Annotated in this window: 49 protein-coding genes, 1 tRNA gene and 3 pseudogenes (2 of these 53 cut by a window edge); 20 read left to right on the top strand and 33 right to left on the bottom strand. The window is 66.7% G+C overall.

Translation table 11 applies throughout. The annotated features are described in order from the left end of the window. From CY652_RS12300 to CY652_RS12355, 12 genes are all read right to left on the bottom strand, one after another. On the bottom strand, window positions 1-216 hold the 5' end (the start) of the coding sequence (locus CY652_RS12300; protein ID WP_102130990.1) for an ABC transporter ATP-binding protein. Its footprint begins 522 nt before the window's first position; 216 of the gene's 738 nt are visible here — the first part of the coding sequence; the start codon lies at window positions 214-216; its stop codon lies beyond the left edge, outside the window. After that, on the bottom strand, window positions 209-1,036 hold the full coding sequence (locus CY652_RS12305) for an ABC transporter permease (RefSeq protein WP_102130991.1): 828 nt from the start codon (window positions 1,034-1,036) through the stop codon (window positions 209-211). The genes CY652_RS12300 and CY652_RS12305 overlap by 8 nt, the downstream gene beginning before the upstream one ends. A 157-nt stretch (window positions 1,037-1,193) precedes the next feature. Continuing rightward, on the bottom strand, window positions 1,194-2,552 hold the full coding sequence (locus CY652_RS12310) for an LLM class flavin-dependent oxidoreductase (protein ID WP_102130992.1): 1,359 nt from the start codon (window positions 2,550-2,552) through the stop codon (window positions 1,194-1,196). Window positions 2,553-2,601: 49 nt separating this feature from the next. Continuing rightward, window positions 2,602-4,350: a rhodanese-like domain-containing protein gene (locus tag CY652_RS12315; RefSeq protein WP_102130993.1), complete on the bottom strand. Its 1,749-nt coding sequence runs from the start codon at window positions 4,348-4,350 to the stop codon at window positions 2,602-2,604. A 29-nt stretch (window positions 4,351-4,379) separates the two neighbouring features. Continuing rightward, window positions 4,380-5,603 carry an acyl-CoA dehydrogenase gene (locus CY652_RS12320; protein ID WP_102130994.1) on the bottom strand — a complete coding sequence of 408 codons (1,224 nt, stop codon included), beginning with the start codon at window positions 5,601-5,603 and terminating at the stop codon, window positions 4,380-4,382. Window positions 5,604-5,650: 47 nt separating this feature from the next. Then, the gene (locus CY652_RS12325; RefSeq protein WP_102130995.1) at window positions 5,651-6,808 is read right to left on the bottom strand and encodes an LLM class flavin-dependent oxidoreductase; all 1,158 of its coding nucleotides are present in this window, start codon (window positions 6,806-6,808) and stop codon (window positions 5,651-5,653) included. Between the two features lie 33 nt (window positions 6,809-6,841). Beyond that, window positions 6,842-8,452, bottom strand: a complete 1,611-nt coding sequence (locus CY652_RS12330; protein ID WP_102130996.1) for an ABC transporter substrate-binding protein — start codon at window positions 8,450-8,452, stop codon at window positions 6,842-6,844. After that, window positions 8,449-9,513: an ABC transporter ATP-binding protein gene (locus CY652_RS12335; RefSeq protein WP_102130997.1), complete on the bottom strand. Its 1,065-nt coding sequence runs from the start codon at window positions 9,511-9,513 to the stop codon at window positions 8,449-8,451. Before CY652_RS12335 ends, CY652_RS12330 begins: the two co-directional genes overlap by 4 nt. Next, entirely contained in the window at window positions 9,503-10,522 is a 1,020-nt protein-coding gene (locus tag CY652_RS12340) for an ABC transporter ATP-binding protein (protein WP_102130998.1), read from the bottom strand. The genes CY652_RS12335 and CY652_RS12340 overlap by 11 nt, the downstream gene beginning before the upstream one ends. Then, the gene (locus CY652_RS12345; protein WP_102130999.1) at window positions 10,519-11,382 is read right to left on the bottom strand and encodes an ABC transporter permease; all 864 of its coding nucleotides are present in this window, start codon (window positions 11,380-11,382) and stop codon (window positions 10,519-10,521) included. The genes CY652_RS12340 and CY652_RS12345 overlap by 4 nt, the downstream gene beginning before the upstream one ends. Further along, window positions 11,379-12,404: an ABC transporter permease gene (locus CY652_RS12350; protein ID WP_102131000.1), complete on the bottom strand. Its 1,026-nt coding sequence runs from the start codon at window positions 12,402-12,404 to the stop codon at window positions 11,379-11,381. Before CY652_RS12350 ends, CY652_RS12345 begins: the two co-directional genes overlap by 4 nt. Beyond that, complete coding sequence (locus CY652_RS12355) at window positions 12,397-14,004, bottom strand: ABC transporter substrate-binding protein (RefSeq protein ID WP_102131001.1); 1,608 nt, start codon at window positions 14,002-14,004, stop codon at window positions 12,397-12,399. Before CY652_RS12355 ends, CY652_RS12350 begins: the two co-directional genes overlap by 8 nt. A gap of 402 nt (window positions 14,005-14,406) precedes the next feature. On the opposite strand from CY652_RS12355, the gene CY652_RS12360 reads away from it, so the two are divergent. After that, the gene (locus CY652_RS12360; protein ID WP_102131002.1) at window positions 14,407-15,222 is read left to right on the top strand and encodes an IclR family transcriptional regulator; all 816 of its coding nucleotides are present in this window, start codon (window positions 14,407-14,409) and stop codon (window positions 15,220-15,222) included. 276 nt (window positions 15,223-15,498) lie between these two features. Here CY652_RS12360 and CY652_RS12365 read toward each other — a convergent pair whose 3' ends face one another. Continuing rightward, entirely contained in the window at window positions 15,499-15,957 is a 459-nt protein-coding gene (locus CY652_RS12365) for a YaiI/YqxD family protein (protein ID WP_102131003.1), read from the bottom strand. 277 nt (window positions 15,958-16,234) lie between these two features. Here CY652_RS12365 and CY652_RS12370 point away from each other — a divergent pair, with 277 nt between their 5' ends. Further along, entirely contained in the window at window positions 16,235-18,064 is a 1,830-nt protein-coding gene (locus tag CY652_RS12370) for a CocE/NonD family hydrolase (protein ID WP_102131004.1), read from the top strand. 243 nt (window positions 18,065-18,307) lie between these two features. Here the strand turns inward: CY652_RS12370 and dbpA are convergent, their stop codons facing one another. Further along, a complete protein-coding gene (gene dbpA / locus CY652_RS12375) occupies window positions 18,308-19,711 on the bottom strand; it encodes an ATP-dependent RNA helicase DbpA (protein WP_102131005.1) in 1,404 nt (467 codons plus the stop codon). 403 nt (window positions 19,712-20,114) lie between these two features. Between dbpA and CY652_RS12380 the strand changes: the two genes are divergently transcribed. Beyond that, window positions 20,115-20,405: a hypothetical protein gene (locus tag CY652_RS12380; protein ID WP_102131006.1), complete on the top strand. Its 291-nt coding sequence runs from the start codon at window positions 20,115-20,117 to the stop codon at window positions 20,403-20,405. A gap of 345 nt (window positions 20,406-20,750) precedes the next feature. Next, entirely contained in the window at window positions 20,751-20,963 is a 213-nt protein-coding gene (rpsU, locus tag CY652_RS12385; RefSeq protein ID WP_102131007.1) for a 30S ribosomal protein S21, read from the top strand. Window positions 20,964-21,225: 262 nt separating this feature from the next. On the opposite strand, the gene infA is transcribed toward rpsU, so the two are convergent. From infA to CY652_RS12400, 3 genes are all read right to left on the bottom strand, one after another. Next, window positions 21,226-21,495 carry a translation initiation factor IF-1 gene (infA, locus tag CY652_RS12390; protein ID WP_102131065.1) on the bottom strand — a complete coding sequence of 90 codons (270 nt, stop codon included), beginning with the start codon at window positions 21,493-21,495 and terminating at the stop codon, window positions 21,226-21,228. Window positions 21,496-21,836: 341 nt separating this feature from the next. Then, entirely contained in the window at window positions 21,837-22,040 is a 204-nt protein-coding gene (locus CY652_RS12395; RefSeq protein ID WP_102131008.1) for a cold-shock protein, read from the bottom strand. 413 nt (window positions 22,041-22,453) lie between these two features. Beyond that, window positions 22,454-22,930 (bottom strand): hypothetical protein, encoded by a 477-nt coding sequence (locus CY652_RS12400; protein WP_258002291.1) that lies wholly within the window; start codon window positions 22,928-22,930, stop codon window positions 22,454-22,456. Window positions 22,931-23,330: 400 nt separating this feature from the next. Here CY652_RS12400 and CY652_RS12405 point away from each other — a divergent pair, with 400 nt between their 5' ends. The 4 genes and pseudogenes from CY652_RS12405 to CY652_RS12420 all read left to right on the top strand — a co-directional run bounded on the left by CY652_RS12405 (window position 23,331) and on the right by CY652_RS12420 (window position 27,236). After that, the gene (locus tag CY652_RS12405; protein ID WP_102131066.1) at window positions 23,331-24,113 is read left to right on the top strand and encodes an alpha/beta hydrolase; all 783 of its coding nucleotides are present in this window, start codon (window positions 23,331-23,333) and stop codon (window positions 24,111-24,113) included. Window positions 24,114-24,336: 223 nt separating this feature from the next. Next, a complete protein-coding gene (locus tag CY652_RS12410; protein WP_102131010.1) occupies window positions 24,337-24,951 on the top strand; it encodes a glutathione S-transferase family protein in 615 nt (204 codons plus the stop codon). A 61-nt stretch (window positions 24,952-25,012) separates the two neighbouring features. Next, window positions 25,013-26,164, top strand: a pseudogene (locus CY652_RS12415) (FAD-binding oxidoreductase); the annotation flags it as partial. Window positions 26,165-26,327: 163 nt separating this feature from the next. Then, window positions 26,328-27,236 carry a LysR family transcriptional regulator gene (locus tag CY652_RS12420; protein ID WP_102131011.1) on the top strand — a complete coding sequence of 303 codons (909 nt, stop codon included), beginning with the start codon at window positions 26,328-26,330 and terminating at the stop codon, window positions 27,234-27,236. 180 nt (window positions 27,237-27,416) lie between these two features. On the opposite strand, the gene CY652_RS12425 is transcribed toward CY652_RS12420, so the two are convergent. Both CY652_RS12425 and CY652_RS12430 read right to left on the bottom strand, forming a co-directional pair. Continuing rightward, on the bottom strand, window positions 27,417-29,714 hold the full coding sequence (locus CY652_RS12425; RefSeq protein WP_102131012.1) for an FdhF/YdeP family oxidoreductase: 2,298 nt from the start codon (window positions 29,712-29,714) through the stop codon (window positions 27,417-27,419). Between the two features lie 103 nt (window positions 29,715-29,817). Then, entirely contained in the window at window positions 29,818-30,696 is an 879-nt protein-coding gene (locus tag CY652_RS12430) for a formate/nitrite transporter family protein (RefSeq protein ID WP_258002292.1), read from the bottom strand. Window positions 30,697-31,063: 367 nt separating this feature from the next. On the opposite strand from CY652_RS12430, the pseudogene CY652_RS12435 reads away from it, so the two are divergent. Further along, window positions 31,064-31,223: pseudogene (locus CY652_RS12435) on the top strand (manganese catalase family protein); the annotation flags it as partial. Beyond that, entirely contained in the window at window positions 31,222-31,407 is a 186-nt protein-coding gene (locus CY652_RS24010) for a hypothetical protein (RefSeq protein WP_146010082.1), read from the top strand. The pseudogene CY652_RS12435 and the gene CY652_RS24010, both read left to right, overlap by 2 nt. Window positions 31,408-31,539: 132 nt before the next feature. Here the strand turns inward: CY652_RS24010 and CY652_RS12440 are convergent. Beyond that, window positions 31,540-31,615, bottom strand: a tRNA-Ala gene (locus CY652_RS12440). Window positions 31,616-31,751: 136 nt separating this feature from the next. Further along, window positions 31,752-33,170: a glutamate--tRNA ligase gene (gltX, locus tag CY652_RS12445; RefSeq protein ID WP_102131013.1), complete on the bottom strand. Its 1,419-nt coding sequence runs from the start codon at window positions 33,168-33,170 to the stop codon at window positions 31,752-31,754. Between the two features lie 356 nt (window positions 33,171-33,526). Between gltX and CY652_RS12450 the strand changes: the two genes are divergently transcribed. Further along, entirely contained in the window at window positions 33,527-34,507 is a 981-nt protein-coding gene (locus tag CY652_RS12450; protein ID WP_374703656.1) for a patatin-like phospholipase family protein, read from the top strand. Between the two features lie 171 nt (window positions 34,508-34,678). On the opposite strand, the gene CY652_RS12455 is transcribed toward CY652_RS12450, so the two are convergent. The 5 genes from CY652_RS12455 to CY652_RS12475 all read right to left on the bottom strand — a co-directional run bounded on the left by CY652_RS12455 (window position 34,679) and on the right by CY652_RS12475 (window position 41,460). After that, window positions 34,679-35,509, bottom strand: coding sequence for a C40 family peptidase (locus CY652_RS12455; RefSeq protein WP_308410385.1), 831 nt, complete (start codon window positions 35,507-35,509; stop codon window positions 34,679-34,681). Window positions 35,510-35,635: 126 nt separating this feature from the next. Then, window positions 35,636-37,267 (bottom strand): ABC transporter ATP-binding protein, encoded by a 1,632-nt coding sequence (locus tag CY652_RS12460; protein WP_102131015.1) that lies wholly within the window; start codon window positions 37,265-37,267, stop codon window positions 35,636-35,638. Beyond that, the gene (locus CY652_RS12465) at window positions 37,264-38,373 is read right to left on the bottom strand and encodes an ABC transporter permease (RefSeq protein WP_374703657.1); all 1,110 of its coding nucleotides are present in this window, start codon (window positions 38,371-38,373) and stop codon (window positions 37,264-37,266) included. Before CY652_RS12465 ends, CY652_RS12460 begins: the two co-directional genes overlap by 4 nt. Window positions 38,374-38,382: 9 nt before the next feature. Beyond that, on the bottom strand, window positions 38,383-39,426 hold the full coding sequence (locus tag CY652_RS12470) for a microcin C ABC transporter permease YejB (protein ID WP_102131016.1): 1,044 nt from the start codon (window positions 39,424-39,426) through the stop codon (window positions 38,383-38,385). 45 nt (window positions 39,427-39,471) lie between these two features. Continuing rightward, window positions 39,472-41,460, bottom strand: coding sequence for an extracellular solute-binding protein (locus CY652_RS12475; protein WP_102131017.1), 1,989 nt, complete (start codon window positions 41,458-41,460; stop codon window positions 39,472-39,474). Between the two features lie 111 nt (window positions 41,461-41,571). Here CY652_RS12475 and fabI point away from each other — a divergent pair, with 111 nt between their 5' ends. Next, on the top strand, window positions 41,572-42,363 hold the full coding sequence (gene fabI, locus CY652_RS12480; protein ID WP_102131018.1) for an enoyl-ACP reductase FabI: 792 nt from the start codon (window positions 41,572-41,574) through the stop codon (window positions 42,361-42,363). 104 nt (window positions 42,364-42,467) lie between these two features. On the opposite strand, the pseudogene CY652_RS12485 reads toward fabI, so the two are convergent. The 4 genes and pseudogenes from CY652_RS12485 to CY652_RS12500 all read right to left on the bottom strand — a co-directional run bounded on the left by CY652_RS12485 (window position 42,468) and on the right by CY652_RS12500 (window position 45,822). After that, window positions 42,468-42,757 (bottom strand): annotated as a pseudogene (locus tag CY652_RS12485) (hypothetical protein). A gap of 445 nt (window positions 42,758-43,202) precedes the next feature. Then, window positions 43,203-44,756 carry a methyl-accepting chemotaxis protein gene (locus CY652_RS12490; RefSeq protein ID WP_102131019.1) on the bottom strand — a complete coding sequence of 518 codons (1,554 nt, stop codon included), beginning with the start codon at window positions 44,754-44,756 and terminating at the stop codon, window positions 43,203-43,205. 330 nt (window positions 44,757-45,086) lie between these two features. Then, on the bottom strand, window positions 45,087-45,284 hold the full coding sequence (locus CY652_RS12495; protein ID WP_102131020.1) for a ribbon-helix-helix protein, CopG family: 198 nt from the start codon (window positions 45,282-45,284) through the stop codon (window positions 45,087-45,089). Window positions 45,285-45,381: 97 nt separating this feature from the next. Beyond that, window positions 45,382-45,822 (bottom strand): hypothetical protein, encoded by a 441-nt coding sequence (locus tag CY652_RS12500; protein WP_146010083.1) that lies wholly within the window; start codon window positions 45,820-45,822, stop codon window positions 45,382-45,384. A gap of 514 nt (window positions 45,823-46,336) precedes the next feature. Between CY652_RS12500 and hyfB the strand changes: the two genes are divergently transcribed. The 7 genes from hyfB to CY652_RS12535 all read left to right on the top strand — a co-directional run bounded on the left by hyfB (window position 46,337) and on the right by CY652_RS12535 (window position 54,172). Continuing rightward, the gene (hyfB, locus tag CY652_RS12505) at window positions 46,337-48,346 is read left to right on the top strand and encodes a hydrogenase 4 subunit B (RefSeq protein WP_102131022.1); all 2,010 of its coding nucleotides are present in this window, start codon (window positions 46,337-46,339) and stop codon (window positions 48,344-48,346) included. Then, on the top strand, window positions 48,343-49,293 hold the full coding sequence (locus CY652_RS12510; RefSeq protein ID WP_102131023.1) for a respiratory chain complex I subunit 1 family protein: 951 nt from the start codon (window positions 48,343-48,345) through the stop codon (window positions 49,291-49,293). The genes hyfB and CY652_RS12510 overlap by 4 nt, the downstream gene beginning before the upstream one ends. Further along, the gene (locus CY652_RS12515) at window positions 49,294-49,953 is read left to right on the top strand and encodes a formate hydrogenlyase (RefSeq protein ID WP_102131024.1); all 660 of its coding nucleotides are present in this window, start codon (window positions 49,294-49,296) and stop codon (window positions 49,951-49,953) included. Between the two features lie 2 nt (window positions 49,954-49,955). Then, on the top strand, window positions 49,956-51,416 hold the full coding sequence (locus tag CY652_RS12520; RefSeq protein WP_102131025.1) for a hydrogenase 4 subunit F: 1,461 nt from the start codon (window positions 49,956-49,958) through the stop codon (window positions 51,414-51,416). Between the two features lie 2 nt (window positions 51,417-51,418). After that, the gene (locus CY652_RS12525) at window positions 51,419-53,050 is read left to right on the top strand and encodes a hydrogenase large subunit (RefSeq protein ID WP_102131026.1); all 1,632 of its coding nucleotides are present in this window, start codon (window positions 51,419-51,421) and stop codon (window positions 53,048-53,050) included. Continuing rightward, window positions 53,050-53,574 (top strand): NADH-quinone oxidoreductase subunit B family protein, encoded by a 525-nt coding sequence (locus CY652_RS12530; RefSeq protein WP_102131027.1) that lies wholly within the window; start codon window positions 53,050-53,052, stop codon window positions 53,572-53,574. Before CY652_RS12525 ends, CY652_RS12530 begins: the two co-directional genes overlap by 1 nt. 217 nt (window positions 53,575-53,791) lie before the next feature. Continuing rightward, window positions 53,792-54,172: an RcnB family protein gene (locus tag CY652_RS12535; RefSeq protein WP_102131028.1), complete on the top strand. Its 381-nt coding sequence runs from the start codon at window positions 53,792-53,794 to the stop codon at window positions 54,170-54,172. Window positions 54,173-54,317: 145 nt separating this feature from the next. Here the strand turns inward: CY652_RS12535 and CY652_RS12540 are convergent, their stop codons facing one another. The 3 genes from CY652_RS12540 to CY652_RS12550 are packed head-to-tail and all read right to left on the bottom strand — an operon-like array spanning window position 54,318 to window position 56,979. Further along, window positions 54,318-55,220 carry an NAD(P)-dependent oxidoreductase gene (locus tag CY652_RS12540; RefSeq protein ID WP_102131029.1) on the bottom strand — a complete coding sequence of 301 codons (903 nt, stop codon included), beginning with the start codon at window positions 55,218-55,220 and terminating at the stop codon, window positions 54,318-54,320. Then, the gene (locus tag CY652_RS12545; protein ID WP_102131030.1) at window positions 55,217-55,606 is read right to left on the bottom strand and encodes a carboxymuconolactone decarboxylase family protein; all 390 of its coding nucleotides are present in this window, start codon (window positions 55,604-55,606) and stop codon (window positions 55,217-55,219) included. Before CY652_RS12545 ends, CY652_RS12540 begins: the two co-directional genes overlap by 4 nt. Further along, entirely contained in the window at window positions 55,603-56,979 is a 1,377-nt protein-coding gene (locus tag CY652_RS12550) for an MFS transporter (RefSeq protein ID WP_102131031.1), read from the bottom strand. The genes CY652_RS12545 and CY652_RS12550 overlap by 4 nt, the downstream gene beginning before the upstream one ends. 157 nt (window positions 56,980-57,136) lie before the next feature. Here CY652_RS12550 and CY652_RS12555 point away from each other — a divergent pair, with 157 nt between their 5' ends. Further along, window positions 57,137-57,309 carry the 5' portion of a GntR family transcriptional regulator gene (locus tag CY652_RS12555; RefSeq protein ID WP_102131032.1) on the top strand. 571 nt of this gene lie beyond the right edge of the window, so the window shows 173 of its 744 coding nt (coding positions 1-173); the start codon lies at window positions 57,137-57,139; the stop codon falls past the right edge of the window.

The following is a 57,309-nucleotide window of genomic DNA, read 5'->3' on the forward strand; positions in this document are numbered from 1 at the left end:
CCGGCCGCCGGAAGCCGACTCGAGCCCGGCGAGCAGCCGCAGGAGCGTCGTCTTGCCCGTGCCGGACGGGCCGACCAGCGCGACGAATTCGCCCTTGCGTACCGTGAAGTCGACGTTCTCGAGGACCGTGTTCTCGCCGTAGCGCTTCCTGACCGACGAAAGGCGGGCAACGACGGGCGAAACCCCTTGACCCGGTAGGCGGACAGACTCAGACATGGGCGCCTCTCCATGCCAGCACCTTGTGCTCGATATAGCGCAGCAGCGCGTCCACGACGATGCCGAGCGCGGCATAGACGAGGATGCCCGCGATGATGATATCGGTACGCTGGAACTGGTTGGCGTTGTTCAGGATGAAGCCGATGCCGGCGCTTGCGTTGATCTGCTCGGCCGCCACGAGCGCCAGCAGCGCGATGGCGGCCGAATAGCGGACCCCGACGAGGATGCCCGGCAAGGCCATGGGCAGGACGATGAGGCGGATCTGATGCCCGCGCGTCAGCCGGAACGTGCGGCCGAGCTCCAGCAGTTTCGGGTCGATGCCGCGGATGGCGTGAAACGTGCTCAGGTACATCGGCGAAATGGCCGCGCCGACGATCAGGGCCACCTTGGACACCTCGCCGATCCCGAACCAGACCACGAAAATCGGCACGAGCGCGATGAACGGGATCGTGCGCAGCATCTGGAGCACCGTATCGAAGCCGCGTTCCGCGGACTTGCTCAGGCCCGCGGCGAGGCCCAGAAGCAGCCCCGCGCCGCCGCCGATCAAAAGACCCAAGGCCGCCCGCCCAAGCGATACCGCCAGGGCATCCTGCAGATCGCCGGACTGCCACAGCTCCCGGTAGGCCGCCAGCACGGACGCGGGCGACGGAAGCACAAACTCAGTAACGAGGCCCAGCGAGGAGACCAGTTGCCACAACACGAGCAGCGACGCCGGCACGAGGGTACGCAGCAGCGGCTCGCGCAGCGCGGAAAACCGCGAGGAAGCGGCGGCGGAAGCCGGCGCGGGCACCGCCGTCAAGGTCGATTCTTTTGTGGACATAGGCTGTCTGACGGAATAAAGGCGAAGGGCTCGCCCGAATACGGGTACAGGTACGGGAGCGCGTGCGGACCGGACGAACGGCCCTGACCCGCTCGCTTCATGGCGAAACACGGCCCAACCCGGTAACGGGTCATGGCGGCCCTCGCGCTCGCGCGGCTCACGACACCGTACCCGGCGCGGCCGCAACATCGCGCGGCGCCCCGCCGGCGTAGCGGCTGGCCGGGCGCGGCAGGCCGTAGTGCTCGCGCAGCGTCGCGCCGTCGTAGTCGCGACGGAAAATGCCCTTGCGCTGCAGGAGCGGCACGACGTGATCGACGAAGGCCGCGAGGCCCGACGGAAACACATCCGCGTTCAGGTTGAAGCCGTCGGCGGCGCGCCCGGCAAACCAGCGCTCGATATCGTCCGCGATGGTCTCGGGCGTGCCGACGATCATCCGGTGCGCGCCGGGATTGCGGTCGAGCAGGTCGCGAACCGTCAGGTTCTCGCTGCGGGCCAGCAACACCGTGGAGCGGATGAAGCCTCGCGAAACGTCGGCGCGATCGCCGCTGTCGATCAGGTCGTAGGGCAGCGGCGCATCGAGCGCTAGATCGCTGACCTGAACCCCCAGGGCCCGCGCGAATTTGGCCAGCTCCGCGCTGCGGTCGAGAAGCGCATCCATTTCGGCCTTGCGCCGACGGGCTTCGGCGAGCGTGCCGCCGATCACCGGATACAGGCCCGGCAGGATCAGCAGATGGTCGGGGTCGCGGCCATGCGATGCGGCGCGCGCCTTGATGTCGCGATAGAACGCCTGGGCGCCCTCGAACGTGGTCTGCGCGGTGAACACGGCATCCGCGTGGCGCGCCGCCAGGGCGACGCCCGCCTCCGAGCCGCCGGCCTGCACCAGCACGGGCCGGCCTTGCGGGCTGCGCGGCAGGTTCAGCGGCCCCCGCACCCGGAAATGCGGGCCGTCGTGCCCGATGGCATGCACGCGCGCCGGATCGGCGTAACGGCCGCTCGCGCGATCCGCGACGAGGGCGCCGTCCTCCCAGCTATCCCACAGCTTCAGCACGACCTCGACGAATTCCTCCGCGCGCGCATAGCGCGCCTCCTTGTCGATGGCCTCGCCGACGCTGAAGTTCGCCGCGGCGTCCGGATCGTAGGTCGTCACCGCATTCCAGGCGACCCGGCCCGCGCTCAGGTGATCCACCGACGCAAAGCGGCGCGCCAGGTTGAACGGATCGTTGAACGTCGTCGAGGCGGTCCCGATCAGGCCGACATGCTGCGTCACGCCGGCAAGCGCGGTGAGCAGGACGGTCGGTTCGAGCGACTGCGCCGGCCCGTGCGCGTGACCTTTGAGCGTCAGCGTGTCGGAGAGAAACACCGCGTCGAGCTTGCCGCGCTCGGCGGTCTGCGCGATGGCGGTGAAGAACCCGAGGTCGATGATCGACTTCGGATTGTCGAGCGTGCGCCAGCCGGCCGGGTGACGGCCCGTGCCGGTGACGTTGGTGTTCAGATGCAGCCTGCGGGAAGCGCTCATGGTCCTTGTCCGTATGCGGTCGGTGGGGGTGAATCAGCGGACTTGCCGGTCAGTCCGCACGGCGCAGCGCCGCGAGCCGCTCGCTGCTGCGCCCGTCGGTCGGCGTGTCGAAGTCGATCACGTCGATCGAGGCGATACCGTCGCGCTCCAGTTGCCCGACCAGTTGCAGCTCCCAGGCGAGATACGCCTGCATCTGCCGGGCGGCCTGCCCGGGCGCGTAGTGATACGGGCTGTACCATGCGTCGTCGTCGCCGGTCAGGTTGCCGTCGTCGCCCGCCGCCTGCGGCAGACCGAGCGCCAGCCAGCGCTGCGTGCCGCCGAGCAGCGCGGCCACGCCCGGGCGCCGCGCGTGCAAGCCCGCCTGCTCACCCGCGCCCAACCCGGCGTTTGATCCCGCGTTTAATCCCGCTTCTAACCCCGCTTGCAACCCCGCGTTCAGCTCGTCCGCCAGTAAGCCGGCCAGTACGCCGTCGCCGGACGTGAGCACGAGTTGACGCGAAGGATCGTCGATCTGTTCCAGCCAGTCCTCCAGCGCGCTGGCCGCGACGAAGCGGGCCCCGGCGACGTGCGCGCGGCGAAACGCGAGGCTGCTGTCTACGTCCACGACCTGCGCCCTGCCCGCCTCCAGCGCCTGCGCAAGCTGGTCCGCCTCGATCCACGGCGTCCGGCCCGGCGCGCGCAGGATCGCCTGCGGCTGCGGCCCGGCTTCGAACGCCGCCGACGGATCGTCGCCGCCCAGCACGAACACTTGCAAATAACCAAGCTGGACGAGCCACGATGCGGTCATGCGCGCCCGCACGCCGTCGTCGTCGGCCAGCACTACGCGCGCGTGCAGCGTGCCCACATATTCGTCGGTGGCCTGCACCAGTTGCCCGCCCGGCGCCGAACGCCAGCCGGCACGGTGGCCGGCCTCGTATTCCAGCGGGTCGCGCACGTCGAAACGGTAAAGCGTATGCGTCGCCGCCTCGCGCTCGAAACGGGCCAGCGTGGCCCGGTCGATTTCGATGACGCCCGCCCGCGCCGCCGCGCGCCGGGCCAGTTCCCGCGCGCTGGCGAGCGTGGCGCCGTCGGGGCGCGGCGCCGTGCGGATCTGGCCGCGCTCGAGTTCGAGCCCGGCCAGCAGCCACGACATCGACCCGCCCGTGAGCGCGGCAACCGGATTGGGAATGCCGGCGTTGACGAGGGACTGCGCGCCGAGAATGCTGCGCGTGCGCCCCGCGCAGTTCACCACGATCAGCGTGTCGGGCGACGGCGCCGCCGCCAGCGCGCGATAGACGAGCTCGGCGCCCGCGCATTCGGCCCCGCCCGGGATGTTCATCGTCCGGTATTCGGAAAACGGCCGGCTGTCGAGGACCACCACGTCCTCTCCGGCGTCCTGCAACCGTTTGAGCGTGAGCGCATCGATATTGGGGGTGTCGAGCCGATGCTCGATCACCTCGCCGAACGCCTTGCCCGGCACGTTGGTCCCGCTGAATACCTCGAAGCCGGCCGCCTCCCAGCCGCTCACTCCGCCCTCGAGAATCGAGACGTCCGTGTAGCCGAAGCGGGCCAGCCGCGCGGCCGCGCGCGGCGCGTATTCGCCGGCTTCGTCGACCAGCACGACCGGCGTATCGAGGCGGGGCACGAGCCGCCCGACGACCAGGCCGAGACGTCCGACGGGCGCGATGGACGAATAGAACAGCCGGCGGCGGGCCGAGACGCCCTCCTCGCGAACGTCGAGGACGGCAAGCTCGCGCCGGGCGGCCAGCGCCGCGCGCAGCGCCGAAGGGGTCAGCAGCGGAATGGTTGAATGGCTCATCGTCGGACGGGGGAACGTAACGGAAATAGTCAGAAGAACGCGGCGGACGGCAGCGGCACCCCGTTGATCGCGTGGTTGCCCAGCGCTCGCGCCTTGTAGAGGCCCGGGTTGTGCGAGGCGATCGTGCGGATGTTGCGCCAGTGGCGATCGAGCTGCGCGCGTTGCGTGGCCGCCGACGCCCCGCCCACATCGAAGAGCTGCGTCGCCGACTGAAGCGCCAGCCGGTCGATCACGACCTTGGCCTTGGCCGCGCGTTGGGCCGCCTCCTCGAACAGCGCGTTGTCGGGTTCGCCGGCAAGCGCGGTGTCGAACGCGTCGCCGAGCGTCGCGGCCGCGTTCAGCACGGCGGCCTCCGCCACGTAGGCGGCGCTTTGCAGCTCGCCCACGGCCTGCTGGAGCAGGGGATCGTCCGCGGGACGCGCCGCCACGGCGTGGTAGTAGTTACGGGTGCGGCCGGTGACGAGCGCGACGGCGTCCTTCGCGATGCGGCGCAGGATGCCGGCGATGAGGGTGGTGAGGTACAACTGCGCGAACGTCGCCGAGTGCCCGATCTTCACGTCGTCGGCGAGAATCAGCACGTCTTCGGGCGCGACCTCGACGTTCGTGAATACGGTGGTGCCGCTTGCCGTCTGCCGCTGCCCGATGCCGTCCCAGTCGTCCCGCACGTCGACGCCCGGCTGCCGGACCGACACGCGGGCGCCGACTAGCCGGCCGTCGGGCGTTTTCGCGTTCACGATGACGTGGTCGAAATAGAGATTGCCGGTGCTGTAGTACTTCGTGCCCGTGAGCCGCCAGGCACGCCCGGCCGGCTCGAGCCGGGTACGGCCGTCGCCGTCACCGACGTTCTGCGTCCCCAGCTCGCTCGCCCCGAGCCCGAAAAGCTCGCCGGCCTGCACGACTTCGATCCACCGCCGGTAAGGCGGCAGGTGTCGTGCGCGCAGGGCCTTTTCGACGAAAGCGAAATGGTTGCGCAGGATATGCGGGATGTTCGAGTCGGCTTCCGCCAGATCCAGCACCAGTTCGTACAACTGGGGCAGCGTCGCGCCGCCCCCGCCCTCGGCCCCCGGCACACGGAACACCCCGAGGCGTGCCGCGCGCACCCGCGCGATCGCATCGCGCGCGTCGGCCTCCCCGCGGTCGCGAGCCGGCGCGCCGGCCGCCATCGCCGCCACGAGTTCGCGCAGCGCGGCCGAGCCCGGCTGCACGGCGCCCGGGCGCAAGTTTTCGGCCAGCGTTGAATCGATCGTTCCCATCCGTAACACTCCCTGTCAATCCGATGAATTCGCTCCGGCGCGCCGCCTCACGCAGGCGCCTGCACCCGTACCCTGAGCCCGGCCTGTTCGAGCAGCGGCAGCACGGCCTCGCCGAAATACGCGAGATCGGGCTCGAAATCGAAAAACGTTAGCTGGACGCCGTCGATGCCGGCCGCCTTCAGGCGCAGCAGATCGTCGACGACATGCTCGGGAGAACCAATGATCTGAATGTTGCCGCCCACGACGCGCTGCTCGCGCTGATGCCCCTTCCAGGCCTGCGCGTCGCTGCGGCGCCCGGTGAATCCGTCGACCGCGCCGAAATCGGCATGCGCGACGATCGCGTCGTGGTACGCCCGCGCCTCGCCGTCGGTCGGCCGGCAGACGATGGTCGGATTGATGAGCGTACGCACCTGCCGTCCGTGAGCCTGCGCCGCCGCGCGAACCTGGGCGGTATGGGCCGGCAGCACGTCGAGGGCCGCGTCGATCTGCGCGCCGGCCGAGCTCGTCACGAAGATGAGGTCGGAGTGTTTCGCCGCGTATTCGATCCCGGCCGGCGAACTCGTTGCGTTGACCAGCACGGGCCGGCCATAACGCGGCGTGGGCGAGACGAATGCCTTGCGCGTCCGGTACCACTGGCCGTCGAACGTCAGTTCGTCGTCCCGCGACCAGAGCTGCTGCATCAGCTCGACGAATTCGCCCGCCATCTCGTAGCGCAGGTCATGCTCGAAGTGGCCTTCGCGACCGAACATGCCGGCTTCGTCGACCGAATGCCCCGTCACCATGTTCAGCCCCCACCGTCCGCCGGAAATATGGTCGAGCGTCGCGCCGAACTTCGCGAGGTGCAGCGGATGCCAGTTGCCGTACAGGATGTGCAGCGTCGAGATGAGCAGGATGCGGCGGGTAATCGACGCCAGCGACGCGATCGTGATGAACGAGTCGAGCGATTCGCGCCGGTAACGCATCGCCCCGCCGTGCCCGTCCTTGCCAAGCCATTGCGCGAGACCGAACACCAGCTCGAAACCGAGGTCTTCCGCCTTGCGGGTCAGCCGCGCGTTGTAGTCGAACGTCCAGTCGGTCGTGCGCGGCAGCGTCGACATCGACCAGCCCCCGCTCTGGATCGGCAGGAACAGGCCCAGCATCAGCGGCTGGGAGACGGCGCGCGACAGCGGGCTGTCGGGATGTTCGGCGGGCGAGAGAATCGACATGGAATATCGGAAAAAAGTGAGCGCGGCGAGCCGTCAGGCGTCGTGCACCGACGCCAGCGACGAATAGGCCCCCATCGGGGTATTGCTGAAGCCGCCGAGACTCGCCGCATGAATGGCGTAGAAATGCAGTTCGAGCAGGTTGACCGAAGGCACCTGCTCCTGCGCGATCTGCTGCAGTTGATCGATGAAGGGCTTGCGCGCCACCGGGTCGCTGACCGTCACCAGACCTTCGATGGCCCGATCCATTTCCGGCGTGGAATAGCCGGTCGCGTTGCTCGAGGTCGAGCCCGGCCGGATCGCCTTCGTCCAGTAGCGACGCGTCACCCCGAGCTGCGGATCGGCGAAGGCCGCGTACCAGTTGAGCGCCGTGTCGAAGTCGTAGTCCGCATAGACGCGGCGGTTGAAGGTCGGGACGTCGGTCGGCACCAGCGTGAGCGCGACGCCGATGTGGCGCAGTCCGGCCTGGATGAACTGCGCGCTCAGCACGTACTGGTTGCCGAACGGCAGCGGCAGATTGTTGATCCTGAGGCGCACGCCGTCCGCGCCGCGCCGGTAGCCGGCCGCATCGAGCAGGGCTTCGGCGCGGGCCGGATCGTAGTCGTACTGCGGCAGGCCGGGCTTGAAGAAGCGCGTCTGATAGCTGGGAATCGGCCCCTGGGCGGGCTTGGCCAGCCCGTACCAGACCACCTTCGCCAGCGCGTCGCGGTCGATCGCATGCGCGATGGCCTGGCGCACGCGCGGGTCCTGGAACGGCTTGCGGCGCAGGTTGAAATCGAGGAATGAAATCGGCGCAATGCCGTCGAACACGTGGCTCGACACGACGAACCGCGGGTCGCTGCGCAGCCGCACGAGATCGGGCAGCGCGACCGCGTCGGTCGGCGCGTAGCGCAGGTCGCCGGATTCGAGCGCCGCGAGCCGCGTGCCCTCGTCCGGCATGATGCGAAACACGATGCGCTCGAAATGCGGCAGGTTGGTCCGGTCCCAGTAGTCCGGATTGCGTTCGAGCACCACGTAGTTGCCGCGTACCCATTCCTTGAAGACGTACGGCCCGTTGCCGACCGGATGCGCGTTCAGCGGATTCGTCAGCGGCGGGCTGCCCGCATACAGGTGCTTCGGCAGGATCTGCGTCTCGTAGCCGCCGAGCGCCGACCAGACCGCGGGGACCGGCGATGTAAACCGGAAGACGGCCGTATGGTCGTCCGGCGTATCGACCGCCTCGAGCGTCGCGAAGGTCGCGCCGCCGCGCGGATGGAACGGCTTCGTGACCGCCATCAGCGAGTACTGCACGTCCGCCGACGTGAAAGGCTGGCCGTCGTGCCACCTGACGTCCTTGCGCAGATGGAACGTGATGGTCCGGCGATCGGCCGATTCCTCCCAGGACTGGGCGAGCTGCGGCACCGGCCGGAACGCGTCGTCGTAGGTGACGAGACCGTCGAAGACGTTGACCGACACGATGACCGCCGGATTCGAGATATTCAGCCCTGCCACCCAGCCGGCCGGTTCGGGCACGATGACGGCCTGCAGGACATTGCCCTGCGCCGCGTCTTTTGCGGCGGCCTCGCCTGCCGCGAACGACACGCCCGGCAGGACGGGCGCCGCCGCTGCGGCGGCGGCGAGCTGGAAGAACCGGCGACGGGTGATCAACTCAGGGACTCCTCGTGGGTGCGAATCGGGGGGTGGCCGCTACCGCCTGCGCCGCCGCTACCGCCTGCGTCCGGCGCGGCCCGGCGGATCGCCGGCGCGGCATCTGCCGCGAATGCCGGGGCCGACGCGTCGCCGCCGTACAGGTGGCAGGCCACGACGTGCGCGCTGCCCACGGGCACCAGCGCGGGCGGCGTCTCGCTGCACACCGGCCGCGCGTGCGGACAGCGCGACTGGAACCGGCATCCGCGAGGCGGGGCGTACGGATTGGGCAATTCGGCCGACGACGCGACGGGCAGCGGCGTGCCGCGCACCGGAATCGAGTCGATCAGCAGTTGCGTGTACGGATGCGCCGCGTGCTGCCAGAGCTGCCCGCGCGGCAGGATTTCGACGGTCTGGCCGAGGTACATCACGGCGATGCGGTCCGCCAGGTAGCCGACCGCGGCAAGGTCGTGACTGATGAAGAGGCCGGTCATCGCCCGTTCGCGCTGCAGGTCCGACAGCAGGTTCAGCACCTGCGCCTGCAGCGATACGTCCAGCGCGGAGACCGGCTCGTCGCAGATCAGCACGTCCGGGTCCACGCTCAGCGCGCGGGCGATGTTGACGCGCTGACGCTGACCGCCCGACAACTCGTGCGGCATGCGCTCCGCCAGCGCCGGCGCGAGGCCGACCTGATGCAGCAGCGCATCCACGCGTTCGCGCCGCTCGGCGGACGTGCCGATGCGGTGCACTTCGAGCGGGAGGGTCAGGGTCCGGCGCACGGTCTTGCGCGGATCGAGAGCGCTCAGCGGGTCCTGGAAAACCATCTGCATGCGCCTGCGCCACGGCAGCCACTGCCGGCGCGCGAGACTGCCGAGATCCACGCCGTCCAGCCGTACGGCCCCTTCGGCCGGCTTCGTCAGGCCGACGATGGCCTTGCCGAGCGAGCTCTTCCCGCAGCCGGACTCGCCCACGAGCCCGAGCGTTTCTCCGCGCGCCACGGCGAGCGACAGCGTATCGACGGCGTTCAGCACGCCGCGCCGCGTCGCATAGCGCACGCTCAGGCGATCGACTTCAAGCAGCATGGGGCCTCCTGTCGCTTGCCTCGACGCCCGTTTCGCCCGCGCCGAGGACACAGCCCACCCCGCCATCGCCGAGACGCTGCCAGGCCGGCACCGCCTCGCGGCAAGCGGCCTGCGCCTGTGCGCAACGCGGCGCGAACGCGCAGCCGCGCGGCGCGCTGCCCGGCGCCGGCACGGCACCGGGGATATCGGCCAGCCGGACCCGCTCGCCGCCGCGACGGGGTCGCGCCTCCAGCAGGCGTTGCGTATACGGATGCCGCGGATCGTCGAACAGCCCCGCCGCCGCTCGCTCCTCGATCTTGCGGCCGGCATACATGACCGCGACCCGATGCGCGAGCTGCCCGACAATCCCGAGGTCGTGCGTGATCAGCAGCAGCGCCATGCCGGTCTGCTGCTGCAGCGTCGCGAGCAACGTGAGAATCTGCGCCTGGATCGTCACGTCCAGCGCGGTGGTCGGCTCGTCGGCAATCAGCAGCCGGGGCTGCCCCGCCAGCGCCATCGCGATCAGCACGCGCTGGCGCATGCCGCCCGAGAGCCGGTGCGGGTAATCGTCGATGCGCCGCGCCGGCTCCGGAATGCCCACCTGGCGCAGCAATTCGAGCGTTGCGCCGCGCGCGGCCGCGCCGGACAGCCCCTGATGCAGCTTCAGCGCCTCGCCGATCTGGCGCCCGACGGTACGAACCGGATTCAAGGCGGCCAGCGGATCCTGGAAGATCATCGCGATATGGCCGCCGCGCAGCCGGCGCCACGACGCCTCCGGCAAATCGGGCAGATCGGTCCCGGCAAAACGCAGCCGCGTCGCGCTCACGTCGACCTCGCGCCGGTCGAGCAGCCCCATCAGCGCCAGCGCGGTCGTGGACTTCCCGCAGCCCGACTCGCCGACCAGCGCCAGCGTCTCGCCCGCCCGAATCCCGAACGACAACCGGTCGACCGCGCGGGCCGGCGCCCGGCCGCGCCCGGCGGGAAACGCGATACTGAGGTCCTCGACCTCGAGCAGCGGCGCGCCGCTCACAGCGCCCTCCGACGGCGCGGATTGGCGAGGTCGTTCAGCCCGTTGCCGATCAGGTTCAGGCTCAGGACCGTGACCAACACCGCGCAGCCCGGCAGCGCGGTCATGTACCACGCGGTCTGCAGCGCCTCGCGGCCGGAGCCGATCATGCTGCCCCACGTGATCACATTGGGATCGCCGAGTCCCAGAAAGGACAGCACGGCCTCGGTCAGGATCGCGTTGCCGGCCAGGATCGACATCATCACGATGGCCGAAGTCGCCACGTTCGGCAGGACGTGCGTGAGCACGATGCGCGGCCGGCTCATGCCGATCACGACCGCGGCCTGCACGAACTCCGCGCGGCTCACGCGCAGCGCCTCGGCCCTCACGAGCCGGGCAACCTGCGGCCAGTTCGTCAGCGCGACGCCCAGCACGATGGTCGTCACGCTCGGCTGGACCACGACCACCAGCACGATGACGAAGAGCAGCGCAGGCATGGTCTGGAACAGCTCCGTGACGCGCATCAGCACCTCGTCGACGAGACCGCCGTAAAACCCGGCCACGGCGCCGATCAGCAACCCCGCCAGCGTGGCGAGCAGCCCCGCCGCGAGGCCGATCTCGAGCGACACGCGCGCGCCGTAGGCGATGCCGCTGAACATGTCCCGCCCCATCATGTCGGTCCCCAGCGGAAAGGCCGGATCCGTGCCAGGCCAGGTGAACGGCGTGCCGACCATGTCGAGCGGGTCGTTATGAGTGATGTACGGCGCGCCGAGCGCGAGCCCGCACACGGCCGCCAGCAGCAACGCGCCGAGCGTCAGGCTCGGGGACTGCGTGGCGCGCTGCCAGAGGCGCGCGCCGGGTTTCGCGAGCACGACGTCGCTCATCGCTCCACCTCGATACGCGGATCGAACCAGCCGTACGCGAGATCCACCGCCAGGTTGACGACGAGCACGAGCACCGAGCTGAAGAACAGGATGCCGAGCAGCAGGTTCAGGTCGCGCGAGGCGACCGCATCGAGGGCCAACTGGCCGAGGCCGGGCCAGCTGAACACCGTCTCGATCGCCACGGAGCCGCTGAACAGCGCCCCGAACTGCAAGGCGGTCATCGTGACGATCGGCAGCAGCGCATTCGGCACCACGTGCGAGCGGATCGTCGCCACGCGCGATACGCCCTTCGCACGGGCCGTGCGGACAAAATCGAGGCCGGCCACCTCGAGCACCGAGGCGCGCATGAGCCGGGCGTAGATCGCCAGGTAATAGGCCGCGAGACAGAACACCGGCAGCACCATGTGCGCCGCAACGTCGCCCGCGTGCGCCCAGCCGGTCGCAACCACGCCCGGGGTGGTGATGCCCCCGGCCGGCAGCCAGCGCAGATGCGCGGAAAACAGCACCATCAGCATCAGTCCCAACCAGAACAGCGGCGTCGCGAAACCCAGCGTCGCGAGGACGGAGACCGCCATGTCGACCCAGCGCCGGCGCGACACGGCCGCCACGGTGCCGGCGAGGCAGCCGAACAGCAGCGCGATCACGAGCGCGCCCACCATCAGCAGCGCGGTCGCCGGCAGGCGTCCCACGATCAGGTGCAGCACCGATTCGTTGTAGCGGAAAGACCAGCCCAGATCGAAGTGGGCCATCCGGTTCAGGTAGGCGAGAAACTGCAGCGAGAGCGGCTGGTCCGTACCGAACTGGTGACGCAGCGCGGCCAGATACTCGGGGGTCGCGGCGCCCGCCTCCCCCGCCATGACGTCGGCCAGGTCGCCCGGCGCCAGTCTCAGCCAGAAGAAATTGAGCACCGCGATGCACAGGACGAGCGGCACGGCCTGCAGCAACCGCCGCACCGGATAAGGCAACGGCCGGCGCGGCTTCGCGAATGCCGACGCCACGGCGCGGGCAAAAGAGTCAGCCATGGCTCGCCGCGCCGAGACTGACGTCGTCGAGCGACGCGTAGACGCCGATCGGCGTCGTGTTGACGCCCTGCAGGCTCCGGGCATAGATCCGGAAGAACTTCAGTTCCGCCAGCGAGATCGACGGCAGGTCGCGTTGCGCGATGACCTGCATCCGATAAATGGCCTGCGTGCGCTTCTGGGGGTCCTGCTCGTTCTGGATCGTCTCGATGACGCGATCCATCTCCGGCGACGCGTACCCCGAACCGTTGCTCCATGCCGCCCCGCTGATGATGTTCTTCGACCAGAAGCGGCGGATCACGCCGATCTGCGGGTCCGCGAAGGCCGCGTAAAACACGTTCATGGTGTCGAAGTCATGCTCGGTGAACACCTTTCTCAGGTAGGTCGGCAGGTCGTAATTGACCAGCGTGACCTCGATGCCGACCCGCTTGAGCTGCTGCTGGATGAACTGTCCGGCACGCTGGTAATCGTCGCCGTAGGTATGGTTCAGGTGGTTGAACCGCATCCGCACGCCGCTGGCGTCGGGCTTGAAGCCGGCGGCATCGAGCAGGGCCTCGGCCTTTTGCGGGTCGTACGGATACTGCGGGGTGTCCGGCGTGTAAAAGCGCGTCTGATAGCTCGGCACCGGCCCCGTCGCCGGCGTCGCGAAGCCGTAGAACACGGTCTCTGTCAGCAGCTTCAGGTTGATGGCGTGCGCGATCGCCTGGCGCACGCGCACATCCTGAAACCGCTTCTGGCGCAGGTTGAAGTCCATGAAGAACATGGGCGCGTTCGAGCGCCAGCCCTTCGTATCGACGACCAGACTCGGGTTCTGCTCGAGCCGGCGCGCCTCGACGAGCGAGACCGGGGTCAGCGGAGCGTACTGGACGCTGCCGCTCTGCAACGTGATGCTGCGCGCGCTGGCATCCGGAATGATCCGGAAGATCAGTTCGTCGACGCGCGGCTTGCCCTTGTCCCAGTAGTCGGGATTCTTCGCGAGGCGAATGTAGTTGCCCCGGTTCCACTCCTTGAAGACGAAGCCGCCCGTGCCGACCGGCTTTGCGTTGTAGGGGTTGGTCAGCGGATCGGTCCCGGCATAAAGATGCTTCGGGAAAATGAACGCGGACGACGTGTCGAGGTACGCCCAGATCACGGGCGAAGGCTGGGCAAGCCGGAACACCGCGGTATGGGGATCGGGCGTGTCCACGGCGACGATCTGCGCGAACGTCGGCTTGGCGATCGGGTGAACCTTCTTGGAAACCTCCATGATCGAGTACTGCACGTCCGCCGACGTGAACGGCGTGCCGTCGTGCCATTTCACGTCGTTTCGCAGCCTGAACGTAATCGTCCGGCGATCCGCCGATTCCTCCCAGGACGTGGCGAGCTGCGGCACCGGACGGAATGCCTCGTCATAGGTGATGAGCCCGTCGAACAGGTTGCTCGACACCACGTTGGTCGGATTGGCCGGGGTGGACCCGGACGCGAGTCCGGCCGGCTCCGGCAGCGTGTTCGCGACCAGCGTGGCCGCCGTGCCCGCGCCCGGCGCCGCAAACCCGAAGTCGGCCAGAAGGCCACTGCCGGCAACGACGCCGGCCTTGACCAGGAATGCTCTGCGAGTAGTCATAGTGACGAATTCGTATATCCATATAGGTGTCCTATATAAGGACACGGAGCAAACCCGCGAACAGCGTGGAATCCGGCCTGGCCTCCGGCTCGCGCCTACCCGGCCCTCATTGGGCAGCCCCTCGCGAAGACTGGAACACCGCCATCGACGGGCCGCAGGTTCGTCGCGGCAAGGGGTGAGTGCGGCACAATCCGTCTCGGCCCCGCCCGTCGATCCTGTCTTCCACCCTGCAGCACGAAATATCGGTAAAATATTTGAAAATTTCGGAATAAAATTTCCGTTTTATTCTAAGAGCCTGCCGCAGGGCGCCCCAACCAAGCAATTCATATATGCAAATCTGCGTAATGCGACAGTTGCCGTCTTTCCCCGGCTCTGCCCTTTCTCACACGGACCCCGCCGACCATGGCCGTCGTCAACAGGCATGAAGGCGTCGCCGAGCGGCGCGAAGCAGAATCCGGTGCGCTGGCCAGAGGACTGACCATTCTTTCCCGGCTGCATGAGGCCGGCCGGCCGTTGAACCTGCAGGAGATCGCGGAAAGCGTCGGATTGCCCACCAGCACGTGCCACCGTCTGCTGCAATCGCTGGACCTTGCCGGTTATGTCTACCGGGAGGGATCCCTCTATCGCCCCACCCCGCGCGCCGTGTGCCCGCTTCCGCTGGAGCATCCGCTGAACCGGTTACGCCGCGACACGGCCCCGCTCATGCGCGAGCTCCAGGAACGCCACGGCCCGTCCGTGCTGCTCATCGCGTTCCTGGGAGACAGCCGGGTCATCGTGGATTGCGTCGCGGGCAACTACAGCGTCACGCCTTATTTCGATACCAATGTGACGGCCCCGCTGCATGCGTCGGTCTCGGGCAAGATACTGCTGAGCGACCGCACGCCGGAACAGCGCGATGCGCTGCTCGGGCTTCCGCCCTACCCGGCCCGCACAGCATCCACGGTCCAGGACCGCGCCGCGCTTTATGCCGAGCTGGAAGCGGTCCGGGAACGCGGATGGGCGACCAACCGGAACGAAAACGTGACCGGAATATGCGCCATCGGCACGCGCCTCGCCGCCCCCTCCAGTCGCGCGGTGGGCGCAATCGTTCTCACCGGGCCCCACCGCTTCTTCGCCGACGGTATCGATGCCATGCGAAGCGACCTGCAGCAGGCGTCGCAGATGCTGAATTCGACGTCCCATGCGATCCGGGCGATGATCCAGTTCCTGGGTATCTAGCGTTTTTCTCCGCCGGTTCGCGTAGAAATCGCGTAGAAAGTCCGCGTCGCCCGGCAAGAGAATCGAATCGGCGAGGGTTGGCCGCGCGAAAGGTTTGTCGTTTTCGCCTGATCGGAGAGCGCGAAGAGGCCGGGAAAACCGGGGCAATCGTCACCGTGTACGCTGCCCGCGCCGACGCGGGCGACGGACAAACCATGCGCCCGACCTGTCTCGACACGCGCGCGAACGTTCGCCGAATTTTTTCGCCGAATGTTCCCGGGCGGCTGACTGGGCGACTCAAACGGGCCGCGCCCCATGGCGCGCGAGAAACCGGTCCAGTTGTCCGGCGAACGCCTTGCTGTCGTGCGGGGTGTACGGGGCCGGACCGCCGGTCTCGACGCCCGAACTGCGAAGCTGATCCATCACCTCGCGCATCGTCAGACGCTCCTGGATGTTCTCGCGGCTAAACCAGCTTCCGCGCGGGTCGAGCACATAGGCGCCCTTGTCCAGAGCAGCAGCGGCAAGCGGGATATCGGCCGTGATCACGAGGTCGCCGCTCCCGACCAGCTCGACGATACGGTCGTCGGCGGCGTCGAAGCCCACCGGCACCTGCAGCGCCCTGATGAAGGGAGAAGGCGGCGTACGCAAATACTGGTTGGCGACCAGCGTGACGCACACTTCGACACGCCGCGCGGCCCGAAACAACATGTCCTTGACGACAACCGGGCAGGCATCGGCATCAACCAGCACTTGCATCGCGCTATTTCCAGTTAGAAGGCGGGAGCGGTCATATTACTGCCTGCCGCCCTTGCTCGACCCGGAACCGCCACGCAAGCCGGGGCTTTCTCCGGACGGAGCGCGAACGCGGCACCATCGATCGATCTCTCCATGCGTATCGCCGCACCCGGCCCGTTGTGCCGAAATCGTCACGATCGGCGTGCGCCGCAGACAAGATTCGCGCGATTTGGACTCCTATGATGGGACCATGAGAACCGAACGATTCGCGCTGCCCCTATGACATCAAGAGAAACTCATGAGTGATCGCGAAACCAACGGTCTGGCGTGGCGAATCCATCCAGGCGAGTACTTGAAGCAAGCCGGGCAACCGGCATACCGTTTGCCGGCCAAACCGCAGTCGGTTTACGTCCCGATGCGCGACGGCTGCAAACTGGCGGTGGATGTCTACGTCCCGCAATCGGCGGCCGAGGCAGCCAATGCGAAATTTCCGGCGATACTCGTTTTCACGCCCTATTACCGCCGCTGGGAACTCGGGAATGCCGGGAACGGCGAGAACTCGCCGAATGCCGCTGCGTACCGCGATATTTTCGTTCCTCACGGCTACGCCCTGGTCGTCGTCGACGTCCGGGGTACCGGCGCGAGCTTCGGCACGCGCGATAGCTTCCGGTCGCCGAAGGAGCGTGAGGACTCTCGCGAAATCGTAGACTGGGTCATCGCGCAAAAATGGTCGAACGGGTTGGTCGGCGCTACCGGCATTTCCTATCTGGGCGCGGCGTCCGACTTTCTCGCGAGCACGGGACACCCCGCAGTACGGGCTATCGCGCCGATCTCGGGCGTCTGGGACACGTACGCCGACCACTATTACCCGGGCGGTGTGTACCAGAACAAACTGGCTTTTCTATACGGAGACATGTCGATCGCGCTCGACACGGCCGATGTCGACCAACTGAGAAAATTCGCCTACTACAAGGACCCCAACCTGGTCGGCCCGGCGCCGACAGACGGCGACGCGGAGAAAACGGAACTGCGCAAGGCACTGGCGGAGCATCGAAGCAATTTCTACATGCCCGACTACATGGACAGACTGGAGTTTCGCGAAAACCCGTACGTCTACGATGAGCATTTCCACTCCGGCGCAATCAGTCCCTACTGGTATCGGGAAGGCATCAGGCCGGATGTCGCCGTGCTATCCGTCTGCGGCTGGATGGACGGCTGCGGCTACACCAACGGATCGATCGCCCGCTTCCTGACGCTCGGAAAAACCAATCAGCACTGCCATCTTCTCATCGGCCCGTGGGACCACGGCGCGCGCATCAATCACTCGCCATGGCGCAACGCCGAATTGCCGGAATTCAATATTTACGCGGAGATTCTGCGCTTCTTCGACAAGTATCTGAAGGGCCGCGAAAACGGCTATCAACACGAGCAGAGCGTGCACTACTTCGCGCTCAAGGACGAGAAGTGGCACGCGGCATCGGGTTGGCCCCCGCAACCCGCCGCCGACTGGCATCTCGCGCTCGATTCGCTGCACGTGGAAGGCGGCGGGAGCCTCGTGGTCGCACCGACCTTCGCGACCGGCAGCGGCAACCACACCCGTTACGAGCGAATCGCCGCGATCGACTGCCGGGACTATTACCCGGACTGGGACCGCCAGATCGACGCGATGCTCACGCTGAAGTCCGAGCCGGTTGCCGAAGATCGAATCATCGCCGGCCATGTCGAACTCGACATCTGGGTCGAGTCGGACAAAAAGGATTTCGCGCTCTTTGCCTATCTGTCGGAACAGGAGGCCGACGGCACCGTCCGATACATCACCGAAGGCATGCTCCGGGCCGGGCACCGAAAGTCCTGTCCGTCCGACGACCCGTACGTCGCAAGCTGGACGTACCGAAGCTTCGCCCTGAACGATTACGAGCCGGTGCCGCTACGCGTCCCGGTCAACCTGAAAATTCCGCTGCATCCGATCTCGTGGCAACTCTCAGCTGGCAGCCGACTGGTCCTGAGTCTGGCGCAGACCGACAGCGACCATTTCGCGCAAATTCCGCCGGGACAGCCGGCCGCCCTGACCGTCGTCGCCGACGGCGACCATCCGTCCGGACTGTCCGTCCCCGTCCTTCAACATTGAAATGAAGCGGTACGCCGCTCTCGCGATCGAGGCAGGTCTCATTGGCCGGCCCGCGATGGCCGGCAAGCGCAACGGCATGTTGGTCCGGTCGACGTCGACCGGGGTCGACTCGCCCGACCGCCGCTATCGGAGCCTGCGCGAAGTCGTGATCGACAATCAGGCCATGTGCGACACGTTGATGTATCGCCGACCGTCCCGTGGAAAGAGCGTTCCACCGCACGCCGACGCGTACGGATACCGATGCTATTCGTCCATCAGACGAACCTTCACCTTCTTGCCCTTGACCTTCCCCGCGCCGAGCTTGCGCAGCGCGTCGCGTGCAATGCTCCGCTCCACCGCCACGTAGGTCGAAAACTCGGTCACGTTGATCTTGCCGATCTGTGAACCGCTGAAGCCCGCTTCGCCCGTCAGCGCACCCAGCACATCGCCGGGACGAATTTTTTCTTTCCGGCCGCCCAGAATCTGCAGCGTCTCCATCGGCGGCGAGAGCGGCTCGTCGCCAACGGCATCGAGTTCGGCCAGCCGATGCCATTCGACCTCGCGGCCCTGTGCCTGCTCGATGGCGCCGACGCGTCCCATCTCGCTCATGCTGGCGAGACTCAGCGCCCAGCCTTCCTGGTCCGCGCGGCCCGTGCGACCGATGCGATGCACGTGCACGTCCGGGTCGGGCGTCACGTCGACGTTGATGACGGCTTCGAGCTGCGCGATGTCGAGGCCGCGCGCCGCCACGTCGGTCGCAACGAGCACCGAACAGCTCCGGTTCGCAAACCGGATCAGCACCTGATCGCGCTCGCGCTGATCCAGTTCGCCATGCAACGCCAGCGCGTGAAAACCCTGCGCGCGCAGCACGTCGAGCAGGTCCCGGCATTGCTGCTTCGTATTGCAGAACGCGAGCGTGCTCACCGGACGATAGTGATTCAGCAGCATGCCGACCGCGTGCAGCCGCTCGTCCTCGGTCACTTCGTAGAAGCGCTGGCGGATCTTGCTGTCGTCGTGACGTTCTTCGAGCTTGACTTCCTTCGGGTTGCGCAGGAACTGCCGGCTCAACCTGACGATGCCGTCCGGGTAGGTGGCGGAGAACAGCAATGTCTGGCGCTCCTTCGGGCAATGACGGACGACCGTCGCGATATCGTCGAAGAAGCCCATGTCGAGCATCCGGTCCGCTTCGTCGAGTACGAGCGTATTCAGCGCGCCGATGGCGAGACTGCCGCGCTCCAGATGGTCCATGATGCGCCCCGGCGTGCCCACGACGACATGCGCGCCGTGCTCGAGACTCGCCGTCTGCGGCGCCATCGGCGTCCCGCCGCATAGCGTCAGCACCTTGACGTTCTGCTCCGCGCGCGCGAGGCGGCGGATTTCCTGCGCCGCCTGATCGGCCAGTTCGCGCGTCGGACATAGCACCAGGGCCTGGACGACGAAGCGACGCGGATCGAGCCGCGCGAGCAACGCGAGCGAAAAGGCTGCAGTCTTGCCGCTACCGGTCTTCGCCTGCGCAATCAGGTCGTGCCCCGCCAGCGCAATGGGCAAGCTCGCAGCCTGGATAGGCGTCATGGCGGCATAGCCGAGCTGTGCGAGATTGGCAAGCACGGCGGGCGGAAGCGCAAGCTGACTGAAGGTGAAGGACGTAGCGGTGGATTTTTCTGACATCTCTTGACGTCCCTTTGGATGAACGAAGTATCGCTGTTGCAGCGTGATAACCGGAAAGCTGCGCCCGTGCCTATGCACGGACCCAGGCAAGCAAGCCAATCCTCCATCATATACGCTGCCCCGAATAACCCATTACCTTCGCGGTGGCCGCTCGCACGGTCCGGACATCTGCCGGGGCGGTTCTGGAATATGCCCGACATTGTCGGCAAAATCTCCCCGATACAAACCTTCACTGGACAACGACGCGGAAGCGCGTAGGATGGACACACCATCTGCAGCTTCCGCTCGCCATTCCAGGTCGGGCGCCGGGAAGCAGTCCCTCATAGCAGCAACGCGCCACCTATCTGGCGCGCTGTATTTCATCCGGATTCCGCCGCCGAGTGGCGGCCAGGAAAGATTATCCATGGCAGGCAATTTCATCCTATACCACGGGCTTGAAGTCCATCCGCTGGTTTATCCGCGTCGGGCCACGAGGCAAGGCTTCACGCACAACTACGACGAAGGTTTCGATGCGGCCGTCCGCATCCAGGAGCCGGATGATGGAACCGTCATACCGCGCAGCCGGGTTTTCCGGCTCGCGGTCGAGAAGCCGTTTCAGAACCTGGGGGATGCGCGCCGCGCATCGACGGCCTACGCGGAACACCTGATCGACACGTGCCCGTCGACCACCACGGTCTGGGAGCGTGAGGCGTAATGGAGGCTTCCGGTCAATACGGCCTGAAACCGGGCGGGGCCGGTTATCGGCTTCCGGCATGTGCCGCCATCGTCACAAGGATTCGACACGAGCACGGATAAAATAGGCCTGCTGAAATTCATTCAGGAGGACAGCAAGTTTTTTTCGTGTCGTTCCCGCCATCGGAAGCCGGTGACAAGAGCCGACAGTTTGTTACACTCACGCCGCTGCGAGGTAGATGCAAAAGCGTTGCCGATGCGCACTGCTATCCGCTCCATCGCTGCCCTGTAATTGGTCCGTGCCTCGGCCGAACCGGTAACGGCATCACCATTCGCCATGACTACCGGACCTCAACAAAGGAAAAATTTGACTACCGTAATTTTGAAACCCGACGAGCCCGTGGAAGTTGCATTGCGCCGCTTCCGCCGGGCGATCGAGCGTACTGGCCTGATTCAGGAGCTTCGTGCCCGGACAGCCTATGAAAAACCTACGGCAGAACGCAAACGCAAGAAGGCCGCCGCGGTGGCACGCCTGCGCAAGCAGATCCGGCGGTCATTGCCGCCTAAAAAGCGGTATTGAACGAGAGGGTTTGCCGCCAGCTTGCGGCAAACAGTTATGACGGGGATGCGCCGCCAGTCATCTCGACCATGGACGGCCAGTCCCCCTCTCGCCTGAATTGCCGACGTGGGATTTTTCGCTGAACGCGGCGCGAGCGGCCGCCCGACGGCCGCCGATCAACGACGGGGCCATCACCGACTGGATGCGTCGAGCCTGTGAATGATGCTTCCGCGAATAGCTGACGAACGAGCGTCCGTCAGCCGGCCCAGGCAGCCGGCCCGACTCAGCGGCGGCGGCTGAACCCGTTGGGGGACGGTGACGCCGAGGGTCGCTCGTCCTTATGCCGAAAGTTGATACGGCCTTTGGTCAGATCGTAGAGCGACAGCTCCAGTGTGACGCGATCGCCCGCGAGAATGCGGATGTGATGCTTGCGTATGCGCCCCGATGCGTAGGCATTGACGACAATGCCATTTTCCAGCGTGACACGGTATCTGCTATCCGGCAGCACCTCATCCACCACGCCTTCCAGTTCCAGCAGTTCCTCCTTTGCCAACCCGTTCCTCCCATCAAGGTAATTGACCGTAGCCGCGACGACGCACGTTATGCGCGCCACCGGCCTGCGGGATCATGCTTAACCCGGATCTGACCGTAACATGCCCCATGGTCACGAAGCGGCAAATCAAGAGGCCAGAACTCAGGCAAGTCGCCCAGGCCCCGCCTGATCGGGCACAGGCCGACCTGTGCCCGCACGTATACGCGGGACGCTCACCACAAAAGCGAAACGGGCGCCGTACCGAACAATCGGCGCCAGTAACAAGGGCGAGTATTGCCCCAAAACACCCTGTCATGCCAGCCCGGCACCTGAAACGGCGCCAGGGGCTTTCGGACGGGAGTTTACAGCGGCGTGATGTTGGATGCCTGCAGGCCCTTGGGGCCGCGCTTGACTTCGTAGCTCACCTTCTGGTTTTCGGCGAGCGTCTTGAAGCCATCGCCACGAATTTCCGAGAAATGCGCGAACAGGTCGTCGCCACCCTTGTCCGGCGTGATGAAGCCAAAACCCTTGCTATCGTTGAACCATTTGACAATACCGGTATCCATTAAATTTCCTTAAGGCGCTAGAGAGAATAGCGAAGCCCTCGCCTCTCGTATCACAGGCGAGACTAAAAAGAATCAAGGAGGGGAAAGGCCAGCGAACACCGTGGAAGGTGCCAAAGGATAAGCTGTCAAGCTTCTTGATGACTTCGTCGGACAACGATACACGTCTTGGCCCGCCTCGTCAAGTTTCGCCTCGTCCAACGGCAAAGGGGCCGTGGGGGCCATCCATCGTGCGCGCCCGGGTCGCCCGGATCGCCCGGGCCATGGCGGCAGCCTGCGCGAAATCGGAATGCAGACGGAACGGATCGCCCCGCGGCCACCTATACAGGCGCCGCCGAAGCGCCTGCCGCCGCGGAGACCGCAAACTGCACCCGGCCCGTACGTCGCCCACCGCACAGGCGAATTCACCGCGACGTTCAGCGTGGCTTCGCGTAGCCGCTTTCCATCCAGTCTTGCGCGCTTCCGACTGTCAGCTTGAATACCGGCGCAACGCGAACCCTGGCGAGCAATTCGCCGGAAGCATTTTCGGCCGCAAGGATCGCGTGCGGATCGTCTTCGTCGGGCACGATATCGAGCGTCACGCTGATCCGGTCGCCCGCCGAATCGACCCATACCTGTTTATGAAGCACCGCCCGCAACTGCTGCTCATGGCGACGCAGCACTTCGGATGCCGTCTTGACGAGCGTATTGAATGCGGAAACGTCGAGCGGCTTCGGGTTCCTTTTGTCCCGCCCCATCGTCCAGGGGCCCACCAGTGCGGGTTCCGCCTCGCCATGCTTCGTCATCTCGACGGCCCAGCCGTCATCGTCCTCGTTCTTGATCACCCGGCACGTCCATCCGCCGTCGCGCCAGAACCGGTCTTCGTGGATGGCCGAATCGGCGGTGTCGTCCATGTCGGGCATCGAATCGCTAGTTGTGTTCATTCGTCCGTGCGTTGATCGGGAAATCGGAAATTCACCGATGCAGAAATGACTGGACCGTCATTTTATGCGAGTCCGGTCCGCAACTGTGATGCCAGACGCCCCTCTTCCGCACGCATCCACGTGACGGACTCCTCCCAAACCAGGCCGGACTGTCGCCGGTCTCGACGCGCGGCCAGCACGCCCGTCAATACAGCGGCACACCTGTCGCCAAAAATTAACGCGCCCCGGTGGAATAAACCCCGCAATCCGCTGTTCACTCATTCGTACGCCGGCAAATGGACAACGACCTGAATACGGTGCGCCCATCCGCTCGCCGTGTCGAGGAAGAGCGTATGCCCGAAGCGTTAACGAATCCCCCTGGAGAACGATGATGAAATTGAATTCGCTGATGCTCGGCGGCATCTTTTGCTCAGCCCTGCTGAGCACGTCCCCCGTGTTTGCCCAAAGCAACGCGGCCGGCCCGTCCACCACCATCAGGAACGTTGTACTGGTGCACGGCCTGTACGTAGACGGCTCGAGCTGGGCCAGGGTGATTCCGCTGCTGCAGGCGAAGGGCCTGCACGTGACGTCGGTACAGAACCCGACCACGTCGCTCGACGCCGACGTCGACGCAGTCAAGCGTGCGCTGGCGCAGCAGGACGGCCCGACCCTGCTTGTCGCGCATTCGTACGGCGGCATGGTGATCAGCCAGGCCGGCGACGACCCCAAGGTCGCGGGCCTCGTGTACATCGCGGCGCGCGCGCCGGATGCCGGCGAAGACTACCCGGCCCTGACGAAGAAATTTCCGGCCGCGCCTGCGTCGGCTGGCTTGCAGTGGTCGTCCGACGGCTATGGCAAGCTGTCGGAACAGGCGTTCGAGAAAGACTTCGCCGGCGATCTGCCGGTCGCGGAAGCCCGCGTCTACTACGCAGAGCAGCAGCCGATGGGCAAGGCGATCACGATGGCCAGGACGACGGTCGCCGCCTGGCACGACAAGCCGACCTGGTACGCCGTATCCACCGAGGACCGCACGATCAACCCGGACCTCGAGCGATTCATGGCGAAGCGCATGAAAGCGCACACGATCGAGATCGATTCGAGCCATGTGTCGCTGCTCTCGCATCCGGCCGAAGTCGCGAATCTCATCCTCGAGGCGGCCGGCGCGCAGCCGTAAGATCCCGTGCGCGACGATTGAGGCGTCCCGCTTCGCTCTTCCACCTGGCGATCGCAGCGATCGCAGCGGTCGCACCGGACAGACCGCCGATTGTTTGGGCCACTGTTCTCGTTGCGAGAAGGATCAATTCACCTGGCGAGGGATTCTCCTGTACGCCCTGCGTCCATAGACTTTCCTCTCAAGCGCCCGGGACGTCCCGGTGCCCCGACCAGAGGAAATCGCCATGAAGCTTTACGCCCATTCGCTGTCCGGCCACTCGCATCGCGCCCGCCTGTTTCTCTCGCTGCTGGGCATCGAGCACGAACTGATCGAAGTCGACCTGGCCGCGGCTGCGCACAAATCTCCTGCATTCCTGAAGCTGAACCCGTTTGGCCAGGTACCCGTGCTGGTCGATGGCGACATTGCCGTCCCCGACTCGAACGCAATTCTGGTCTACCTCGCCCGCAGGTTCGGCAAGACGGACTGGCTGCCGCCAACGCCGGTTCTTGAAGCGGCCGTTCAACGCTGGTTGTCCGTCGCCGCCGGCGAGATCGCGTTCGGTCCGGCCGCGGCGCGGCTGATTACCGTATTCGGCGCGAAGTACAACGCCGAGGAGGTCATCGCCCGCGCGCACAGGGTCATCAAGCTGATCGACGAAACGCTGACGGGACGCGAATTCATCGTCCACGCGCGTCCGACGATCGCCGACGTCGCGCTGTACAGCTATATCGCGCGCGCTCCCGAGGGCAACGTCGATCTGTCGTTCTACCCGAACGTCAACGCATGGCTGCGCCGCGTGGAAGCGCTGCCCGGCTTCGTCGAGTTCGGCAAGACGCCCGCCGGCCTCGCCGCCGTCTGACCGCGTCTATTGCCGGGAGAGCCATCGGTGCTCTCCGTCCAGCCTGGGCAACAGGACCATCATGAGCACGACTTCCAGTGGGACACCTTCGCCCTGGCACCCGGGCGAATTGGCGCTGCAAGAAAAAGCCGGCGCGGCGGCGAAGATGCACGATATCGGGCAACGCGTCGTCCGCGACCACATGCCGGAGCAGCACCGGGCCTTCTACGGGAAGTTGCCGTTCGTGGCGGTCGGCGCGGTTGACGACGACGGCGACGTGTGGGCAACCTTCGCGTGCGGCAAGCCGGGCTTCATGCAGGCGCCGAACGAAAAGATCCTGCACCTCGACGTCAGCGCCGATGCGCACGATCCCGCGGCGCCGGGCCTTCATGAAGGCGCGGCCATCGGCCTGCTCGGAATCGAACTGCATACGCGCCGTCGCAACCGTCTGAACGGCAACATCCGCAACATCACGGCGCGCGGTTTCGACGTTCATGTGGCACAGGCTTTCGGCAACTGTCCGCGATACATCCAGCTCCGCGATGTCGGATTCGTTCGCGATCCTGCCATCGTCTCCGACGTAGAAGCGAAGGAACTCGACGGACTGACCGCCCGCGCGCAGGCGATGATCGAGACAGCCGATACGTTCTTCGTCGCGTCGTATGCGGGCGACGGAGGTCGCCGTCAGGTCGATGTATCGCATCGCGGCGGCAAGGCCGGATTCGTGCGCATTGGTGAAGACGGCAGACTCGCCGTGCCGGACTTCGCGGGCAATCTGTTCTTCGCCACGCTCGGCAATTTTCTCGTCAATCCACGCGCAGGACTCGTGTTCGTCGACTTCACGACGGGCGACGTCGTGCAATTGACGGGAGACGCGACTGTCGATCTGGAATCTGCGGAAATCGCCGCGTTTCAGGGCGCGGAGCGGCTGTGGCACGTCACCCCGCGGCGCATCGTCTATCGCGCGAACGCGCTGCCGCTACGCGGGAAATTCGGGGCCGACGGGTGGTCGCCGAATGCGCTGATGACAGGTAGCTGGGACGAAGCGGCGCGTCGCCTGAAGGCTTCCGCACCTGCCGATCCGTGACGACCGTTCAAGGTCGCGAAGGTCGTCGATGAAAACACGGCGATTCGCTCATTTCATCTCGAACCGGTCGAGGGCGCCGGCCTCATGCCGCACGCCGCGGGTCAGCATCTGCCCATTCGCGTTACGCCGCCCGGCAGCGACCAGCCCGCGAGCCCGGAATCGGGTGGCGGCAAACGTCTTCAGCTCGATCTTTGAGCGGGCCGGGAGCCGCTCGCGGATACTGTTATGGTTGACGGCCGACCGCCCGTCGAGCCGCGTTTCTCGGCCGGGCGCGGATGCCCCTGGACACTTCCCCATCCTCGATTCCGACATGGACAAGCATCAGGCAATGACCATCTTCGTCACCGTCGTCGAAACGGAAGGCTTCGCGTCCGCCGCGCGCAAGCTGAAGGTCTCGCCGTCGGTGATCACCCGGGTCGTGACGGAACTCGAGCAGCACCTCGGCGTGCGCCTGCTGACGCGAACCACGCGCGTCGTACGGGTCACCGAAGCGGGTGCGCGATTCTTCGAGGATAGCCGCCGGATTCTCACGGAGATCGAAGCGGCCGAACTTTCCGCGGCCAGTGTCAACGCGACGCCGCGTGGCCAGTTGACCGTCACGGCGCCGGTCCTGTTCGGCAAGAGGTATCTCGTGCCGATCGCTCACGATTATCTGACGCGCTACCCTGCCGTCAACCTCGATTGCTGGTTTCTCGACCGCATCGTGAATCTCGTCGACGAAGGAGTCGACGTCGGAATCCGCATCGGCAAACTGCCGGATTCCTCGCTGCAGGCCGTTGCCGTCGGCAAGGTGCGGCACCTGCTTTGCGCCTCTCCGGATTACCTCGAAGCGCACGGGACACCGCAACATCCCGACGATCTCGATTCCCACGTCACCATTCAGGGAACAGGTCTCACGCCGTCGCCGGAATGGCGCTTCCGCGTCGATGGGCGAACGCTTGCCGTCCCGATCCAGCCGCGCCTCATCACCACGACCAACGACTCCGCCATCGCCGCCGGATTGGCGGGACTGGGCATCGTACGGCTGCTCTCGTACCAGATCGTGCAGGAACTGGCGGAGGGCACGCTACGCGTCGTGCTGGCCGACTACGAGTTCGACCCGTTGCCGGTTCATGTGATCCATCGCGAAGGCCGGCATGTCAATCAGAAAGTACGGGCCTTTCTCGATCTGGCCGTCGAAACGCTCAGGGCAAAGGCGCCGCTATGGAATGTTTTGTGACGCCCATGTTCCATAACGCCGACGTCGGCCAACATCGTTACCCCGGTTTAAGCGGCGGAGCTGGCGATCGTTCCGTGGTCTCGGCAGACGGGCTATCTTTACGAAACCGGGGGATACCCATCCGCGGCGAGTTTCCGGACAGGTTGCGGAATTTTCCCTTTGGCCCGCTCCGGTATCGACCTATTCGTCCCGCAACACCCTTATAGGGATCGACTTTGTCGCCGGGACATGGCTGCCCTCGGCGCAGTGCCAGACCGGAACGAGGACGTTGAGCTCGGGATAGTAACCAGCGGCGCATCCGGCCGGGATGTCGAAACCGGTCGCGCGCAGTCCGGCCACCGTTCTGACAATCCCGTCGTGCGCGATGGTTTCCGCTCTCAGCAGAGCCCCCTCCTCGACGCCCAGTTTCGCCATGTCGCTACGGTTCATCAACAGGACGCTGCGCGTGCCCCATACTCCGCGAAAACGATCATCGAGGCCATACACGGTGGTGTTGAACTGGCTGTCGCCCCGCGTAGTCATCAATTGCACCACCCGGGAATCGCTCGTCTCCGGCATGTCGGGATTTTCCCGCAAACTGCTCACTGCGAAAAAATTGGCTTTGCCGTTGGCCGTGTTCCACTTCCGCTCCCGCGCGGCAATCGGACGATGAAAACCGCCCGGCTCCCACAGGCGCCGGTTGAAGTTCGCGAAGATTTCCGGATACGTTTGCGCGATCGCGTCCCGCACCAGGCCGTAGTTGCCCACCCAGGCGTCCCAGTCGACGGCGCTTTTTCCCTTTAGCGTCGCCTTCGCCAAGCCCGCAACGATGGCGGGCTCGGAAAGCAGGTGCTCGCTCGCGGGCTCGTGAAAACCGCGGGACCCGTGGTAGCACCCGGTGGAGTCCTCGATCGATACGGCCTGCTCGCCGGTCGCCTGCCTGTCGATCTCGATGCGGCCACGGCACGGCAGAACGTACGAGACCTCGCCGTGCATGAGGCAGCTCCGGTTAAATTTCGTCACGACATTGACGGTCAACCGCAACCTGCGCCATGCCGGCTCGACCTGCCCGGTGTCGGGAACTGCACGCACGAAGTTGCCTCCCAGCATCACGAATGCCTTGACCCTGCCCTGGATAACGGCCTCGCACGTCTGCACCGTATCCAGCCCCTTGTCGCGCGGCGGCTCGAATCCGTACTGTTTCTTCAGTTGGTCCAGCGGCACGAGCTCGGGCTTTTCGGTAATCCCGACCGTACGTTGCCCCTGGACGTTCGAGTGCCCCCGCACCGGGCAAATGCCCGCGCCAGGTCGACCCATATTGCCTTTGAGCAACAGCAGATTGGTCAGCATCTGGATGTTGTGAACGCCTTTCCGATGCTGGGTAAGCCCCATGCCGTAAAACGCCATAGCCGCGCGCGCGTGCATGTAAGTGCGCGCTGCCTGCCCGATCTCAGCGCGGCTAACCCCCGAGACAAGCTCGATCTCCTCCCAGGCAGCCTGCCTGACGGAGTCACGGAAGGCCTCGAATCCACGGGTATGCTCCGCGATGAAGTCGACGTCGATCACCCGGCCTGTACCCGCCTGCCTGGCCTTCTCGTCCTCATCGAGGACGTGCTTGCACATCCCCGCCAATACGGCTGAATCGCCGCCGATTTTCAACTGGACGAACTGCGAGTTCATCGCGGTCGCCGCCATCGGCGTGAGCATCTCCATCGGCGACTGAGGGTTGACGAACTTCACCAGACCCGGCTCCCGGACCGGATTGAACGCAATCAGCGGAACGCCGCGCTTGCGCGCGGCCTGCAGCGGGTGAAGCATCCGCGGCGCGTTGGTACCGACGTTGTGACCCAGGTACAGGATGCAATCGGTGTGCTCGAAGTCTTCCAGCGTGACGGTACCGACCGCGACGCCGATTGCGGGCGGTAACGCAACGGAAGTCGTCTCATGGCACATGTTGGAGCTGTCGGGAAGGTTGTTCGTCCCGTACATCCGCGTAAAGAGCTGATACATGTAAGACGTTTCGAGCGATGCGCGGCCCGAAGCGTAGAAGACTGCGTCGTTCGGAGGCAGTTGATTCAGTTCCCGTCCAATCTCGTCGAACGCACTTTCCCACGTCACCGGCACATACCGGTCCGTTGCAGCATCCCACCGCATCGGCTCAGTGAGACGACCCTGTCCTTCCAGGTGGAAATCGCTCCACGTCTCGAGTTCGCTACACGTATGCTCTGCGAAGAATTCCGGCGGCGCGCGGCGCGCCGTGACTTCCCACGCCGTGGCCTTTGCGCCGTTCTCGCAGAATTCGAACAGGTGAGGCTCGCCGGGTTTGGCCCACGAGCAACTGACGCACTGAAAGCCATCGGGCTTGTTCTGCTTCGTCAGCAGCTTCGTGCCGTGCAGAACGACGTGCTCCTGCATCAGGATACCGGCCACGGCCTTAGCCGATCCCCAGCCGCCGGCGGGCCCGTCATATCGGGCAATCCGTTCCTTGTTGTCTGCCATTGCAACACCTTTGGGTTGAAAGTCTATAGGCGAGAGACACCCGGCACATCCGGAAAGCGGCCGGCCGCGCATCAGCCGCGATTGACCGGCATCGACACGCACTTCAGGTTTGGCCGCGCCCGCTCATCTCGGGCGCGATCGACGCGTGGTTCAACAGTCCGACAAGCGCGACGCCGCCGATCGTGTTACCGAGCAGCGTCGGAGCCAGGAAGCGCCCCAGATAGTCCGCGAATCCCGCGCCGCCGCCCAGGACCAGGTACGCAGCTTCAGTCGAACCGGCGATGACATGAGAGAGCTCGCATATCGCAACGACATAGGTGACGACCGCGATGATGAGCACCGCGGCCGACCGCGCATTGGGCAAAAGCCAGACCATCAATGCGATGAGCCAGCCGGCCAGCACGGCCCTCAATGTCGTCGAAGCGAAACCTGCCGGCTGCAGGCTGGACTGCGCGAGCGCCGACAGCGCGGGAGCGAGTCGCGCGGTGAATGGTGTCGGCAGGAGAAGAATCCCCGCAAAGATCCAGGTACCGGCCAGATTTCCGCACAACACGATGATCCACAACCGCAGCGCGGCCAGGAGCGTGCGCGCGTCCCGGTGCGTCAAAACGGGAAGGATGACGGTCAGGGTGCTTTCGGTGAACAATTGTTGCCGCCCGAGCACGACGATGACAAAACCGACGCAATAGCCCGCTGCGCCCACGAGCGAGAACGCACCGCTGGCCGGCGGCGACATCCTGGTTTCCAGCACGGCCTGCGTGAGGAACGAGAATCCCATCGACAATCCTGCCGCGAGCGCCGACCACAGCAGCGCCAACGTGTCCCGTCTGAGCGCTGTCTCGCCCTCCTGCCGGATGATCTCGTGGACGACCAGCGCGCGCGGCGTACTGTGGGCGTCCGCCTGATCGCGCTCCTTGTTGGTCAGGTGCGGAGACGTATGCCCCGCGGGCTGCCGGTCCTGTCCCGTGGGTGGGCTCGCCACTGCGATTCTCCTCTGGCAGTACTGCAATTCACCGTATACGACGCGCGGCAGCATCGCGGACAGCGCGCGCGGGCACGCCGCCCCCATGCACAGCAATGGACGTGCCGATCGAGTTGGACACCGGGTTGCCTCTCCCTGTGCCTGACGGTTCCTGTGATGGGCCGCGGCACCTGGCCCGGCGCCAGGAACGCCGCGTGCTGCCAGCCTTGCCTGCACCGCTTCTTTCATGCACGGGTAGCGGCCGCGCACACGCCAGAGTCGCTGTGCTGCGACCCGAGCCCGTGATATCGGGTACGTTGTAGCCGGCAGGTGGCTGTTTCGCCGCGCGGCACGTATCGCACCCTAATCTATAAGGTTTCCTATATATCTGTTTAGGTCTATAACCGGTAGTGGCAATGATTCCCACATCACGTCGCTGCTATACGGGCGGCGCGCCGTGGACGGCGGCATATATCGACACGATCGGCGAGCCGGCCGCGGATCTGCGCTCCAACATTGTTGCCGCAGCACGCGCGAAGGTTATCTATGGATGTCCAGAATGAGGGCGGCGTTACGTTCGCGCAGGAGGGCACATCGGCCCGATTCGCCGGCACGCCCAGGCGGCAATCAGCCTGGGATTTCGGCGGGACGATGCAAAGCGGACCGGATCTGACGACCGGTGAGCAGGCCCATGGCGCACCTCAAAACGCGAATAGCGGCAAACCCATTTGAGGGTACGCCGCGAGATACACGCCCATGCAGGAACACACCGGAACCGGGCGGAAGAAAAGGGACGGCGGAAAAGACAAAGCCCCGATTGCTCAGGGCTTTCCGGACTTCTCTGGTGTTCTGCGGACCATCTGATGGTGGAGGTAAGCGGGATCGAACCGCTGACCTCTTGCATGCCATGCAAGCGCTCTCCCAGCTGAGCTATACCCCCTTGCAGAACAGAAACGAGATTATAGAGACCAATTCCGCGCTTGTAAATACCCTTAATACGCTGCGCTTCATTTCCCCCGTCTTTCGCCCACATGATTTCGCGCACGTGACGGCCCAAGCCGAAACGGCCGCCGGACTCAGGTGCCCGTCGACAATCCCCGCTCCATTCTCGCGATCACCACGTCGCGCCCGAACAGGGCGAGCACGGCGTCGATCGATGGCGTATGCGTCGTGCCCGCCACCAGCAGGCGAACCGGCATCGCGAGTTGCGGCATCTTGAGCTTGTGCGCCGCGAGCGTCGCCTTCAACGCGGCCGCGATGCCCTCCTTCGTCCACTCGGCGCTACGAAACGCGGCCAGCAGATCGCCCAGCGCCGGACGCACCGCGTCGGTCAGATGCTGGGCCAGCGCCTCGGGCTCGGGGTTCGGCTCGCGATAGAACAGCAATGCGTTCTCGACGATCTCGCCGATCGTCGATGCGCGATCCTTGAGCAGCGCGATCACGGCGTCGAGCGACGGCCCCTTCGCGAGCGCCGCCTCGTCGATACCCTGCCGCAGAAAGAACGGCTTCGACAATGCCGCGAGCCTCGCGCTGTCGGCTTCCTTCAGATAGTGGTTGTTCAGCCAGTTCAGCTTGTTGTGGTCGTACTGGGCCGGCGACTTGCCGAGATGCTCGAGATCGAACCACTCGACGAACTGCTCGCGCGTGAAAATTTCGGCGTCGCCGTGCGACCAGCCGAGGCGCGCCAGATAGTTCAGCACCGCCTCGGGCAGATAGCCGGCATCGCGATAGCCGACCACGCTCATCGCGCCGTGGCGCTTGCTCATCTTCTCGCCCTGCTCGTTGAGCACGGTCGGCAGGTGCGCATAGACGGGCGGCTCGCCGCCGAGCGCCTTCAGGATGTTGATTTGGCGCGGCGTGTTGTTCACGTGGTCGTCGCCGCGAATCACGTGCGTGATGCGCATGTCGAGATCGTCGACGACGACGCAGAAGTTGTAGGTCGGCGTGCCGTCCGGCCGCGCGATCACGAGGTCGTCGAGCTCCTCGTTCGAGATCTCGATGCGTCCCTTCACGGCGTCGTCCCATGCCACCACGCCGGTCAGCGGATTGCGAAAGCGCATGACGGGCTCGACGCCTGCCGGCGGCGTCGGCAGCACCTTGCCGGGCTCGGGGCGCCACGTGCCGTCGTAACGCGGCTTCTCGCCGGCCGCGCGCTGGCGCTCGCGCAGTGCATCGAGTTCCCCGGTCGACATGTAGCAGGGATAGGCGAGCCCCTGCTCCGTCATCTGCCGGAGCACTTCGCGATAACGGTCCATGCGCTGCATCTGGTAGAACGGGCCCTCGTCGAAGTCGAGGCCGAGCCAGGCCATTCCTTCGAGAATCGCGTCGACCGATTCCGACGTCGAACGTTCGAGATCGGTGTCCTCGATCCGCAGGATGAAGACGCCCTTGTTGCGGCGCGCGAACGCCCACGGATAAAGCGCGGAGCGAATGTTGCCGAGATGGATGAAGCCGGTGGGACTCGGGGCGAAGCGGGTGCGAACGGAGGTGGTCATGGACGGTTACTCGAAGGACGGCGCCGTGACGTTGCGCGTCGGCGGCGCTCGCACGGCGGACAGCGGACGCCCGGAGCGCATGCCGGCGACGATCCCGCCTGGCGGCGAATGTCATGCCATGGCGGCGCGCGGGTGCGAACGGACGATCCGCGAAAGCACGGACCATCCGCGAAAATTCGAGAGCGGATTATACCCGCGAGGCGCGGCTTCGGCCCGCTGCCGGCGCGCGCGGACGCATTGTGCAGCGCCCGGAACGATTGTTTTATGATGTGCGCGCGCTGCCGTTCGGGCGGCACCGGACGGCGGCCACCGGCAACCGCTCCGCTGGAATTGCGGCGTGCAATGCTCATCGGGACATCCGCGCGCCGCTGCAGGAGAACTTGTTGAAGCCGTCACACCCGCTACCCCCTTGCCTGAGCCGCCGCAACTTTTCGCTGGCGGCCGCCTCGAGCATCCTCGCCGCCTGCACGACCGCGGGCACCCGCACCGCCAGCGTCACGCCGTCCGCGCCGCCGGCAACCACGCCGCCGCTCGCCCGCGCGCCTCGCCCGATCCGCGTCGGCCTCGCGCTCGGCGGCGGCGCCGCGCGCGGCTTCGCCCACATCGGCGTCATCAAGGGGCTCGAAGCCCACGGCATCCCCGTCGATCTCGTGTCGGGCACGAGCGCGGGCTCGGTCGTCGCCTCGCTCTACGCCTCCGGCATGAACGGCTTCGCGCTCAACAAGCTCGCGCTGTCGATGGACGAAACGTCGATCAGCGACTGGGCCCTGCCGTTCCGGCTACGCGGCCTGCTGCAGGGCGTGGCGCTCGAGAATTATCTGAACGCGACGCTCGACAACCGGCCGATCGAGAAGATGAACAAGCCGCTCGGCATCGTCGCGACAGACCTGCGCACCGGCGAGCCGATCCTCTTCCAGCGCGGCAACACCGGCATCGCCGTGCGTGCCTCGTGCAGCGTTCCGTCGATTTTCGAGCCGGTGACGATCGGCGAGCACGAGTACGTCGACGGCGGCCTGGTAAGCCCCGTGCCGGCCGCATTCGCGCGCAAGATGGGCGCCGACTTCGTCATCGCCGTCGACATTTCCGCGCGCCCCGAAACGGCGGCCACACAAAACTCGTTCGACCTGCTGCTGCAAACCTTCACGATCATGGGCCAGACGATCAAGTCCTACGAGCTCGACAAATACGCCGACGTCGTCATCCGCCCGAACCTGAATGCGATGAGCAGCAGCGACTTCAGCCAGCGCAACGCGGCGATCCTCGCAGGTGAAGAAGCAGCCGCGCAGATCATGCCCGAACTGCAGCGCAAGCTGGCGGCCAGCCGGCTCGCCGCCTGATTCGCCGCAGGGGTCGCCTCGTAACGCGCGCCCCGGACGAATGCCGCGGCCCGGCCCATCCGCGAATCGCGAACCGCGACGGCCACAACGAAAAAGCCCGCTTCGCGAAGAAGCGGGCTTTTTTTCATGCCGGGCGGAAACGAACCGGCCAAAACGGGACGAACGACGCGATCAGTTGTTGCCGTTGCCGTTCGTGTTGGCGCCAATCGACAGGCTCACGCGCTGCTTGAGTTCCTGCTGCTGCGGGTAGCTCGTCTCGATCCGGCGCGCACCGGTGAAACGCTTTTCCCAGTAGCCATTGTCGAGATCGTCGACGCGGATCGTGCTGCCCGTCGACGGCGAATGCACGAACTTGTTGTCGCCGATGTAGATGCCGACGTGCGAGAACGTGCGGCGCATCGTGTTGAAGAACACGAGGTCGCCCGGCTTCAGGTCGCTCATGCGGACCTTCTCGCCGACGCGGCTCATTTCCTCGGCGCGGCGCGGCAAGTCGAGGCCCAGCGTGTCCTGGAACACGTAACGCACGAAGCCGCTGCAATCGAGCCCCGAATCCGGCGTGTTGCCGCCCCAGCGATAGCGCACGCCGATCATGTTCAGCGCGCCGACGACGACGTCGCCGGCCTTGCCGGCCATGCCGGACAGGAATGCCTTTGCACCGCCGTGGGTCAGGCCCGTCGGCGGAGGCGGCACATCGTTGCCTGCGGAGGTGGAAAGCGTGGCGGACTGGAGGGACGGCTGCTGGCTACTGTTGTTCGAGTTAATCGAAATATCGTTCGAAGAATTCGAAGGCGCGGAATTCGACACGGCCTGCAACTGCGAAGACTGCCGGGGCGAGGAAACGTTTGCGTCCTGAACTGGCGACGACGCGGTCGAAGATGGTGCGGACTGGCTCAAGTTGCTGGCTTCGTCGGCAAACGCACCGGAAGTTGCTCCCATCATGACGCCAACAAACACTCCGGCGACGGCGCGTGCGCAAACACGGGTTAGGTATCGATGCTGCATTGCCAGGTAAAAATTGCCCGCAAATCAGATGGTTAAGAAATGTTGCGTCGATACTAGCCAGTAAGTATTTGTGTGTCAAAACAAATAGAAAAATACAATCGGGAGACGCACCTAATTGGTGAAAAATCAGCCGCCGAGCGAAGCTTTCAGAAGCTTTCGCGTGTAAGGATGAGCTGGCGCAGCAAAAAGTTGCGCCACCTCCCCGGTTTCGACGATGACCCCGTTCTGCAGAACCGCGACCCGGTGCGCCATCGCCCCGATCACCTCGAGGTCGTGGCTGATGAAGACGTAGCCGAGGTTGTATTTGTGCTGCAGCCCGGTCAGCAGTTTCAGCACCTGCTGCTGGATCGACACGTCGAGCGCGCTCGTCGGCTCGTCGAGCACGATCACGCGCGGCTCCAGCACCAGCGCCCGCGCGATGGCGATGCGCTGGCGCTGGCCACCCGAAAATTCGTGCGGATAGCGGCCGAGCGCCGTGCGGTCGAGACCGACTTCGCGCAGCACCGCGACGACGCGGCTGCGCAGCGCGTCGTCGTCGAGCTGCGGCCGGTGCAGCGCGAGTCCCTCGCCGACGATGCGCTCGACGGTCTGCCGCGGCGAAAGCGAACTGAACGGATCCTGAAAAACCACCTGCAGATTCGCGCGCAGCGCCATTTTTTCGGGGCCGCGGTAATCGGCCAGCGGTCGCCCCTGAAATTCGATCTCGCCGTGCGTAGTGCGCTGCAATCCCAGCATCGCCAGCGCGAGCGTCGACTTGCCCGAGCCCGATTCGCCGACGATGCCGAGCGTCTCGCCCTGGCGCACGGCGACGCTCGCGCCGTCGAGCGCGCGGAACCGGCCGCGACGCCACCAGCCGGCAAAGCCCGGCAGCTTCGTCGCGAACTCGACCGACACGTCTTTCGCCTCGAGCAGCACCGGCGCGATCGGCAGGACCGGCAGCGCGCCGCGCTCGGGACGGCTTGCGATCAGACGCTGCGTGTACGGATGCTGCGGCGCCCCGAAAATCTGCCCGACCGGCCCGCTCTCGACGAGACGCCCGTGCTCCATGACCGCGACCCGCTGCGCGAAATGGCGCACGAGGTTCAGGTCGTGCGTGATCAGCAGCACGGCCATGCCGCGGCGCCTGGCCTCCTCGCGCTGAAGCTCGAGCAGCAGCTCGACGATCTGCGCGCGGATCGTCACGTCGAGCGCCGTCGTCGGCTCGTCGGCGAGCAGCAGGCGCGGCCGGCACGCGAGCGCCATCGCGATCGTCACGCGCTGCCGCTGGCCGCCCGAGAGCTGATGCGGATACTGGCCGGCGCGCCGCGCGGGCTCGGTAATGCCGGTGCGCTCGAGCAGCGCCACCGTGCGCCGGCTGGCCTCGGCCTTCGTCACGCCGTCGTGCAGCACGATCGTCTCCGCGATCTGCTCGCCGATCGTGTAGAGCGGATTGAGCGCGCTCATCGGCTCCTGGAAGATCATCGCGATCTCGCTGCCGCGCAATTCGCGCATCTCGCGCTCGCTCTTTTCCAACAGATCCGCGCCGTCGAAGCGGATCGCGCCCGTCACCTGCGCCTCGCGCAGCAGGTGCAGGATCGCCAGCGCCGTCACGGTCTTGCCCGAGCCCGATTCGCCGACGAGCGCAACGCGCTCGCCGCGGCCGACGGCGAGCGTCATGTCGCGCACGGCGAGCGTGTCGCCGAAGCGCACGTCCAGGTTCTCGATCGACAGCAGCGGCTCGTCCGGCGCGCTTGCCACATCGCCCGACGGAGCGCTCATGACTGGCCTCCGGCGCGCATCGTCTCGGCCATGCGCGTGTCGAGTGCGTTGCGCAGCGCGTCGCCCATGAACGTGAGCAGCAGCAGCGTCGCCACGAGCACGCCGAACGTCGAGAGCGAGATCCACCAGGCGTCGAGGTTCGCCTTGCCCTCGGCGAGCAGTTCGCCAAGGCTCGGCGTCGGCGGCGGCACGCCGAGGCCGAGGAAGTCGAGGCTCGTCAGCGCAAGAATCGCCCCGCTCATCCGGAACGGCAGGAACGTGATGACGGGCGTGAGGCTGTTGGGCAGCACGTGGCGCCAGATGATCTGCCAGCTCGACAACCCGATGGCCCGCGCGGCGAGCACATAGTCCTCGTTGCGGTTGCGCAGGAACTCGGCGCGCACGTAGTCGGACAACCCGATCCAGCCGAACAGCGAGAGCAGCACGATCAGCAGGATGAAGCCGGGCTCGAAGATCGACGAGAAGATGATCAGCAGATAGAGTTCGGGCAGCGCGCTCCAGATTTCGATGAGCCGCTGTCCCACGATGTCGATCCGCCCGCCGAAGTAGCCCTGCACGGCGCCCGCCACGATGCCGAACGCCGTGCCGATGGCCGTCAGCACGAGCGCGAACTCGACCGACACGCGAAAGCCGTACAGCAGGCGCGCGAACAGGTCGCGCCCGCTCGCGTCGGTGCCGAGCCAGTTCTGCCGCGACGGCGGCGCCGGGTTCGGCGCCTTCGAAAAGTAGTTAAGCGTGTCGTAGTAGTACGGGTTCGGCGCGTAGAGCACGAAATTGCCCGGCGCGTCGAAGCGGTGGCGGACGTACGGGTCGAGATAGTCGGCCTCGGTCGGGAAGTCGCCGCCGAACGTCGTTTCCGGATAGGCCTTCACGAACGGGAAATACCAGTGGCCGTCGTAGCGCACGACGAGCGGCTTGTCGTTGCACCAGAGCGGCCCCGCGAGGCTGGCCGCGAACGCGACGACGAACACGACGAGGCTCCAGTAGCCGAGGCGCTGCTGCCTGAAGCGCCGCCAGACGCGCCGCGCCGGCGACGGCGACACGAGGGCCGGCACCGGCGGCTGCGCGCGCGCTCCGGCGCCGGCCTCGCCCCGTTTGAGCTTCAGGTTCAAGATTCAGCGCTCCATTTGTTCGAACTGAATGCGGGGATCGACCCAGACGTAGCAGAGGTCGGAGATCAGCTTCGTCACGAGGCCGATCAGCGTGAACAGGTAGAGCGTGCCGAGCACGACGGGATAGTCGCGCCGCACGACCGACTCGTAGGACAGGAGCCCGAGCCCGTCGAGCGAGAACAGCGTCTCGATCAGCAGGCTGCCCGTGAAGAACGCGCCGATGAACGCCGCGGGAAAACCGACGACGAGCGGCAGGAGCGCGTTGCGAAACACGTGCTTCCAGAGCACCGTGCGCTCGGGCAGCCCCTTGGCGCGCGCCGTCAGCACGTACTGGCGGCGGATTTCCTCGAGAAACGCATTCTTCGTGAGCATCGTCGTGACGGCGAAGCTGCCGACGACCGAGGCCGTCACGGGCAGCGCGATGTGCCAGAGATAGTCGAGAATCTTGCCGCCCCACGAGAGCGTGTCCCAGTCGTCGGAGGTCAGGTTGCGCAGCGGAAAGAGCTGCCAGAACGTGCCGCCGCCGAACAGCACGAGCAGCAGCACGCCGAGCACGAAGCCCGGAATCGCATAGCCGACGAGCACGACGAGGCTCGTCACAAGGTCGAAGCGCGAACCGTTGCGCACGGCCTTCGCGATGCCGAGCGGCACCGAGACGAGATAGGTCAGGAAGAACGTCCACAGGCCGATGCTGATCGACACCGGCAGCTTCGAGACGATCAGCGACCAGACGCTCTGATGGTGGAAATAGCTCTGCCCGAGGTCGAAGCGCGCGAAGCGGCCGAGCATCATGAAATAGCGCTGCAGCGGCGGCTTGTCGAAGCCGTAGAGCGCCCTCAACTGGGCGATCTGCTGGGCATCGACGCCCGTGTGGGCGCGCATGCCGAACGGCATGCCGCCGCTCTGCTGCGCGCCGTGGCGCAACTCGCTCATGGCCTGCTCGACCGGGCCGCCCGGCACGAACTGGATCACCGCGAAAGTCAGCGTCAGCACGCCGAGCAGCGTCGGCAGCATCAGCAGCACGCGTTTGACGATGTAGCTCCACATAGGCCGGGGTCCGTCGGTCGGTACGAAATCGGGGCAGGCTGCGCGTTACGGCGAGGCGGCCGCGCCGGGCGTCTTAAACCACCACGTCGAGACGATCCAGTCGTTCGCCGTGTAATAGAGCGGCAGCGTCCGCGGCCACGCGAGCGTGTTGCGAAACGCGACGCGATGCGTGGCGCTGTACCACTGCGGCACCACATAGTAGCCGTGCATCAGCACGCGGTCGAGCGCGTGGGTCGCGTCGACGAGCTGCGTGCGCGTCTGCGCCGCGACGAGCGCACGCAGGATCGCGTCGACGGCCGGCGACTTCAGGCCGATCAGGTTGTCCGAGCCCGGCTCGTCGGCCGCCTGGCTGCTGAAGCGGTCGATCTCCTCGGTGCCCGGCACCTGCACGTCGGGATAGCGGGTCGTCGTCACGTCGAAGTCGAAGGCGTCGAGCCGCTTCTGGTAGAGCGCGAAATCGACAGTCCGGTAGTTCATCGTGATGCCGAGCCGCTCGAGCGCGTGCTGGTACAGCGCCATGATCGGCATCCAGGCGGCCTCGCCGCCCGAGTCGTCGAGCACCTCGAACACGAACGGCTGTCCCTGCGCGTTGCGCAGCGCGCCGTTGCGGTAAGTCCAGCCCGCCGCGGCCAGCAAGGCCCGCGCCTCGAGCAGGTTCGCGCGCAGCGAGCCGGGCGGATCGGTGTCGGGCTGCACGGGCGGCAGGCCGAACACGGCCGGGTCGAGCTGCGCGCGCCAGGGGTTCAGCAGCGCGAGCTCGCCGGGTGAAGGCAGCCCCCTCGCCTGCAGATCGGTGTTGGCGAAGAAGCTGTCGAGCCGGCGGTACTGGCTGTAAAAAAGCTGACGGTTCAGCCACTGGAAGTCGAGCGCGAGGTCGAGCGCCTCGCGCACGCGCACGTCGCGAAACATCGGCCGGCGCAGATTCAGCACGAAGCCCTGCATGCCGGTGCCGTTGTGCTGCGGGAATTCGCGCTTGAGCAACTCGCCGCTGTCGAAACGCTTGCCGACGTCGCGCCGCACCCAGTTGCGCGCAACGTACTCGACGAGCACGTCGTACTCGCCGGCCTTGAACGCCTCGATGCGCGCCACGTCGTCGGAGTAGAGCTTGTAGGTGATGCGCTCGAAGTTGTCGGTGCCGACGCGCACGGGCAGGTCCACGCCCCAGTAATGCGGATCGCGCCGGTAAGTGATCGTTCGGCCGTTCGAGTAGCGCTCGATCAGGTACGGACCGCTGCCGATCGGCTGCTCGAACGCGAGCTGGTCGAACGGAATGCGGCTGCCGTCGGCGCGCTGGCCCCACTTGTGCGAGAACACGGGCATGCCGCCCGCGATGAACGGCAGCTCGCGGTTGCGCTGCCGGAATTCGAAGCGCACGGTGGCCGGATCGACGACCACGGCGCGCGCGATATCGGCGTAATAGGCCGCCACCGACGGCGCCGCCTGCGGGCTCTTCAGCGTGTCGAGCGAGAATTTCACGTCGGCGGCCGTGACGGCGTCGCCGTTCGAAAAATGCGCGCGCGGATTCAGATGAAAGGTGACGGACAGGCCGTCCGGCGCGACGCGAATGTCGTCGGCCAGCAGCCCGTAGGCCGTCGAGAGCTCGTCGAGGCTGCCCGTCGTCAGGCTCTCGAACAGCATGCCGAGCCCCGGCGCCGCGTTGCCGCGCAGCGTGAACGGATCGAACTTGTCGAAGCTCGTGAGCCGGTCCGGATTGGCGAGCACGAGCGTGCCGCCCTTCGGCGCGTCGGGATTCACGTAATCGAAGTGACGAAAATCGGGCGGATATTTGGGTTCGCCGTACTCGGCGATCGCGTACGCGGCCCGCGCCGGCTGAACGAGGCCGCCCCAGATGCCCAATCCGCAAAGCATGACGGCCGCACCGCGAACCTGGCGGCGCCGGGCATGCAGCCGGAACCGCCGGAACGCGTTAAGCAGGGAGAAAAGCAGGGCTCGAAAGGAAATTTGAAGCAATGCCGGCAAAGCCGTCCGACCGACGCCGCGCGGCGCCCCTCTGCTTCGCGAGCCTGTTGTCATAGGGCGAGGTTTGTCCAGTTGGCTGTTGCAGTGTGAGAGAATTCTACCCAAAACCCACACGACGCCGCGGCCGCAGCGCTCCCGGCGCATTGATCTGACTTAGGAGAATTCATGGGCTTTCTCGCTGGTAAACGAATCCTGCTGACCGGCCTGCTGTCGAACCGTTCCATCGCCTACGGCATCGCGCAGGCGTGCCGCCGCGAAGGCGCCGAACTGGCGTTCACCTACGTCGGCGACCGGTTCAAGGATCGCATTACCGAATTCGCCGCCGAATTCGGCAGCCATCTCGTCTTCCCGTGCGACGTGGCCGACGACGCGCAGATCGACGCGCTCTTCGCCGATCTCAGGCAGCACTGGGACAGTCTCGACGGTCTCGTCCACTCGATCGGCTTCGCGCCGCGCGAGGCGATCGCCGGCGACTTCCTCGACGGCATGACGCGCGAGAACTTCCGCATCGCCCACGACATCTCCGCGTACAGTTTCCCGGCGCTGGCCAAGGCCGCGCTGCCGATGCTCTCGCCGGACGCGGCCCTGCTCACGCTCACGTACCTCGGCGCGGAGCGCGCGATTCCGAACTACAACACGATGGGGCTCGCGAAGGCCTCGCTCGAAGCCAGCGTCCGCTATCTCGCGGTTTCGCTCGGCGCGAAGGGCGTGCGCGTGAACGGCATCTCGGCCGGTCCGATCAAGACGCTGGCCGCCAGCGGCATCAAGAGCTTCGGCAAGATTCTCGACTTCGTCGAGCAGAACGCGCCGCTGCGCCGGAACGTGACGATCGAGCAGGTCGGCAACACCGCGGCCTTCCTGCTGTCCGACCTCGCCGGCGGCATGACGGCCGAGGTCGTGCACGTCGACAGCGGCTTCAACGCCGTGGTCGGCGGCATGGCCGGCGCGAGCGAATGACCGGCCGATCGACCGGCGCGCAGTTCACGTCCGGTCGACGAAACGGAAAACCGGAATGAAAAAGCCGCCCCAAGGGCGGCTTTTCTTATAGGGCGCGTCGCGTTTTAACGCCAGCCGCGATGATGACGATACCACTCGTCGCGGCGCCAATAGCGATGGCCGTCCCAGTAGCGATCGCCGTGCCAGCCGATCACGACAGCGGGCGCCCCGTACGGCGCATACACCGGGGCCGGCTGGTACATGACCGGCGGCGGCGCGTACACGGGCGCCGGCGCGACATAGACGGGGCCGGCACGCCGAAGTTGAGGCCGATGTCCACCCGGGCCATGGCGGCGCCCGACGCGGTAACAGCGGCGCCCCCGACCAGCAATGCAAGAACACGTGCGAACTTCATGAACTCACCCTCAGTGAATGTTGGTTGTCGGACGCAATATAACGCAGCCTCGCTTCCGGTGCATTGCAACTTTGTAAGAACTGATGCATTGCATCGCACTGCGACCGTTGCCGTTACGCCTCGTTACACCCCGCGAAAACCGTAACCGGCCCCGAGATCCGGCACGTCGAAACGACCGCGTGCCCGCGCCGACCCGTCGCGAAGCGAAACACCCGGAAAACAGGGGGAAAGATCGCGCCGCGGCGGCGCTATTGTGCATGAAAGGGGAGCCGCTTCGCCAGCGCCGGATGGGCAACCGTCGAAGCGGTACAACACCGGGAACGGAAAGCGGAGTGAGCGTTCCCGCGCAGAACGAAGCGCCCTCGTCCAGCGGGCGACGAGACCGTGAGCGGTAGAAGCGCAGGCAGCCGCTTCCGGTCCGGCCGCCGCTTCCCCCGCTTCCCGTTTATCGAAACACGCTGACGGCCTCCACGAGCTTCGTCGCCTGTTGCCGGAGGCTCTCCGAAGCCGCCGCGCTCTGCTCGACGAGCGCGGCGTTCTGCTGGGTGATGTTGTCGAGATCGCCGACGGCCTGATCGACCTGGGCCACCCCGCTGCTCTGCCCGGCCGTCGCCGTGCTGATCTCCTCGATCAGGTCCGAGACGCGCTTCACCTGCGCGACGATCTGGTCCATCGTGCGTCCCGCATCGTCCACGAGTTTCGAGCCGGCCTCGACGCGCTCCACACTCGCGCCGATCAGGTCCTTGATTTCCCTCGCCGCGTTGGCGCTGCGCTGCGCGAGCGCGCGCACCTCGCCCGCCACGACCGCGAAGCCGCGCCCCTGGTCGCCCGCGCGCGCCGCCTCGACGGCCGCGTTCAGCGCGAGGATGTTGGTCTGGAACGCGATGCCGTCGATCACGCCGATGATGTCCGAGATCCGGTGCGAGCTGCTCGTGATCTCGTTCATCGTGCTCACGACCTCGGAGACGGCCTCGCCGCCGCGCGCCGCCGCCTCGCGCGCCTCGCCCGACAACTGGTTCGCCTGCGAGGCCGTCTCGGCGTTGCTCTTCACCGACGCGGTCATCTGCGCCATCGAGGCCGCGGTCTGCTGGACGCTCGAGGCCGCCTGCTCGGTGCGCGAGCTCAGGTCGTTGTTGCCCTGGGCGATCTCGTTGCTGGCCGTCTGCACGTTGATGACCTGCTCGCTGACGTCGTCGATGAGCCAGCGGAACATCAGGCCAAGCTGGCTGATCGTCCGCAGCGTCATGCCGATTTCGTCGACCCGGTCCATGTGCATCGCGCTCTGGCTTTCGCCCGTCGCCACGCGCAGCGCCTGTTCGCGCACGCGCTCGAGCGGACGAGAAATCTGCACCTCGAGCCAGTACGAGGCCGCGCACGCCAACGCGACGATGACGGCCGCGAAGCCGGCGAAATGGGCGACCGACGCCGCGCGCAGACCGAGCGCCCAGGCCGCGGCCACGCTCGCCGGCGCGAGCAGCAGGAGCGCGGCGCGAATGCGCCAGCGCACCGGCAGGGTCTTCAGCGCCGAGGTCCAGCCCTGCAGCCCCGTGCGCACGATCACCCCCTTGTGGAAACGGCGATGCCCCGCCTTGCCCTCGCGAAAGTCGCGATAGAGCGCCTCGGCCGCCGCGATCTCCTCGCGCGACGCCTTCGTGCGCACCGACATGTAACCCACGGGCTGCCCCTGGCGCACGACCGGCGTCGCGTTCGCCCGCACCCAGTAGTGGTCGCCGTTCTTGCGGCGGTTCTTGACGAGCGCGGTCCACGGCTCGCCGCCCTTGAGCGTGCGCCACATGTCGGCGAACGCCTCGGCCGGCATGTCGGGATGCCGGACCATGTTGTGAGGCTGACCGAGGATCTCTTCGTGGGAAAAACCGCTCACCTGGACGAAGGCGGCGTTGGCGTAGGTGATGTGACTCTGCGTGTCCGTCGTCGACATCAGCGTCGCATGGTCGGGAAACTCGAATTCGTGCTGCGTGACAGGCTGATTATTGCGCATGACTCCTCCCCGTGAACTGAATCGCTATCGCTCTGGCCTTGCACGTCGACCCATCTGCACTCGCGGCTCTCCCCGGCCGGTGTCGATACCTTTCATCTATATCGGAAGCCCGGCACGAAAATTTATCCCTCGATCAGCATAACTTAGCGTTGTATATGAGCGTGCCAAACGACGGGAGAAGCACGAAGCGAAGAGGAAAGGCGGGGAAATCGGGAAGGCCGCGCGAACGCGCTGGCCGGGTGACGAAGCCGGCGAGACGGGGCGCTGCGGGGCGCCGCGGGACACGGCGACGACGCGGCAGGCGGGCGGACCGATCCGCCCGGGCAGCGCCTATTCGGCCTTGCGCCGGGGCCGCGAGCCGAGGACGCTCTTCGTCTTGTAGGTCACGCCATGCTGCTCGAGATATTCGCGGATCAACTGCCGGACCACCTGGGAGGGCGTCAGGTCCTGGGCCGCGCACAGGTTTTCGAACGCCTCTTTTTTCACCGGGTCAATCAGGACGGTCAGCCGCGCGCTTTTCGATTCCATAGAAGATTGTGACTGGTAGCTATTATGTTAATCAAATTATAATACATGCATTCGCTCCCGGATTCCAGCCGCCCCGGAGGCACGAGCATCCCGGGCTTCAGCCGGCGGCGCATTGCCCGATCACGTCGGCGAAGAACGCGTCGAGCCGCTCCTGCGCCACCGCGTCGCCCTGCTCCACCTCAACGGCACCGTGCTGCACGAAAGCGCCGTCGACATAGATCGCGCGAAACGCCCGCGCCGGCGGCGGCACGTCGAAGAAGCGCCCGTCGACGTCGAGAAAAAGGCTGCGCGTCTGCCGGTAGCGCGCGCTGCGGATCGACGTGGCATCGAACGCATGACGCGCCGCCTCGCGCGGATAGACGAACGCGACGTTGATGCCGCACGCGCCCAGGCGCGCGCCGATCTCGCCGAACTGGTCGAGCATCTGGAAACCCCGCCCCGCCGCCCGGCCGACGCCGAAAACGAGCAGGCCATGCCTGCCCGCGAGCTCGCGCGCCGACAGCAGCGCGCCGTCGTGGGCAAGGAGTGGCGCAGTCACATCGATCAAATCAGGCTCCCGGACATCGCATTCGGCATGGCAATCCGATGCATTCTACGTGTTAATCACATTAACATGCAATGCGAGCCGGGCCGGCGTGCCCGACCGGACGTAATCGCCTCGCGGATAACCGCGGATAACGTATGGCGCAGGCGAAACAAAGCTGCTAGGATGATAAATTCATTACCATCTCCTGCTAACCAAATACTCGTTCCATGTGCCTGACGACAATACCGACAAAGGCCGCCGGACCGACAACGGGCATATGCGCGAAGAGAGACGGAGCGCCGCGAACGGCCGTCGCGAACGCGGCGATAATCGCGATGTATCCCGGCCCGCATGAGGGCCCGCGCAAGACCTCACATCAAGCCTCGCAGGTACGTCGGACTGCCCGTCGCGTGCGCGACGGACGCCTCCCCGATACCGCCCGAACCCGCGCGCCCGTCGCCGGACGCCGCGTCCGGCCCGTCGCCGACGCGCCGCCGGTCACGGCAGAACAGGACACGCAGGCCGGATGACTTCCTTCCCGCTCATCGAGAGCACGCTGCTCGCGCTGGCCGGCTGGCTCGCCGTCGGCGTGCTCGGCCTCGTCAATCCGCATCGCACGCGCCTGATCTCGCGCCTGCTGTTTCCGGCCGGCGCGCTTGTCGGCCTCGCGCTCGGCGCCTGCGGAATCGCGGGCCTGTTCGTCGCGCCCGAGCAGACGGTGCTGCCGGTCGGCCTGCCCGGCCTGCCGTTTCACCTGCGTATCGACCCGCTCTCCGCCTGGTTCCTCGCCGTCCTCGGCGCGACCAGCACCGGCGTGAGCGCGTTCTCGGCCGGCTACTTCCGCAACGGCGAAGGCACGCCGCCGGGGCTGCTCTGCTTCGAGTACCACGTCTGCCTCGCCAGCATGGCGGCCGTGCTGCTCGCCGACGACGCCTACTGCTTCATGGTCGCCTGGGAAGCGATGACGGTCTCGGCCGTCTTCCTCGTGATGACCAACCACCGCAGCGCCGAAACGCGGCGCGCGGCCTTTCTCTACTTCCTGATTTCCCACGTCGGCGCGCTCGCGCTGCTGCTGGCCTTCGGGCTGCTCCAGGCCGGCACCGGCGACTACACGTTCGACGCCATGCGGCAGCAGCACCTCGGCACGGTGGCGGCCTCGGCGACGTTCGTGCTTGCGCTGCTCGGCTTCGGCGCGAAATCGGGGCTTTTCCCGCTGCACGTGTGGCTGCCCGACGCGCATCCGGCCGCGCCCTCCCCGGTCTCCGCGCTGCTGAGCGGCTTCGTGCTGAAAACGGGCCTGTACGGCGTGCTGCGCGTGCTGTTCGACCTGCTGCACACGCAGCAGGCCTCGTGGGGCATGGCCCTCATCGCGCTCGGGCTCTTCACCGCGCTCTCGGGCGTCGTCTTCAGCGCGATCCAGACCGACATGAAGCGGCTCCTCGCCTATTCGTCGATCGAGAACGTCGGGCTCATGTTCGCGAGCCTCGGCCTCGTGGTCCTCTTCCGCGCCTACGGCATGAACCTGCTCGCGGCGCTCGCGCTGACCGCGCTGCTCTACCAGATCGCGAGCCACGCCGTGTTCAAGAGCCTGCTGTTCGTCTGTACCGGCTCGGTGCTGCACGCCACGGGCGAGCGCAAGCTCGGCCGGCTCGGCGGGCTGATCCGCTTCATGCCGTGGACAGCCTGGGCCGCGCTCGTCGGCTCGCTCGCGAGCGCGGGGCTGCCGCCCTTCAGCGGCTTCGTCTCCGAGTGGCTGATGCTGCAGAGCTTCCTCTTCACGCCCACGCTGCCCGACACGCGCCTGAACATGGTCGTGCCGCTCGCGGCCGCGCTGATCGCGCTCGTCGCCGCGCTCGCGGGCTACACGGTCGTCAAGTTCTTCGGCATCGTGTTCCTCGGCCAGCCGCGCGGCAACCACGACGGCCACGCGCACGACGCAAGCGGCTGGGAGCGCGCGGGCTTCGTCTGGCTCGCGGGGCTCTGCGTGCTGCTGGGGCTGTTGCCGGTGCAGGTCGTGCGCTCGCTCGACGCCGTCACGCGCGAGCTCGTCGGCGCCGGCATCGGCGCGTCCGTCGCGAGCCACGGCTGGCTGCTCTTCGCGCCCGTCGACGCGGCCCGCGCGAGCTACATGCCGGCCGTGTTCCTGCTGTTCTTCGGTGCCTGCTGCGCGCTCGCCTGGCTGCTCGTGCGCCGGTTCTATCACGGCCGCCTCCGGCGCGCGGCGCCCTGGGCCTGCGGCTACCCCGTCGTCACCGCGCGCATGCAGGACACGGCCGAAGGCTTCGGCCAGCCGATCCGCGAAATCTTCGCGCCGCTCTTCCGCATCGAGCGGCAAGTACCTTCGCCGTTCGACGAACGCCCGAGCTACGGCGTCACCGTGGCCGACCGCACGTGGGCGCTGATCTACGAGCCGCTCGAGCGGCTCGTGCTGCGCGCCTGCACGCTCGTCGGGCGGCTGCAGGCCGGACGCATCGCCGTCTATCTGATCTACAGCTTCGCCGTGTTGATCGCCCTGCTCGTGCTGGTGACGCGATGATCACCTACTCCGGCCTCCTCGCCCAGGTGCTGGAAATCGCGGTGGCGCTCGCCGCCGCGCCGCTTCTGACCGGCTGGGTCAACGTCTGCCGCGCGCGGTTGCAGAACCGCCGCGCGCCGCCGCTCTGGCAGCCCTACCGGATGCTGCACAAGCTCTTCAACAAGGAGTCGATCGTCGCGCACACGGCGAGCCCGCTCTTTCGCGCCGCGCCCTACGCGGTCTGGGGCTGCATGACGCTCGCCTGCGCGATCGTGCCGACGCTCTCGACCGAGCTGCCGCTCTCGCCCGCCGCCGATGCCATCGCGCTCGTCGGCCTGTTCGGGCTCGCGCGCGTCGTCATCTCGCTCGCGGCCATGGACATCGGCACCGCGTTCGGCACGCTCGGCGCGCGTCGCGAAATGCTGATCGGCTTTCTCGCCGAGCCCGCGCTGCTGATGGTGCTGTTCTCCGCCTCGCTGCTCACGCAGTCGACGCTGCTCACGAGCATCGTCGCGACGTTCGCGCATCACCCGTTCGCGCTCTATCCGAGCCTCGCGTTCGCGGGCATCGCGTTCACGTTCGTCTCGCTCGCCGAGAACGCGCGCCTGCCCGTCGACAACCCGACCACGCACCTCGAGCTGACGATGATCCACGAGGCGCTGATCCTCGAATACTCGGGCCGGCATCTCGCGCTGATGGAGTGGGCCGCCAGCCTGAAGCTCTTCGCCTACTCGTGCATCGGCGTCGCGCTTTTCGTGCCCTGGGGCATCGCCGAAACGGGCACGCCGCTCGCGCTGCTCCTCGCGCTGCCGGCCCTCTTCGCCAAGCTGGCCGTCGGCGGCGCGGTGCTCGCGCTCGTCGAGACGTTCAACGCGAAGATGCGCATCTTCCGCGTGCCCGAGTTCCTCGCCACGGCGTTCCTGCTCGCCGTCATCGGCATGCTGGTCCACCTGCTGCTGGGGGACTGAATGCACGCGCTCGCCACGCAGATCGTCAACCTGCTCGCCGCGGTCCTGCTGCTGCTCTCGTTCGCGCTCCTGAGCCAGCGCCGCGTGCTGATGCTGATCCACCTCTACACGCTGCAGGGCGTGGCGCTCGTCTCGGCCAACCTCGTGCTCGGCTGGGTGACGTCCGACGTGCATCTGTACCTCTCGGCGCTGCTCACGCTCGTGCTCAAGGTCGGGCTGATCCCGTGGATCCTGCACCGGCTCGCGCGCCGCCTCGCCGTGCGCACCGACGTCGAGACGCTCATCAACATTCCGGCCACGCTGCTCGCGGGCATCGCGCTCGTGATCGTCGCGTTCAACGTGGCCGCGCCCGTCAGCCAGCTCGCCTCGTCGGTGGCGCGCGGCACGCTCGGCATCGCGCTCGCCTGCGTGCTGCTCTCGTTCCTGATGATGATCACGCGCACGCGCGCCATCGCCCAGGTGATCGGCTTCCTCTCGATGGAGAACGCCCTCTTCTTCGCGGCCGCCGCCGCGACCAACGGCATGCCGATGCTCGTCGAACTCGGCATCGGGCTCGACGTGCTGGTGGGCAGCGTGATTCTCGGCATGTTCATGTTCCAGATCCGCGAGCAGTTCGACAGCCTCGACATACACCAACTGGAAAGGCTCAAGGATGAGTGACCATGAGTGACGCGCACCTCGTGCTGCTGGTCGTCGGCCTGCCGCTTCTGGCGGCCGGCTGTCTCGCGCTCGTCGGCCAGCGCGACGGCGCGGGCGCGCTGAACGTCGGCTTCTGTCTCGCGACGCTCGTCGCCGCGCTCGCGCTCGCCGTGCGCACGGCGCTGCACGGCCCGACGGTCGTCCTCGACCGGCTTTTCTACATCGATCCGCTCAACGTGTTCCTCGTCTCGCTGACGGCGTTCGTCGGCTGGACCACGGCGATGTTCTCGCGCCCCTACATGCGCATCGAGCGCGACCGCGGGCGCATGACGCCGGCCCGCATGCGCCTCTACCACGCGATGTACCAGCTCTTCCTGCTCGCGATGCTCGTCGCGCTCACGACCAACAACATGGGCGTGCTCTGGGTCTCGATGGAGGCCGCCACGCTCGCCACCGTGCTGCTCGTCGGCCTCTACCGCAGCGCCGCGAGCCTCGAGGCCGCGTGGAAATACTTCATTCTCTGCGGCGTCGGCATTGCCCAGGCGCTCTTCGGCACGGTGCTGCTCTATCTCGCGGCGAACCGGCCGCTCGGCGGCGACGCGCTGCTCTGGACGAGCCTGAACGCCGTCAAGGGCTCGCTCGATCCGACCATCGTCTCGCTCGCGTTCGTGTTCCTGCTGATCGGCTATGGCACCAAGGTCGGGCTCGTGCCGCTGCATAGCTGGCTGCCCGACGCGCACGCGGAAGGCCCGACGCCGGTCTCGGCCGTGCTCTCGGGGCTGCTCCTCAACGTCGCGCTCTACGCGGTGCTGCGCAGCAAGGTGATCGCCGACGGCGCGCTGCACAACGGACTGCCGGGCCACCTGCTCATCGGTTTCGGGCTCGTCTCGGTGCTCGTCGCCACGTTTTCCCTCTTCCGGCAGCGCGACGTCAAGCGGCTCTTTTCGTATTCGTCGATCGAGCACATGGGGCTCATGACGTTCGCCTTCGGCCTCGGCGGTCCCGTCGCGACGTTCGCGGGCCTCTTGCACATGACGGTCCACTCGCTCGTGAAGTCGGCGATTTTCTTCAGCGTCGGCCACGCGGCGCAGAAAACCGGCACCCAGGCCATCGAGGGCATTCGCGGCCTGCTGCGCGTGAGCCCCGTGGTCGGCTGGGGCATGATGGCCGGCGTGCTCGCGATCGTCGGCATGCCGCCGTTCGGCGCGTTCGCGAGCGAGTTCCTGATCGTGACGAGCGCCATGCACGCGCTGCCCTGGGCCGCGCCGCTGCTGCTGCTCGCGCTGGCCGTCGCGTTCGCGGCGCTGTTCTGGCGCGCGCAGGTCATGGTGTTCGGCGAGGCAACGACCGCGCGCACGCTCGAGCATCGCCCCGCGCTCGCGCCCGTATTCATCCATCTCGGCATCGGCCTGATGCTGGGCCTCTACATTCCGCCGGCACTCGACACCTGGTACCGTCAGGCGGCGGCCATGCTCGGAGGGTAGCGATGCGCATCGAACAGACCGGTCTCGCGGCCAACCGGCTCTCGCCGCTGCCGACCCCCGCGGGCACGCAGCCGGCGTTCGTCGCCGACGTCGATCGCGAAACGTGGCTGCGCGTCGCCCAGGCCGTGCGCGATGCCGGACGGCGGCTCGTCACGCTGTGGGGCAGCGACGCACGCACCGAAACGAACGGCGGCGACGAGCGCGCGAACGACGCGCCCGCCGCCGGCCTGCGCGTAATCTGCGCGGCCTACGCGCTCGACGACGGCGTGCTCTGGCTGCGGCTCGCGGTCGACGAAAACGACGCCTATCCCGATCTCTCGTCCCGGTTCCCGTGCGCCGCGCGCATGCAGCGCGCCGTCCACGACCTGCTCGGACTGAACGCGGCCGGCGCGAGCGACACGCGGCCGTGGCTCGATCACGGCCGCTGGCGCGGCGACGCGCCTCCGCTGCGCCGCAAGGCGACCGGCACGGCCGCCGCCGACACACCACGCGACGGACAGGACTATCCGTTCGTCGCCGTCGCCGGCGACGGCGTGCACGAAATCGCGGTCGGGCCGATTCACGCGGGCACCATCGAGCCCGGGCACTTCCGCTTCTCCGTCGTCGGCGAAAAGGTGCTGCGACTCGAGGAGCAGCTCGGCTACGCGCATCGCGGCATCGAGCGCCTGTTTGGAGGCATGGACGCCGAAGCCGGCTACCGGCTCGCCGGACGGATCGCCGGCGATTCGACGGTCGCGTTCGCCTGGGCCTACTGCATGGCGCTCGAACAGGCCCGCACGATCGCGGTCCCGCCGCGCGCGCTCTGGCTGCGCGCGCTGCTGCTCGAACGCGAGCGCGTCGCCAATCATCTGGGCGACCTCGGCGCGCTCGGCAACGACGCCGGCTTCGCCCACGGCCTCGCGCAGTTCTCGCGTCTGAAGGAAGAATGGGTGCGGCTGAATGCCGACGCGTTCGGGCATCGCTACCTGATGGACCGGATCGTGCCCGGCGGCGTGGCCGTCGATCTCGACGATCACAAGCGCATCGCCGCGATGCTCGCGCAATGCGACCGCATCGAAGCGCAGGTGAGCTCGCTGCAACGGATCTACGAAGAGCAGTCCGGCCTGCAGGACCGCTTCGCGCGCGCCGGCGTGCTGGCCGCGGAAATCGTCGAGCACTACGGCATCGACGGCTTGATCGGCCGGGCGAGCGGACGCAGCCACGACCTGCGCTCGAATCATGCGCAGGCGCCCTACGACGCGTTGCGCGTGCGCGTCGCCGGCGATACGCGCGGCGACGTCGCGGCCCGCGTCGCCGTGCGCTTCGCCGAAACCTATGAATCGTTGCGTCTGATCCGAGCGATCCTGCACGGCCTGCCCGCCGGCGAGATCATGGCCGGGCAGACGGCCGGCCGGAACGACGGCGCGCCGGAGCCGGCACGCGGGATCGGCTGGGTCGAGGGCTGGCGCGGCGGCGTGTTCGTCGCGCTCGAAATCGAAACGGCCCGCGACGGCGCGATCCTGCGCTGCCACTGCCACGATCCGTCCTGGCAGGGCTGGCCCGCGCTCGAGCACGCGATCATCGGCAACATCGTGGCCGACTTCCCGTTGATCAACAAATCGTTCAACCTGAACTACGCGGGGCACGACCTGTAATGTGGCAACTCATCAAGCAGATCGCGACCACCGGCACGCCCAGGCAGGCGCGGCCCGACAGCGTCGACGCCTGGCGCGTCGAGGGAGAACGCCTCCGGCAGGACCTTCTCGACACGCTCGGCCGCGCGCTCTGCATCCGGCAGATCGACGCGGGCTCGTGCAACGGCTGCGAACTCGAGATCGGCGCGCTCGGCAACGCCTGGTACAACCTCGAGGGACTCGGCATCAAGTTCGTCGCGAGCCCGCGCCATGCCGACCTGCTGCTCGTCACCGGGCCGCTCACGCTCAACATGCGCGATGCCGTGCGCGATGCCTACGAAGCGACGCCGCATCCCAAGCTCGTCGTGGCCGCCGGCGAATGCGCCTGCACGGGCGGGATGTTTCGCGACAGCTATGCCGTTAGCGGTCCGCTCTCGACCCTGCTGCCCGTCGACGTGACCATTCCCGGCTGCCCGCCCACGCCGCTCGATTTGCTGCGCGGCATCCTGACGGCGGTCCGGGCGAAAAACGCCGGCGCCGCGTAATTCACCGTACCGGCGTACCTGACGTTCGCGCGGACGGCATCCGTTCCCGCGCGCCCCCTTCTCCCTGCCTGCCCGGCAACAGGCGCTGGCAGGCATCAACGCCCTGTGCGCACCTTGCGATACGCCCCCGGACGGCTGCTATATAGTGTCACGCGCACAACCCGCCCCGGCAGCCGTCGTTGCGGCGCCGGTCCTTCACTTCTCGTGAGATATCCCAATGAACAACACGAAAGCAATCGCACGCCTCGTCATCGTCGCGCTGCTCGGCGCCTCGGCCACGGCCTTCGCCCAGCCGCACGACGCCGCGCGCGGCCATTCCGCTCACGGTAATGCCGCGCACGGCGGCCCGGCCCGTCGGGGCGCCGTCCACGACGCCTACATGGGCCGCGCCGGCGGTCCGATTCCGCATTCCGACTGGCACCGGGGCGACCGCCTGCCCAGCGAATACCGCGACCGCAACTACGTCGTCGACGACTGGCGCGACCACGGCCTCTCGGCGCCGCCGCGCGGCTATCAGTGGGTCGGCGTGAACGGCGACTACGTGCTGGCCGCCATCGCGACGGGCGTCATCGCGAGCGTGCTGAGCTCCGCCCGATAATCGCCGTCGCGCCGCAAAGTACGAAGAAACGCCATGAAAAAACGCGCGGTCCGCATCGAGCCGGACCGCGCGCCATGCCCCGCCGGGGCTCGCGGTCGGGTCCGGTTCGTCCCGCGGGACAGGCCGGCCCCTCCGCCTGACAAGTTTACTTCTGCCCCAGCGTCAGGCCCGCCGCTTCCTCGCTGAACTTCGCCATCTCGGTGTGATCGTGGCCCTTGCCGAGCCGGTTCGCGGCCGCGAGCCACAGTTCGCGGCACAACGCCGCGAACGGCGCGGACACGCCGCCGTCGTGGGCTACTTCGAGCGCGATGCCGAGGTCCTTGGCCATGAGGTCGAGCCCGAAGTTGCTGTTGAAGGCACGCGACAGCACGAACTGCTTGAACTTCTTCTGCGTGCTGTTGTTCATCCCCGTCGAGGCGTTCAGCACGTCGACCATCCTTTCCGCATCGAGGCCGAAACGCTGGCCGATGAGCAGCGCCTCCACGCCGATCAGGAACCCGCCCGCCGAAACGAGGTTGTTCAGCGCCTTCATCGCCTGGCCCGCGCCGATCGCGCCGACCTCGGTGATCGTCGTGCCCATCGCGCGCAACAGCGGCATGGCGCGCTCGACCGAGGCCGGCGCACCGCCCGTCATGATCGCGAGCTCGCCCGTCTTCGCGCGCGCCACACCGCCCGACACGGGCGCGTCGATCATCTCCACGCCGTCGGCTTCGAGCGTCGCCGCGAGAGTCTGCGTCACGCCCGGAATGCCCGAGGTCATGTCGATCACGAGCGCGCCCTTCGCGAGCTGCGAACGCACCGGCGTGATCACGTCGACGACGTGACGGCTCGTCGGCAGGATCGTGACGATCGCGTCCGCGCCCTTCACGGCCTCGGCGACGCTCGCCGCCGCCTCGCCGCCGACCTCGGCCGCGAACTTCGCGGCGTGGCCCGGCGCGACGTCGTAGGCCGCCACGTGAAAACCGGCGCCGACGAGGCGGGCCGCCATCGGCCAGCCCATGTTGCCGATGCCGATGAAGGCAACCCGTTTGAAGGCGACCGCGCTCATGACAGCGCCCCTTCCTTCACGAGCACTTCGTGCGCGGCCTTGAATGCGCCGAGGCCGCACGGAATACCCGAGTAGGCCGTGGCGTGCAGCAGCGCCGCCTTGATCTCCTCGACGGTGACGCCGTTGTTCAGCGCGCCCTTGACGTGGAGCTTGAGTTCGTCGGTGTGGCCCGCGACCGTCAGCATGGCGAGGTTCATCAGGCTGCGGGTCTTGCGGTCCAGCGTCGGGTCGCCCCACGCCCAGCCCCAGGCCCAGGCCGTGGTCGCGCGCTGGAACGACATCATGAAGTCGTCGGCGCGCTTCATCGAGGCGTCGACGTACTCCGGTCCGAGCACCGCACGGCGGATCGGCATGCCTTTTTCGAACAGTGCATCATCGTCTTTCACGATTGAACTCCTTGTTGAATGAGTGAAGTAGGTTCGTTGGGATTGACCAGCTCGAGCGGACGGCCGGTCGTGCGTGGCCCGATCGCGGCCACGACGGCGGCAACGACCAGCCAGCAGGCGGAGATGTACGCGAACACGCTCAGGTAGCCGGCGCTCGCGTACAACATGCTCACGATGAAAGGACCGATCACGTTGGTCAGCCGCCCGAGGCCGTAGCACAGCCCCGCGCCGGCCGAGCGCAGATGGGTCGGATACGACTCCGGCGTGTAGATGTAGAGCGTCGCGTTCATCAACTGGATCGTGACGATGACGAGCGCGCCGAACACCACGATGAAGATCGCCGACGGCGCAAGGCCGTAGGCCACGCCGGCGACGGCGATGACGACGGCGTCCACCGCGACGATCCACTTGCGCTCGAAGCGCTCGATCACGAACGTGCCGAGCCAGGCGCCGAGCGGGTTGCAGATGGCGATGAGGCTCGAGTATTCGAGCGACTTCGTGATCGTGAAGCCGTGCTGCACGAGCAGCGTCGGCACCCAGGCGACGAAGCCGTAGAAGCCGAGCGTCTGGAAGACCCAGATCAGCGAGAGGCCGATGGTCTGCTGCCGGTAGCCGGGCGCGAACATCTCGCGCAGCGACGAGCCCGACCGGAGCGGCACGCCGGCGTAGGCCGGACCGCCCGCGACCGCGGTGTCGGCCGGCATCACGCCGCCCGCGCGCTCGAGCCGCTCCAGGATCCGGCGCGCCTCGTCCACGCGGCCTTTCGCGAGCAGCCAGCGCGGCGATTCCATGAGCCTCGTCGCGAACGGGATCGCCAGCAGACCGAAACTGCCCCAGACGAAGACGAGCCGCCAGCCCCAGTCGCCGACCGGCACGACGAACCGCGCCACCCACGCCGTCGCCGGAATGCCGATCAGGCCCAGCGTGAAGATCAGGCTCATGTACTTGCCGCGCAGGCGGGCCGGGAAAAACTCGCTCACGTAGACGTTGGCGATGACCGTCATGCCCGACAGGCCGATCCCCGTGAGGAAGCGGAACACGGCGAGCGAGAGGACGTTCCACGACGCCGCGTTCAGCAGCGAGAAGAGCGTGTAGACGACGATGCTCAGGATGAAGCCGCGCCGGCGGCCGATGCGATGCGCGAGCATCCCGCCGAACGTGCCGCCGATGAACATGCCGCCGAAGCTCGTCGAGGTGATCAGCGCGACGTCGCTGACGGGAATGTGCCAGCTACCGACGATCGCGGGCGCGGCATACGCGAAGGTGTTCAGGTCGGCGAGCTCGAAGAAGTAGGCGAACGCGAGCGCGCAGATGGCGATGCGGTGGAAGGCCGTAATCGGCAGCCTGTCCATCCGCTGGCTGATGTCGTTCATGTCAGGACGTCTCCATTTTGTTTTGGCAACCGATGCCGGCATCCCATGCCATCATCAGATTGTATGGCAATATGACACGTATAAGATTGTCCGTCAATATACCGGGAGCGGGATCCGCATGTAAAATGAGCGCCTCGCGACGACACTCGAACGGACGATGAGCAGCTCTCTCAAAGTGGTGCCCCAGCCGGTGCGACGGCAGGTCGAGGACGCCTTGCGGGCCGCCATCGTCGCGGGCCGCTTCCTGCCGGGCGACCACCTGCCCGACCGGCTGCTCTGCGAAACCTTCGGCACGAGCCGCAGCGTCGTGCGCGAGGCCGTGCGGCTGCT

The sequence above is a fragment of the Burkholderia sp. WAC0059 genome, from assembly GCF_002870125.1.
Classification (GTDB): domain Bacteria; phylum Pseudomonadota; class Gammaproteobacteria; order Burkholderiales; family Burkholderiaceae; genus Paraburkholderia.

Excerpts from the sequence above, each read along its gene's own strand:
- CY652_RS12325 (WP_102130995.1), bottom strand. The coding sequence starts at position 6,808 with ATGTCGATTCTCTCGCCCGCCGAACATCCCGACAGCCCGCTGTCGCGC.
- CY652_RS12305 (WP_102130991.1), bottom strand. The coding sequence starts at position 1,036 with ATGTCCACAAAAGAATCGACCTTGACGGCGGTGCCCGCGCCGGCTTCC.
- CY652_RS12455 (WP_308410385.1), bottom strand. The coding sequence starts at position 35,509 with ATGCAGCATCGATACCTAACCCGTGTTTGCGCACGCGCCGTCGCCGGA.
- CY652_RS24010 (WP_146010082.1), top strand. The coding sequence starts at position 31,222 with ATGGATGTCCAGAATGAGGGCGGCGTTACGTTCGCGCAGGAGGGCACA.
- CY652_RS12395 (WP_102131008.1), bottom strand. The coding sequence starts at position 22,040 with ATGGATACCGGTATTGTCAAATGGTTCAACGATAGCAAGGGTTTTGGC.
- CY652_RS12365 (WP_102131003.1), bottom strand. The coding sequence starts at position 15,957 with ATGCAAGTGCTGGTTGATGCCGATGCCTGCCCGGTTGTCGTCAAGGAC.
- CY652_RS12490 (WP_102131019.1), bottom strand. The coding sequence starts at position 44,756 with ATGCGCAATAATCAGCCTGTCACGCAGCACGAATTCGAGTTTCCCGAC.
- CY652_RS12360 (WP_102131002.1), top strand. The coding sequence starts at position 14,407 with ATGGCCGTCGTCAACAGGCATGAAGGCGTCGCCGAGCGGCGCGAAGCA.
- CY652_RS12400 (WP_258002291.1), bottom strand. The coding sequence starts at position 22,930 with ATGGACGACACCGCCGATTCGGCCATCCACGAAGACCGGTTCTGGCGC.
- CY652_RS12370 (WP_102131004.1), top strand. The coding sequence starts at position 16,235 with ATGAGTGATCGCGAAACCAACGGTCTGGCGTGGCGAATCCATCCAGGC.
- CY652_RS12475 (WP_102131017.1), bottom strand. The coding sequence starts at position 41,460 with ATGACAACAGGCTCGCGAAGCAGAGGGGCGCCGCGCGGCGTCGGTCGG.
- CY652_RS12460 (WP_102131015.1), bottom strand. The coding sequence starts at position 37,267 with ATGAGCGCTCCGTCGGGCGATGTGGCAAGCGCGCCGGACGAGCCGCTG.
- CY652_RS12515 (WP_102131024.1), top strand. The coding sequence starts at position 49,294 with ATGCACGCGCTCGCCACGCAGATCGTCAACCTGCTCGCCGCGGTCCTG.
- CY652_RS12410 (WP_102131010.1), top strand. The coding sequence starts at position 24,337 with ATGAAGCTTTACGCCCATTCGCTGTCCGGCCACTCGCATCGCGCCCGC.
- CY652_RS12495 (WP_102131020.1), bottom strand. The coding sequence starts at position 45,284 with ATGGAATCGAAAAGCGCGCGGCTGACCGTCCTGATTGACCCGGTGAAA.
- CY652_RS12405 (WP_102131066.1), top strand. The coding sequence starts at position 23,331 with ATGAAATTGAATTCGCTGATGCTCGGCGGCATCTTTTGCTCAGCCCTG.
- fabI (WP_102131018.1), top strand. The coding sequence starts at position 41,572 with ATGGGCTTTCTCGCTGGTAAACGAATCCTGCTGACCGGCCTGCTGTCG.
- CY652_RS12520 (WP_102131025.1), top strand. The coding sequence starts at position 49,956 with ATGAGTGACGCGCACCTCGTGCTGCTGGTCGTCGGCCTGCCGCTTCTG.
- CY652_RS12345 (WP_102130999.1), bottom strand. The coding sequence starts at position 11,382 with ATGAGCGACGTCGTGCTCGCGAAACCCGGCGCGCGCCTCTGGCAGCGC.
- CY652_RS12350 (WP_102131000.1), bottom strand. The coding sequence starts at position 12,404 with ATGGCTGACTCTTTTGCCCGCGCCGTGGCGTCGGCATTCGCGAAGCCG.
- hyfB (WP_102131022.1), top strand. The coding sequence starts at position 46,337 with ATGACTTCCTTCCCGCTCATCGAGAGCACGCTGCTCGCGCTGGCCGGC.
- CY652_RS12320 (WP_102130994.1), bottom strand. The coding sequence starts at position 5,603 with ATGGGAACGATCGATTCAACGCTGGCCGAAAACTTGCGCCCGGGCGCC.
- CY652_RS12540 (WP_102131029.1), bottom strand. The coding sequence starts at position 55,220 with ATGAGCGCGGTCGCCTTCAAACGGGTTGCCTTCATCGGCATCGGCAAC.
- CY652_RS12470 (WP_102131016.1), bottom strand. The coding sequence starts at position 39,426 with ATGTGGAGCTACATCGTCAAACGCGTGCTGCTGATGCTGCCGACGCTG.
- CY652_RS12550 (WP_102131031.1), bottom strand. The coding sequence starts at position 56,979 with ATGAACGACATCAGCCAGCGGATGGACAGGCTGCCGATTACGGCCTTC.
- gltX (WP_102131013.1), bottom strand. The coding sequence starts at position 33,170 with ATGACCACCTCCGTTCGCACCCGCTTCGCCCCGAGTCCCACCGGCTTC.
- CY652_RS12530 (WP_102131027.1), top strand. The coding sequence starts at position 53,050 with ATGTGGCAACTCATCAAGCAGATCGCGACCACCGGCACGCCCAGGCAG.
- CY652_RS12335 (WP_102130997.1), bottom strand. The coding sequence starts at position 9,513 with ATGCTGCTTGAAGTCGATCGCCTGAGCGTGCGCTATGCGACGCGGCGC.
- CY652_RS12425 (WP_102131012.1), bottom strand. The coding sequence starts at position 29,714 with ATGGCAGACAACAAGGAACGGATTGCCCGATATGACGGGCCCGCCGGC.
- CY652_RS12380 (WP_102131006.1), top strand. The coding sequence starts at position 20,115 with ATGGCAGGCAATTTCATCCTATACCACGGGCTTGAAGTCCATCCGCTG.
- CY652_RS12355 (WP_102131001.1), bottom strand. The coding sequence starts at position 14,004 with ATGACTACTCGCAGAGCATTCCTGGTCAAGGCCGGCGTCGTTGCCGGC.
- CY652_RS12525 (WP_102131026.1), top strand. The coding sequence starts at position 51,419 with ATGCGCATCGAACAGACCGGTCTCGCGGCCAACCGGCTCTCGCCGCTG.
- CY652_RS12420 (WP_102131011.1), top strand. The coding sequence starts at position 26,328 with ATGGACAAGCATCAGGCAATGACCATCTTCGTCACCGTCGTCGAAACG.
- CY652_RS12310 (WP_102130992.1), bottom strand. The coding sequence starts at position 2,552 with ATGAGCGCTTCCCGCAGGCTGCATCTGAACACCAACGTCACCGGCACG.
- CY652_RS12510 (WP_102131023.1), top strand. The coding sequence starts at position 48,343 with ATGATCACCTACTCCGGCCTCCTCGCCCAGGTGCTGGAAATCGCGGTG.
- CY652_RS12535 (WP_102131028.1), top strand. The coding sequence starts at position 53,792 with ATGAACAACACGAAAGCAATCGCACGCCTCGTCATCGTCGCGCTGCTC.
- dbpA (WP_102131005.1), bottom strand. The coding sequence starts at position 19,711 with ATGTCAGAAAAATCCACCGCTACGTCCTTCACCTTCAGTCAGCTTGCG.
- CY652_RS12315 (WP_102130993.1), bottom strand. The coding sequence starts at position 4,350 with ATGAGCCATTCAACCATTCCGCTGCTGACCCCTTCGGCGCTGCGCGCG.